This is a genomic window from Dactylosporangium sucinum, from assembly GCF_014647515.1.
In the GTDB taxonomy this organism is placed as follows: Bacteria; Actinomycetota; Actinomycetes; order Mycobacteriales; family Micromonosporaceae; genus Dactylosporangium; species Dactylosporangium sucinum.
The window spans coordinates 72545-128272 of sequence record NZ_BMPI01000006.1 but is presented as its reverse complement, the minus strand read 5'-3'; the positions used below and the strand labels follow the sequence as shown (position 1 = coordinate 128272).

54 protein-coding genes, 1 pseudogene and 1 riboswitch (1 of these 56 running past the window's edge) are annotated in these 55728 nt (G+C 71.8%); of the genes and pseudogenes, 31 read left to right on the top strand and 24 right to left on the bottom strand.

Annotation, left to right across the window (positions count from 1 at the left end):
* Positions 1–546, bottom strand: the 5' end (the start) of a protein-coding gene (locus IEZ31_RS07770) for a citrate synthase 2 (RefSeq protein WP_190249072.1). The gene continues 561 nt to the left of window position 1, outside the view; 546 of the gene's 1107 nt are visible here — the first part of the coding sequence; its start codon is at positions 544–546; its stop codon lies off the left edge, out of view.
* 159 nt (positions 547–705) lie between these two features.
* Between IEZ31_RS07770 and pdxH the strand changes: the two genes are divergently transcribed.
* From pdxH to IEZ31_RS07705, 13 genes are all read left to right on the top strand, one after another.
* Positions 706–1353 carry a pyridoxamine 5'-phosphate oxidase gene (gene pdxH / locus IEZ31_RS07765; protein ID WP_373294525.1) on the top strand — a complete coding sequence of 216 codons (648 nt, stop codon included), beginning with the start codon at positions 706–708 and terminating at the stop codon, positions 1351–1353.
* Positions 1354–1465: 112 nt separating this feature from the next.
* Complete coding sequence (locus tag IEZ31_RS07760; RefSeq protein WP_229834434.1) at positions 1466–2719, top strand: MFS transporter; 1254 nt, start codon at positions 1466–1468, stop codon at positions 2717–2719.
* 16 nt (positions 2720–2735) lie between these two features.
* Positions 2736–3668 carry an aldose 1-epimerase family protein gene (locus IEZ31_RS07755; protein WP_190249069.1) on the top strand — a complete coding sequence of 311 codons (933 nt, stop codon included), beginning with the start codon at positions 2736–2738 and terminating at the stop codon, positions 3666–3668.
* Positions 3669–3759: 91 nt separating this feature from the next.
* Positions 3760–4377 carry a nitroreductase family protein gene (locus tag IEZ31_RS07750; protein ID WP_190249068.1) on the top strand — a complete coding sequence of 206 codons (618 nt, stop codon included), beginning with the start codon at positions 3760–3762 and terminating at the stop codon, positions 4375–4377.
* A 67-nt stretch (positions 4378–4444) separates the two neighbouring features.
* Complete coding sequence (locus tag IEZ31_RS07745) at positions 4445–4735, top strand: type II toxin-antitoxin system VapB family antitoxin (protein WP_190249067.1); 291 nt, start codon at positions 4445–4447, stop codon at positions 4733–4735.
* A 107-nt stretch (positions 4736–4842) separates the two neighbouring features.
* Positions 4843–6009, top strand: a complete 1167-nt coding sequence (locus tag IEZ31_RS07740) for an acyl-CoA dehydrogenase family protein (protein ID WP_190249066.1) — start codon at positions 4843–4845, stop codon at positions 6007–6009.
* 82 nt (positions 6010–6091) lie between these two features.
* Positions 6092–6886, top strand: coding sequence for a DUF4230 domain-containing protein (locus IEZ31_RS07735; protein ID WP_229834433.1), 795 nt, complete (start codon positions 6092–6094; stop codon positions 6884–6886).
* A 160-nt stretch (positions 6887–7046) separates the two neighbouring features.
* Positions 7047–8375, top strand: a complete 1329-nt coding sequence (locus IEZ31_RS07730; protein ID WP_190249065.1) for an ABC transporter ATP-binding protein — start codon at positions 7047–7049, stop codon at positions 8373–8375.
* 55 nt (positions 8376–8430) lie between these two features.
* Entirely contained in the window at positions 8431–9567 is a 1137-nt protein-coding gene (locus tag IEZ31_RS07725) for a hypothetical protein (protein WP_190249064.1), read from the top strand.
* A 27-nt stretch (positions 9568–9594) separates the two neighbouring features.
* Positions 9595–10059 carry a DUF4442 domain-containing protein gene (locus IEZ31_RS07720; RefSeq protein WP_190249063.1) on the top strand — a complete coding sequence of 155 codons (465 nt, stop codon included), beginning with the start codon at positions 9595–9597 and terminating at the stop codon, positions 10057–10059.
* A gap of 116 nt (positions 10060–10175) precedes the next feature.
* Entirely contained in the window at positions 10176–11651 is a 1476-nt protein-coding gene (locus IEZ31_RS07715) for a glycoside hydrolase family 3 protein (protein WP_190249062.1), read from the top strand.
* Positions 11652–11720: 69 nt separating this feature from the next.
* A complete protein-coding gene (locus tag IEZ31_RS07710; RefSeq protein WP_190249061.1) occupies positions 11721–12446 on the top strand; it encodes an LppX_LprAFG lipoprotein in 726 nt (241 codons plus the stop codon).
* Positions 12430–13959: an MFS transporter gene (locus tag IEZ31_RS07705; RefSeq protein WP_190249060.1), complete on the top strand. Its 1530-nt coding sequence runs from the start codon at positions 12430–12432 to the stop codon at positions 13957–13959. Before IEZ31_RS07710 ends, IEZ31_RS07705 begins: the two co-directional genes overlap by 17 nt.
* Here the strand turns inward: IEZ31_RS07705 and IEZ31_RS07700 are convergent.
* Together IEZ31_RS07700 and IEZ31_RS07695 are read right to left on the bottom strand one after the other, a co-directional pair.
* Positions 13916–14263 carry a DUF6401 family natural product biosynthesis protein gene (locus IEZ31_RS07700; RefSeq protein WP_190249059.1) on the bottom strand — a complete coding sequence of 116 codons (348 nt, stop codon included), beginning with the start codon at positions 14261–14263 and terminating at the stop codon, positions 13916–13918. The two genes, IEZ31_RS07705 and IEZ31_RS07700, sit on opposite strands and share 44 nt — an antisense overlap.
* Positions 14264–14339: 76 nt before the next feature.
* Complete coding sequence (locus tag IEZ31_RS07695) at positions 14340–14540, bottom strand: PspC domain-containing protein (RefSeq protein WP_190249058.1); 201 nt, start codon at positions 14538–14540, stop codon at positions 14340–14342.
* Positions 14541–14734: 194 nt separating this feature from the next.
* Here IEZ31_RS07695 and IEZ31_RS07690 point away from each other — a divergent pair, with 194 nt between their 5' ends.
* Entirely contained in the window at positions 14735–15328 is a 594-nt protein-coding gene (locus IEZ31_RS07690) for a CAP domain-containing protein (RefSeq protein ID WP_190249057.1), read from the top strand.
* 92 nt (positions 15329–15420) lie between these two features.
* Positions 15421–16608: an esterase-like activity of phytase family protein gene (locus tag IEZ31_RS07685; protein WP_190249056.1), complete on the top strand. Its 1188-nt coding sequence runs from the start codon at positions 15421–15423 to the stop codon at positions 16606–16608.
* Positions 16609–16739: 131 nt separating this feature from the next.
* Here the strand turns inward: IEZ31_RS07685 and IEZ31_RS07680 are convergent, their stop codons facing one another.
* Positions 16740–17063, bottom strand: coding sequence for a DUF6401 family natural product biosynthesis protein (locus IEZ31_RS07680; RefSeq protein ID WP_229834432.1), 324 nt, complete (start codon positions 17061–17063; stop codon positions 16740–16742).
* A 105-nt stretch (positions 17064–17168) separates the two neighbouring features.
* On the opposite strand from IEZ31_RS07680, the gene IEZ31_RS07675 reads away from it, so the two are divergent.
* Together IEZ31_RS07675 and IEZ31_RS07670 are read left to right on the top strand one after the other, a co-directional pair.
* Entirely contained in the window at positions 17169–17651 is a 483-nt protein-coding gene (locus IEZ31_RS07675) for a DUF6328 family protein (RefSeq protein WP_190249055.1), read from the top strand.
* Between the two features lie 17 nt (positions 17652–17668).
* Positions 17669–20263, top strand: a complete 2595-nt coding sequence (locus IEZ31_RS07670; RefSeq protein ID WP_373294535.1) for a glycoside hydrolase family 9 protein — start codon at positions 17669–17671, stop codon at positions 20261–20263.
* Positions 20264–20407: 144 nt separating this feature from the next.
* On the opposite strand, the gene IEZ31_RS07665 is transcribed toward IEZ31_RS07670, so the two are convergent.
* The 7 genes from IEZ31_RS07665 to IEZ31_RS07635 form a co-directional block, all read right to left on the bottom strand.
* Positions 20408–21178, bottom strand: a complete 771-nt coding sequence (locus IEZ31_RS07665; protein ID WP_190249053.1) for an SRPBCC family protein — start codon at positions 21176–21178, stop codon at positions 20408–20410.
* On the bottom strand, positions 21162–22310 hold the full coding sequence (locus IEZ31_RS07660; RefSeq protein WP_229834430.1) for a vWA domain-containing protein: 1149 nt from the start codon (positions 22308–22310) through the stop codon (positions 21162–21164). Before IEZ31_RS07660 ends, IEZ31_RS07665 begins: the two co-directional genes overlap by 17 nt.
* A complete protein-coding gene (locus IEZ31_RS07655; RefSeq protein ID WP_190249052.1) occupies positions 22300–23163 on the bottom strand; it encodes an AAA family ATPase in 864 nt (287 codons plus the stop codon). The genes IEZ31_RS07660 and IEZ31_RS07655 overlap by 11 nt, the downstream gene beginning before the upstream one ends.
* Complete coding sequence (locus IEZ31_RS07650; protein WP_190249051.1) at positions 23163–24137, bottom strand: XdhC family protein; 975 nt, start codon at positions 24135–24137, stop codon at positions 23163–23165. Before IEZ31_RS07650 ends, IEZ31_RS07655 begins: the two co-directional genes overlap by 1 nt.
* Before the next feature lie 102 nt (positions 24138–24239).
* Positions 24240–26618: an aerobic carbon-monoxide dehydrogenase large subunit gene (locus IEZ31_RS07645; protein ID WP_190249050.1), complete on the bottom strand. Its 2379-nt coding sequence runs from the start codon at positions 26616–26618 to the stop codon at positions 24240–24242.
* Positions 26619–26703: 85 nt separating this feature from the next.
* Positions 26704–27183 (bottom strand): (2Fe-2S)-binding protein, encoded by a 480-nt coding sequence (locus IEZ31_RS07640; protein ID WP_190249049.1) that lies wholly within the window; start codon positions 27181–27183, stop codon positions 26704–26706.
* 5 nt (positions 27184–27188) lie between these two features.
* Positions 27189–28064, bottom strand: a complete 876-nt coding sequence (locus IEZ31_RS07635) for an FAD binding domain-containing protein (protein WP_190249048.1) — start codon at positions 28062–28064, stop codon at positions 27189–27191.
* A gap of 179 nt (positions 28065–28243) precedes the next feature.
* Here IEZ31_RS07635 and IEZ31_RS07630 point away from each other — a divergent pair, with 179 nt between their 5' ends.
* Both IEZ31_RS07630 and IEZ31_RS07625 read left to right on the top strand, forming a co-directional pair.
* Positions 28244–29095, top strand: a complete 852-nt coding sequence (locus tag IEZ31_RS07630; protein WP_190249047.1) for a spermidine synthase — start codon at positions 28244–28246, stop codon at positions 29093–29095.
* A 61-nt stretch (positions 29096–29156) separates the two neighbouring features.
* Complete coding sequence (locus tag IEZ31_RS07625; RefSeq protein ID WP_190249046.1) at positions 29157–30233, top strand: branched-chain amino acid aminotransferase; 1077 nt, start codon at positions 29157–29159, stop codon at positions 30231–30233.
* A gap of 475 nt (positions 30234–30708) precedes the next feature.
* On the opposite strand, the gene IEZ31_RS07620 is transcribed toward IEZ31_RS07625, so the two are convergent.
* Together IEZ31_RS07620 and IEZ31_RS07615 are read right to left on the bottom strand one after the other, a co-directional pair.
* Entirely contained in the window at positions 30709–31686 is a 978-nt protein-coding gene (locus tag IEZ31_RS07620) for a coiled-coil domain-containing protein (RefSeq protein WP_308429358.1), read from the bottom strand.
* Between the two features lie 46 nt (positions 31687–31732).
* Positions 31733–31866: riboswitch (cyclic di-AMP (ydaO/yuaA leader) on the bottom strand.
* Between the two features lie 85 nt (positions 31867–31951).
* On the bottom strand, positions 31952–32536 hold the full coding sequence (locus tag IEZ31_RS07615) for a DedA family protein (protein ID WP_190249044.1): 585 nt from the start codon (positions 32534–32536) through the stop codon (positions 31952–31954).
* Between the two features lie 200 nt (positions 32537–32736).
* Here IEZ31_RS07615 and IEZ31_RS07610 point away from each other — a divergent pair, with 200 nt between their 5' ends.
* The 7 genes and pseudogenes from IEZ31_RS07610 to IEZ31_RS07585 all read left to right on the top strand — a co-directional run bounded on the left by IEZ31_RS07610 (position 32737) and on the right by IEZ31_RS07585 (position 38592).
* Entirely contained in the window at positions 32737–32958 is a 222-nt protein-coding gene (locus IEZ31_RS07610; protein ID WP_190249043.1) for a hypothetical protein, read from the top strand.
* Positions 32955–34217 carry a hypothetical protein gene (locus IEZ31_RS07605; RefSeq protein ID WP_190249042.1) on the top strand — a complete coding sequence of 421 codons (1263 nt, stop codon included), beginning with the start codon at positions 32955–32957 and terminating at the stop codon, positions 34215–34217. The genes IEZ31_RS07610 and IEZ31_RS07605 overlap by 4 nt, the downstream gene beginning before the upstream one ends.
* A 219-nt stretch (positions 34218–34436) precedes the next feature.
* A pseudogene (locus IEZ31_RS59335) lies at positions 34437–34577 on the top strand (ATP-binding protein); the annotation flags it as partial.
* Positions 34578–34993: 416 nt separating this feature from the next.
* Positions 34994–35992 carry a hypothetical protein gene (locus IEZ31_RS07600; protein WP_190249041.1) on the top strand — a complete coding sequence of 333 codons (999 nt, stop codon included), beginning with the start codon at positions 34994–34996 and terminating at the stop codon, positions 35990–35992.
* Positions 35993–36146: 154 nt separating this feature from the next.
* Positions 36147–36734, top strand: coding sequence for a hypothetical protein (locus IEZ31_RS07595; protein WP_190249040.1), 588 nt, complete (start codon positions 36147–36149; stop codon positions 36732–36734).
* A 63-nt stretch (positions 36735–36797) separates the two neighbouring features.
* Complete coding sequence (locus IEZ31_RS07590; protein ID WP_190249039.1) at positions 36798–38186, top strand: MFS transporter; 1389 nt, start codon at positions 36798–36800, stop codon at positions 38184–38186.
* Positions 38179–38592 carry a MarR family winged helix-turn-helix transcriptional regulator gene (locus IEZ31_RS07585; protein ID WP_190249038.1) on the top strand — a complete coding sequence of 138 codons (414 nt, stop codon included), beginning with the start codon at positions 38179–38181 and terminating at the stop codon, positions 38590–38592. The genes IEZ31_RS07590 and IEZ31_RS07585 overlap by 8 nt, the downstream gene beginning before the upstream one ends.
* On the opposite strand, the gene IEZ31_RS07580 is transcribed toward IEZ31_RS07585, so the two are convergent.
* Together IEZ31_RS07580 and IEZ31_RS07575 are read right to left on the bottom strand one after the other, a co-directional pair.
* Positions 38570–38830 carry a hypothetical protein gene (locus IEZ31_RS07580; protein ID WP_190249037.1) on the bottom strand — a complete coding sequence of 87 codons (261 nt, stop codon included), beginning with the start codon at positions 38828–38830 and terminating at the stop codon, positions 38570–38572. The two genes, IEZ31_RS07585 and IEZ31_RS07580, sit on opposite strands and share 23 nt — an antisense overlap.
* 140 nt (positions 38831–38970) lie before the next feature.
* Positions 38971–40881, bottom strand: coding sequence for a sensor histidine kinase (locus tag IEZ31_RS07575; protein WP_190249036.1), 1911 nt, complete (start codon positions 40879–40881; stop codon positions 38971–38973).
* 41 nt (positions 40882–40922) lie between these two features.
* Between IEZ31_RS07575 and IEZ31_RS07570 the strand changes: the two genes are divergently transcribed.
* On the top strand, positions 40923–41609 hold the full coding sequence (locus tag IEZ31_RS07570) for a response regulator (protein ID WP_229834429.1): 687 nt from the start codon (positions 40923–40925) through the stop codon (positions 41607–41609).
* On the opposite strand, the gene IEZ31_RS07565 is transcribed toward IEZ31_RS07570, so the two are convergent.
* From IEZ31_RS07565 to IEZ31_RS07550, 4 genes are all read right to left on the bottom strand, one after another.
* Positions 41575–41931 (bottom strand): response regulator, encoded by a 357-nt coding sequence (locus IEZ31_RS07565; RefSeq protein WP_190249034.1) that lies wholly within the window; start codon positions 41929–41931, stop codon positions 41575–41577. The two genes, IEZ31_RS07570 and IEZ31_RS07565, sit on opposite strands and share 35 nt — an antisense overlap.
* A gap of 92 nt (positions 41932–42023) precedes the next feature.
* On the bottom strand, positions 42024–43481 hold the full coding sequence (locus IEZ31_RS07560; protein ID WP_190249033.1) for a DUF1996 domain-containing protein: 1458 nt from the start codon (positions 43479–43481) through the stop codon (positions 42024–42026).
* Positions 43482–43593: 112 nt separating this feature from the next.
* On the bottom strand, positions 43594–44427 hold the full coding sequence (locus IEZ31_RS07555; RefSeq protein ID WP_190249032.1) for a class II fructose-bisphosphate aldolase: 834 nt from the start codon (positions 44425–44427) through the stop codon (positions 43594–43596).
* Positions 44408–45541: a 1-phosphofructokinase family hexose kinase gene (locus IEZ31_RS07550; RefSeq protein WP_229834427.1), complete on the bottom strand. Its 1134-nt coding sequence runs from the start codon at positions 45539–45541 to the stop codon at positions 44408–44410. Before IEZ31_RS07550 ends, IEZ31_RS07555 begins: the two co-directional genes overlap by 20 nt.
* Positions 45542–45661: 120 nt before the next feature.
* Here IEZ31_RS07550 and IEZ31_RS07545 point away from each other — a divergent pair, with 120 nt between their 5' ends.
* The gene (locus IEZ31_RS07545) at positions 45662–46858 is read left to right on the top strand and encodes a carbohydrate kinase family protein (RefSeq protein WP_229834418.1); all 1197 of its coding nucleotides are present in this window, start codon (positions 45662–45664) and stop codon (positions 46856–46858) included.
* Here IEZ31_RS07545 and IEZ31_RS07540 read toward each other — a convergent pair.
* From IEZ31_RS07540 to IEZ31_RS07520, 5 genes are all read right to left on the bottom strand, one after another.
* Positions 46839–47663: a carbohydrate ABC transporter permease gene (locus tag IEZ31_RS07540; protein ID WP_190249031.1), complete on the bottom strand. Its 825-nt coding sequence runs from the start codon at positions 47661–47663 to the stop codon at positions 46839–46841. The two genes, IEZ31_RS07545 and IEZ31_RS07540, sit on opposite strands and share 20 nt — an antisense overlap.
* Entirely contained in the window at positions 47663–48598 is a 936-nt protein-coding gene (locus IEZ31_RS07535; protein ID WP_190249030.1) for a carbohydrate ABC transporter permease, read from the bottom strand. Before IEZ31_RS07535 ends, IEZ31_RS07540 begins: the two co-directional genes overlap by 1 nt.
* Complete coding sequence (locus tag IEZ31_RS07530) at positions 48595–49899, bottom strand: ABC transporter substrate-binding protein (RefSeq protein WP_190249029.1); 1305 nt, start codon at positions 49897–49899, stop codon at positions 48595–48597. Before IEZ31_RS07530 ends, IEZ31_RS07535 begins: the two co-directional genes overlap by 4 nt.
* Positions 49900–49960: 61 nt before the next feature.
* Positions 49961–50851: an SIS domain-containing protein gene (locus IEZ31_RS07525; protein WP_190249028.1), complete on the bottom strand. Its 891-nt coding sequence runs from the start codon at positions 50849–50851 to the stop codon at positions 49961–49963.
* Positions 50852–51045: 194 nt separating this feature from the next.
* On the bottom strand, positions 51046–52341 hold the full coding sequence (locus IEZ31_RS07520) for an alpha-glucosidase/alpha-galactosidase (protein ID WP_190249027.1): 1296 nt from the start codon (positions 52339–52341) through the stop codon (positions 51046–51048).
* A gap of 110 nt (positions 52342–52451) precedes the next feature.
* On the opposite strand from IEZ31_RS07520, the gene IEZ31_RS07515 reads away from it, so the two are divergent.
* The 3 genes from IEZ31_RS07515 to IEZ31_RS07505 all read left to right on the top strand — a co-directional run bounded on the left by IEZ31_RS07515 (position 52452) and on the right by IEZ31_RS07505 (position 55700).
* On the top strand, positions 52452–53237 hold the full coding sequence (locus IEZ31_RS07515; protein WP_190249026.1) for a DeoR/GlpR family DNA-binding transcription regulator: 786 nt from the start codon (positions 52452–52454) through the stop codon (positions 53235–53237).
* Positions 53234–54463: a Gfo/Idh/MocA family protein gene (locus tag IEZ31_RS07510; protein WP_190249025.1), complete on the top strand. Its 1230-nt coding sequence runs from the start codon at positions 53234–53236 to the stop codon at positions 54461–54463. The genes IEZ31_RS07515 and IEZ31_RS07510 overlap by 4 nt, the downstream gene beginning before the upstream one ends.
* A gap of 259 nt (positions 54464–54722) precedes the next feature.
* The gene (locus IEZ31_RS07505) at positions 54723–55700 is read left to right on the top strand and encodes a LacI family DNA-binding transcriptional regulator (protein WP_190249024.1); all 978 of its coding nucleotides are present in this window, start codon (positions 54723–54725) and stop codon (positions 55698–55700) included.
* The last annotated feature ends 28 nt before the right edge of the window (positions 55701–55728 follow it).

The following is a 55728-nucleotide window of genomic DNA, read 5'->3' as shown; positions in this document are numbered from 1 at the left end:
CACCCGGGTGGTGAACGTGGACGCGTTCATGCCGTGCTCGGCGGCGGAGATGAAGTAGGCGTCGACCGCCTTCACGTGCCGCGGATCCGGCTCGCCCCGCCAGCGGCGCATGAACCGTTCCACAATGGTCGACGCCTTGTCGATCTCCTTCTGCGGTACCGCGGGAAGCCCCAGCCCCCGGGCGGCCTGCGCGACGAAGGAGAGCGCGGTGACGCTGACCCGCGCCAGGTCCTCGCGGGCCTGCGGGGTCTCGATGTCGAGGAGCTGACCCAGGCCCCAGTAGGGCGCCAGCATGGCCACGGCGGACTGGACGTCGACCCGGATGTCGCCGGAGTGCACCGGAACCGGGAACGGCTCGGCGGGCGGAAGACCGGGGCCGAACTTCCCGTCGACCAGCAGCGCCCAAACGTTTCCGAAGGACACCTGGCCGATGAGATCCTCGATGTCGACGCCGCGATACCGCAGCGCGCCGCCCTCTTTGTCAGGTTCGGCGATCTCGGATTCGAAAGCGATCACGCCCTCGAGTCCCGGCTTGAAATCGGACATCTCGCACTCCTGCTGTTACGGGGTGTCGGACAGTTTGTTACCCGCCGGTGTTCTCCCTGCCATCTTCGCCCCATTCGGCGGGGGTTGCCGACTGAACGGAGGCTCAGATGTGTCATACGTGACACATCTTCACGCATTTCCGGACGGCGGAGGAAGGATGTGGGCGTGAAACCCAGCACACCGCCGCAAGATTTGTCGCGCATGCGGACCGAGTACGCGGGTGAGCTCACGGAAGCGAACCTCGCCGAGGACTGGCTGACCCAGTTCGCCACCTGGTTCGCCGACGCCGTCGAGTCCGACGTTGCGGAGCCCAACGCGATGCTGCTGGCCACCGCGTCCGCCGACGGGCGGCCGTCCGCGCGCACGGTCCTGCTCAAGGGGTACGACCAGCGCGGTTTCACGTTCTTCACGAACTACGACTCGCGGAAGGGCCGCGACCTCGCGGGCAACCCGCGCGCCTCGCTCGTCTTCCCGTGGTACGCCATCCACCGCCAGGTCGTCGTCGAGGGGAGCGTGGTCCGGGTCGCGCGCGAGGAGACGGCCGAGTACTTCGCCGTCCGCCCGCGGGCCGCGCAGCTCGGCGCGTGGGCGAGCCCGCAGTCGAGCGTCATCGCGTCGCGTGACGAGCTGGAGCGTCACTACGCCGAGGCCGCCGAGCGGTTCGGCGACGGCGAGATCGAGCCGCCGCCGAACTGGGGCGGCTACCGGGTGACGCCAGAGACGGTGGAGTTCTGGCAGGGCCGCCCGAGCCGCCTGCACGACCGCCTCCGCTTCACCCCGGAGGGCGTCGAGAGGCTGGCGCCGTGACCGGTCCGGAGCGAAGCGGAGGTCGCGTGACCGGTTCAGGAGCGAAATGGAGGAGGCCGGTCACCGTGGGCTTGGTCCGGTGGGAGCGCGGCCGGAGCGAAGTGGACGACGCGTGACCCTCGCGGATGAGGAGAAGCGCGAGGAGAGCTGGATCCGTCGCCACGCCATCGACGTCCGCCCGCTGCGCCACGTCGCGTACCGCCGGCTCTTCCTCGGCAACGCCATCTCCTTCTTCGGCGTGCAGTTCACCGCCGTCGCCGTCCCGGTCGAGGTCTACGCGATCACGAAGTCGGCGCTGTGGGTCGGCATCGCGAGCTTCGTCGGCCTGATCCCGCTCATCCTGTTCTCGCTGTGGGGCGGCGCGATCGCCGACGCGTTCGACCGGCGCAAGGTGCTGCTCGTCGGCTCGCTGCTCATGTGGCTGACCACGCTCGGGCTGCTCGCCCAGTCGCTGCTGCACCTGGACAACGCCTGGCTGATGCTGGCGCTCATCGCCGCCCAGTCGGCCGCGTTCGGCGTGAACAGCCCGGTCCGGCAGGCGATCATCCCGGCGCTGATCGACAACGAGGAGGTGGCGGCGGCCCAGACGCTGAGCTTCACGGTGTCGAACATCGCCGCCATCGGCGGACCGGTCGGCGCCGGCCTGGCGATCGCCGCCGTCGACTTCTCCGCCGCGTACGCGATCGACGCCGTCCTCTTCACCGTCGCGCTCTGGGCGGCGTTGCGGCTGCCGGCGGTACCGCCGGGTGGCACCAAGGCGACGGGCGGCCTGCGGGACGTGCGCGACGGCCTGCGGTTCCTCGCCGGCCACAAGCTGATCCTGCTGACGTTCGCGATCGACATCGGCGCCATGGTGCTGGCCATGCCGAAGGCGCTGTTCCCGGCCGTGGCCGACCAGCGCTTCGGGGCGAGCTCGCTGGGCTGGCTGTACGCCTCGATCGCCATCGGCGCCGCGCTCGCCGGGCTGACGTCGGGCTGGATCGGGCGGGTCCACCGCCGGGGGATCGCCCTCGTCCTCGCCGTGGTCGGCTGGGGTCTCGCCGTGGCGGCCGCCGGGGCGGTGCCGTGGCTGTGGGCGTGTGTAGCTTTCATGGCGCTCGCGGGTGCCGCGGACATGATCAGCGGGGTGTACCGCCAGACCGTCCTCCTCAGCGCGCCCGACGAGATGCGGGGCCGGCTGCAGGGCGTCTTCTTCGCCGTGGTGGCCGGAGGTCCACGTCTGGGTGACCTTCGGGCTGGTTCGGTGGCCGACGCGACGGGGGTGACGTTCTCCTGGGTCAGCGGTGGCATCGCCGCGGCCGTGGTCGCGGTCGCCCTCGGACTGTGCTTCCCGGTGCTCCTTCGCTACACCGACCGGTCCGACTGACGATATTGTCGCGCCCATGGACACCGCCGCTGCGCAGCGCTCGCTCGCCCCATCCGGTACACAGTGGACGATCGCCTCGGGCGGCCACGAAGCAGTCATCGTCGAGGTGGGGGGTGGCGTTCGCAGCTACACCGTCGACGGCCGTGACGTCGTGGCCGGCTACGCCGAGCACGAGCGGGCGGTCGGCTCCGCCGGGCACGTGCTGGCGCCCTGGCCCAACCGGATCCGCGACGGTCAGTACGCGTTCGCCGGCGAGTCCTACCAGCTCCCGCTGACCGAGCCGGAGCGGCACAACGCGATCCACGGGCTGGTCAACTGGGCCCGGTGGCGGCTCGCCGACGCGACCCCCGACAGCGTGACGCTCGAGCACGACCTCGTGCCGACGCCGGGGTACCCCTGGCCGCTCCAGCTGCGCACGACGTGGTCGGTCGGCGACGGCGGCCTGCGCGCCACCCACCAGGTGACGAACGCGGGTGAGACGGCGGCCCCGTTCGGCCTGGCCACCCACCCGTACGTGGTGATTCCCGGCGTGCCGGTCGACGACCTGCACCTGCGGGTGCCGGCGCGCAGCCGGGTGCTGGTCGACGCGCGCCTCCTGCCGATCGGCGGGGCGCCGGTCGCCGGCACCGAGTACGACTTCACGGAGGGGCGGCGGCTCGGCGGGACCGTGCTGGACACCGCCTTCGGCGACGTGGACGCCGACGCCGACGGGGGCACCCGGGTCGAGGTCACCGCGCCCGACGGGCGGGGCGTGGCCGTCTGGGCCGACGCCTCCTTCACCTGGTGGCAGGTCTACTCCTCGGACACCCTCCCGGCCGACCGCTTCCGCAAGGCGCTGGCGATCGAGCCGATGACCTGCCCGCCCGACGCTTTCCGCTCCGGCCGCGACGTGCTGGTCCTGGAGCCGGGCAGCTCCTGGCAGGGCACGTGGGGGATCCGCACGATCTAGCTTCATCCGGTCGGGGCCGGCCGGCTCTGGACCCGGTCCAACTGAGTTTGGCCGGGACCTGCCGGCTCTGGACCCGGTTTAGTCTCAACCCGTGGAACTTTCGGATGTGATCCGCCGGCGGCGGATGGTGCGCAACTACGACCCCGATCGCCCGGTGCCCGCGGAGCTGGTCGACAAGCTGCTCGGCTATGCCGTGCACGCCCCGTCGGCCGGCTTCTCGCAGGGCTGGGAGTTCCTGGTGCTGTCCTCGGCCGAGGACGTCGCCCGGTTCTGGTCGGTCACCACGCCGGAGGACGCCCTGCCGTCGGGCTGGCTGGAGGGCATGAGCCGGGCTCCGGTGATCGTCGTGCCGCACAGCCACCGCGACGCCTACCTGGACCGCTACGCCGAGCCCGACAAGGGCTGGACCGACAAGGACGAGGCCCGGTGGCCGGTGCCCTACTGGCACATCGACACCGGCATGGCCAGCCTGCTGGTGCTCCTGGGCGCCGTCGACGAGGGGCTGGGCGCGTGCTTCTTCGGCATCCCGCCGGCGCAGATCCCCGGCTACCGGGCGGCGTTCGACGTGCCCGAGGCCTACACGCCGATCGGCGCCATGACCATCGGCTACCGCGCCCAGGACAAGAAGTCGCCGTCCCTGAGGCGTGGCCGGCGGGAGGCCGGGACCGTCACCCATCGTGGCCGGTGGACCCCCAGCGCCGAACTGTGACCACGGAGGGCGCCGGAACTGTCGCACCTAGTCGGTACCCTGGCACGGTCAGGGGGGTGAAACGTTCATGATCTTCAAGGCGGTCCGCGACGGTCGGCCTTATCCGGAGCATGGGCTGACGCTGAAACAGTGGTCCGAGATCCCGCCGCGGCCGGTGCGGCTCGACCAGCTCATCACCACCAAGCGCGAGCTCGCACTGGACAAGCTGCTGGCCGAGGACTCGACGTTCTACGGCGACCTGTTCCCGCACGTGGTGCAGTGGGAGGGCGGCCTCTACCTGGAGGACGGTCTGCACCGGGCGCTGCGGGCGGCGCTACAGCAACGCACGTCGATCCACGCCCGGGTCTTACAGGCCTAGGCCCGGGGCCCGGGCCCCCGAGGGCCTGCCGCAGAGGTGCGGCCGGGCTGCGGCGGCGGCCCACCCATGCGGCAGGCCCTGGGTTGAACGGTGCTTAAGCTGTTCGGGTGACCACGCGACCGCTGGACCTCATCGACGTCGACGCCCTGCACTCCGAGGAGGAGCTCGCCATCCGCGGGGTGGTGCGGCGGGTCGTGGACGACCACGTCCGGCCCGGCGTCGTCGAGTGGTACGAGCAGGGGCGGGTGCCCGTCCGCGACCTGGCGCTGGAGCTCGCCAAGGTGGGGCTGCTCGGCATGCACCTGCACGGCTACGGGTGCGCCGGCGCGAGCGCCGTCGCCTACGGGCTCGCCTGCCTCGAGCTGGAGGCCGGCGACTCGGGCGTGCGCAGCCTCGTGTCGGTGCAGGGCTCGCTGGCGATGTTCGCCATCTGGAAGTACGGGTCGGATGAGCAGAAGGACGAGTGGCTGCCCCGGATGGCGGCCGGCGAGGCGATCGGCTGCTTCGGGCTGACCGAGCCCGACCACGGCTCCGACCCCGCCTCGATGAAGACCCGGGCCCGCCGCGACGGCGACGACTGGATCCTCGACGGCGGGAAGATGTGGATCACCAACGCGCCGGTCGCCGACGTCGGGGTGATCTGGGCCCGCACCGAGGAGGGGATCAGCGGCTTCGCGGTGCCGATGCACACGCCCGGCGTGACGGCCCGCGAGGTGCACCACAAGCTGTCGCTGCGCGCCTCGTGCACCGGCGAGATCGTGCTCGACGGCGTCCGGCTCCCGGCGAGCGCCCAGCTGCCCCTCGCGCGCGGGCTGAAGGCGCCGCTGTCGTGCCTGACCGAGGCGCGGTACGGGATCGTGTGGGGCGCGCTCGGCGCCGCCCGCGACAGCCTGCACACGGCGCTGGACTACGCCGGCTCGCGGGAGCAGTTCGGCCGGCCGATCGCCGGGTTCCAGCTGACCCAGGCCAAGCTCGCCGACGCCGCGGTCGAGCTGCAGAAGGGCTACCTGCTCGCGCTGCACCTCGGGCGCCGGGCCGACCGGGGCGAGCTGAGCCCGGAGCAGGTCAGCGTGGGCAAGCTCAACAACGTGCGGGAGGCCCTGGCGATCGCCCGGCAGTGCCGCACGATCCTCGGCGCCAACGGGATCAGCGCCGAGTATCCGGTCATGCGCCACGCCGCCAACCTTGAGACGGTGCTCACGTACGAGGGCACCTCGGAGATCCATCAGCTGGTCATCGGGCAGAAGCTGACGGGCATCGCCGCCTTTGCCTGAACACGCGCTGAGATCGACTCGCGACGTTTTGCGGTGCGCCTTACCTTGATAGGGAGAAGATCCTCCCCGAGGAGTGGCGAGCATGGCCCGCAGCGACGACGACAAGGTCCTCTCCTCTGAGGAGCCGAAGGACCCCAAGACCTCCGAATACCCCGAAATCACCGGCCCGCAGATCGGCGACACGCTCGACCCCCGGCCCAACCCCGAGCCCGTCGTCGTCCCCGTGAAGCAGGGCGGCGGGGCCATGCGCGGGCTGTTCTGGCTCGTCGCCACCATCGGCCTCGTCGTCGCCCTCGTGCTCGGCGCCAAGACGGTGGGGCTGTTCCCCGACCTGAAGAACCCGTTCGCCCAGGAGCAGACCGACCGCAGCGGCCCGGCGCTGCTCAAGTCGGTGCAGGACCTCAGCCAGTTCGTGGCCGCCGAGGGCAACTTCGAGGTCATCGTCGACGTGCAGAAGGACCGCAAGTACATCCCGGACTTCCTGCTCAACGAGCGGATCCTGTTCGTCGCGGCCGGGTCGGTCGAGGTCTACGTCGACTTCGCCAGCATCGGCCAGGGCGCGGTCAAGGAGTCCGAGGACCGGCGCTCCGCGGAGATCACGCTGCCGGCGCCGCAGCTGCGTCCCGTGCGCATCAACAATGAGCGAAGCTACGTGTACTCCGAGGAGCGTGGCGTCTTCAACCGCATCGGCGACGTCTTCAGTTCGGACCCGAATCGCCTGCAGGAGGTCTACCGGCTCGCCGAGCAGAAGATCGGCGACGCCGCCAAGGATGCTGGCCTGGGTAAACGGGCCGAGGAGAACACGCGCAAGATGCTCCAGCAGTTCCTCGCCGCGCTCGGTTACACATCGGTGACGGTGAACTTCCAGGCATCCTGATCATCGGGATGAACTGGCAGGTTCCCTAACCGTGATTGCGCGGTAACACGCCGAACACTGGTCATTTACCCGATGGACCAACTTGCGTGCGCCCCATCACAGTACTTGACTCGGGGTAACTGGTTGATCCGCGATCTGCTGACCTGGGGCGGAGGTGACGGTGGCTACCGTCGCGCTCAAAGATGTGATGAAGGTGTTCGCCGACGGCACCGTAGCTGTCGACCGTGTGAATCTTGACGTGGGACAGGGCGAGTTCATGGTGCTCCTGGGTCCCAGTGGCTGCGGCAAGTCGACGCTGCTGCGCATGGTGGCCGGCCTGGAGGACCCCACCTCCGGTGCCATCATCATGGACGGTGAGCTGGCCAACGACCTCCCGCCGCGGGAACGGGGCGTCGCGATGGTCTTCCAGGACTTCGCCCTCTACCCGCACATGACCGTCGGCGAGAACATCGGCTTCCCCCTCCGGCTGTCCGGCGTCGAGCCGCAGCCGCGGGCCGAGCAGGTCGCCGAGGTCGCGAGCGCGCTGGGCATCGGCGACGTGCTGGCCCGCAAGCCCGGGCAGCTCTCCGGTGGCCAGCGCCAGCGCGTCGCGATGGGCCGGGCCATCGTGCGCCGGCCGAAGCTCTTCCTCATGGACGAGCCGCTGTCCAACCTGGACAGTGGCCTGCGCGCCGAGCTGCGGGCCGAGATCTCCGGCCTGGTGCGGGAGCTCGGCGTCACCACGATCTACGTGACCCACGACCAGGCCGAGGCGTTGACCATGGCCGACCGGGTCGCGATCCTCCGCAAGGGCGTCCTGCAGGACGTCGGGACCCCGACGCAGGTGTACGGGCGCCCGGCCACCCTCTACGTCGCCGCCTTCCTCGGCAGCCCGCGCATGAACCTGCTGGAGGCCGAGGTCTACGTGCACCTCGACCGGCACATCGCGCTGCACATGGGCGACCAGGTGCTGCACCTGCCGTGGAACGACCTGCGCTCGCGCCAGGTCGCGCACTTCCACGGCGAGCGCATCGTGATCGGCGTGCGGGCCGAGGCCCTGACGCCGGTGCCCGACACCACGTCCGGCGACGTGCTGCGGGGGCGCATCCGGTACCTCGAGCACCACGGCCACGAGTCGCTGGCCTTCCTCGACATCGGCGCCACGGCGGTCATCGTCGACGAGATCGGCAAGCCGCCGACGGACGTGCCGATCAACGGCGGCGGCCTGCGCCGGTTCGTCAGCAAGCTCACCGGCCGCGGCGGCGGCTCGGACGAGGTGGAGCTCGTCGGCGCCGGCGTCAACGGCCGCGGCGGCCAGCGCCGCACGGCCCAGCGGGAGAGCGTGCTGAGCGACCCCGGCCGGCACCACCGCCGCCCGGCCGAGCTGGCGGTGCGACTCGCGCCGTATCCGGCGGTCACGCATGGTCACCCATTGACGGTGGCCGTGCGGATGGAGGCTCTGCACTTTTTCGACGAAAGAGGACAACGCATCGACGTGGGGTGGCGCTGAGTGATGCGCGTCGCATAGCCTGCCGCCAACTTCGACGGAGTAGGGGGAAGCTCCGATGGCAACACATGGCGAAGCCGGCAGCGGACTGCTCATCATCGAGCGGATTCTGCGTGACCGGGACTCCATCTGGCGGCAGATCGGCGAAGAGCGCGATCTCGGCAGACTCACACGACAGATGCTGTACAGCTCCGTGGTGGCACTGGCCTGCTACGGAGCGGTGCTCGGCGCCTCCAACAGCGTGCTGCAGGCGGGGGTGTCGGCGGTCAAGCTGCCGCTGCTGTTCCTGACGACGCTGGCCATCTGCCTGCCCACGCTGTACCTGTTCAATCTCGTGTTCGGTGCGCGGTTGCAGGTACGGCAGGCGCTGGCACTGGTCATGGTGACGATCACCGTCACGTCCGTGCTGACGCTGGCGTTCGCGCCGATCAGTCTGTTCTTCCTGATCACGGCGTACAGCTACTCGTTCTTCAAGATCCTGAACGTGGGCATCCTGACGCTCGCGGCGTTCGTCGGCCTCCGGTTCCTGACCGGCGGCATGCGGACGCTCAACGAGCAGACGGCGGCGCTGGCGGCCGCGCGGCGGCGCGAGCGCGAGGAGCAGGCGCGGGCGGAGCAGGCCGAGCGCGAGCGGGCGGAGGCGCTCGCGCTGGCTGAACTGGCCGCGGCGGACCAGGCGGCCGCGGCGGCCGCCGACGAGGCGGACGACGACGGGCCGGAGGCGGCGGACCTGCCGAAGCCGGTCTCGGCGGTGCCCGGCCTCGCCGCGCCGGTCGCCCCGCCGGCGGCCGGCCCCAACGGGACGGGCGTCAGGCCGACGGCCACCATCGCGCCGGTGTCCGCGGTTCCGGTATCGCCGGTGCCGCAGCAGGCGACGCCGGTCCTGCCGCCGTATCCGATGCCGGCCCAGCCGGTGTTGATGCCGGACGGCCGGCTGGCCTACCCGGTGCCCGGCCCGGCCCCGCGGCCGATGCCGCGCCCGGCGGCCCAGCAGGAGCTCGCACCCGGCGAGCGCCCGGCCAGCATGGCCCTGCTCAACGTCTGGATCCTGCTGTTCGGGTTCGTCGGCACCCAGCTCGCCTGGACGCTCCGGCCGTTCTTCGGCGAGCCGCACGAGAAGTTCGAGATCTTCCGGGCGATCGAGGGCAACTTCTACGTCAACATCGTGAAGGCGATCGGCGAGCTGTTCACGTAGATTGCTACCCGCCGGTAACATGCCGGCATGACCGTTGACGCCACGGCGCTCGCCGCCGGACTGATTTCGGCGGTGCCGTTCGCGCGAACCGTCGGCATCGAGATCACGAACGTGACGCTCGATGCCGGCGGTGTGCGGGCGGTCGCCACCCTGCCGGACGAGGAACGCCTGCACAACCACGTCGCCGGCCCGCACGCCGGCGCGCTGTTCGCCCTCGGCGAGACCGCCTCCGGGGCCGTCGTGATGGCCGCGTTCGGCCAGCACCTGTCGCTCGGCACGCCGCTCGCCGTGCGTGCCGACATCGCATATCACAAGCTCGCCCGGGGCCCGGTCACCGCCACCGCCACGCTCGGCCGCGGCGTGGACGAGGTGCTCGCCGAACTCGCCGCCGGCGAGCGCCCGGAGTTTCCCGTGGCGATCGAGATCACCCGCGCCGACGGCGCCGTGACCACGGTGATGACCGTCGTGTGGACCATCCGGCCGCACGGCTGACCTGCGCAGTCGCGCGAGACGGGCCCGCGGCGGGGGTCCTGACTACTGGAAGGTTTCTTGACTATTACTGAGCTGTGATGTGACCATTCTCGCCAGGTGCGAAGGGTGGTTCACGCATGGATGCAAGTACGGGGGCCGATCTGGCCGGCATGGCGGATGCCGTGCTCCAGCCGGGATTCATGGGCAAGGAGCCACCACCGTGGCTGCGTCGCCGCCTCGCCGAAGGGCTGGGCGGCGTTGCTCTCTTCGCCCGCAACGTCGTCGACCGCGACCAGGTCGCCGAGCTGACGGCGGCGCTGCGGGCGGAGAAGCCCGATGTGATCGTCGCGATCGACGAGGAGGCCGGCGACGTCACCCGGGTCGACGCGCACATCGGCAGCCCCTGGCCGGGCAACCTCGCCCTCGGCGCGATCGACGACCCGGCGCTGACCCGCGAGGTCGCCGGCCACATCGGCCGCGACCTGGCGTCGGTGGGCATCACGTTCGACTACGCGCCCGACGCCGACGTCAATTCGGACCCGAACAACCCGGTGATCGGCTCGCGCGCGTTCGGCGCCGAGCCGGATCGGGTCGCCCGGCACACCGCGGCCTGGATCATCGGCCTGCAGGAGGCCGGCGTGGCCGCCTGCGCCAAGCACTTCCCGGGCCACGGCAACACCAGCGTCGACTCGCACCTGGACGTGCCGATCATCAAGGCCAGCCGCTCCGACCTGGAGGCCACCGAGCTGGTGCCGTTCCGCGCCGCGATCGACGCCGGCGTGCTGGCGGTGATGAGCGCCCATCTGCGCGTGCCGGCGATCGACGCCGACCTGCCGGCCACCCTGAGCCGGCGCGTCATGACCGACCTGCTGCGCGGCGAGCTGGGCTTCGACGGCCTGATCGTCACCGACGGCATCGAGATGCGCGCGATCTCCGACCGCTTCGGCCTGGCCCGGGCGACCGTCCTGGCCCTGGCCGCGGGCGCCGACGCCATCTGCGTCGGCGGCGACCACGCCGACGAGGCGACGGCGACGATGCTGCGCGACGCGATCGTCGCCGCCGTGCGCTCGGGCGACCTGCCCGAGGAGCGCCTGGCCGACGCGGCCGCGCGGGTGGCCCGCCTGGCCGCCTGGTCGGCCGCCGCCCCGAAGGTCGCGCCCGACCCGCGCGCGGCCGAGCTGGGCCTGTCCGCGGCCCGCCGTGCGCTGCGCATCACCGCCCCCGACGCGGCGTTCCCGGTCGCCCCGAACCCGTACGTGATCGAGTTCCAGCCCCAGCTCAACTTCGCCATCGCGCCGGAGACCCCGTGGGGCCTGATCGCGCCGCTGGCCGAGCTGCTGCCGGAGACCGCCGGCGTCCGCCTGTCGTCGGAGGAGCCCCTGCCGTCGGCGCTGGAGGCGTCCCTCGGCCGGCCGCTGGTGCTCGTCGTCCGGGATCCGCATCGGTACCCCTGGATGGCCGACGCCCTGCGCGCCTCCCTGGCGGTGCGCCCCGACGCGGTGGTGGTCGAGATGGGCGTCCCGGCCGACCCGCGCGGCGACATCCACATCGCCACGTTCGGCGCCACGGCCGCGTCCGGCCGCGCGGTGGCCGAGCTGCTGGCCGGCCGCTGAACCCGCGCTGACCCCCGCCGCTCAGCGTCGGCTCAGGCGGGGTTTCCGCCGGGCGTCTAGCATGCCGGTATGTCCCGCTCCCAGACCCGCCCCGGTGCCGCCCTGCTCGCCGCCCTCGCGGTGCTGGTCGTCGCCCTCGCCGGATGCTCCAGCAAGAAGGACGACAAGGAAGGCCAGGCCGACCCCAACCTGCCGGCCGCCGCCGGGCTGCTGCAAGAGGCCTCGACGGCCATGGCGGGCATCAAGTCGGCCAAGTTCCTCATCACCGCCGACGGCACGATCGCCGGCGTCGCGCTCAAGCGGGCCGAAGGCGTGCTGACCAAGGAGGGCAGCGCGCAGGGCACGGCGCAGGTGGAGCAGATGGGCACCACCGCCGAGCTCGCCTTCACGATCGTCGGGCAGACGGTGTGGCTCAAGGGGCCGACCGGGCCCTACCAGCAGCTGCCGCTCGCGCTCGCCGCGACCGTGTACGACCCGTCGGCCATCCTCAACCCCGACAAGGGCATCGCCAAGGTCGTCGCCACCGCGACCGACGGCAAGACCGAGGCCACCGAGTCGGTCGAGGGGCAGGAGACCCTCCGCGTGTCGGCCAAGTTCCCGGCCGAGTTCCTCTCCAACATCGTGCCCGGCGTGACCGGCAGCGTCCCCGGCAAGCTGTGGATCGCCAAGGACGGCAAGCGGGTCCTCAAGGCCACGTTCGAGCTGCCGTCGGTCGGCGACGCGAAGGGCGGCACGGTCACCGTGACGTTCAAGGAGTTCGACGCGACCGTGAACATCAGTGCTCCACAGCAGTGACACGGCCGCGGCCGCAACCGAGCCGGCCCCGTTCGTCAAGCGGCGCCTCGCCATCGGGGTCGGCGGCGCGACGGTGCTGCTCGCGGCGCTGGACGCGTACGTCGTCGTGGGTGTGCTCACCGACATCCTCGACTCCCTGCACATCCCGGCCAACCGGCTCGAGCGCGTCACGCCGGTCGTCACCGGGTTCCTGCTCGGGTACATCGCCGGCATGCCGCTGCTCGGCTCGCTCTCCGACCGGTTCGGGCGGCGGCCGGTGCTGGTCGGCTGCCTGGCCGGGTTCGCGGCCGGGTCGGTGCTCACGGCGGCGTCGGGCGACTCGGTCTGGCTGCTCACGACCGGCCGGACGATCCAGGGGCTCGCGGGCGGCGCCCTGCTGCCGGTGACCCTCGCGCTCGCCGGTGACCTGTGGGCCGAGCGGCGCCGGGCCACCGTGCTCGGCGCGGTCGGCGCGGCGCAGGAGCTCGGCAGCGTGCTCGGGCCGCTCTACGGTGTCGGCGTCGCGGCCCTGCTCGGCGGCTGGCGGGGCATCTTCTGGCTGAACCTGCCGCTGGTCGCCGTCGCGATCGTGCTCGTGTGGGTGGCGCTGCCGAGGCAGGCACCCGCGGTACACCGGGGGAAAACGGATCTCGTCGGAGGAACGCTCCTCGCGCTGGCCCTCGGCGCGGCCGTGGTCGGGCTCTACAACCCGGATCCGGAGACGTCGGTGCTGCCGCCGTGGGGGCTCTGGGCGCTGCTCGGCGCGCTGGTCGTGGCCGCGCTGTTCGTGCTGTGGGAGCTGCGCGCCGAACACCGGCTGATCGACCTGAGCGGCGTGGCGAAACGGCCGTTCCTCGGCGCGCTCGCCGCGAGCTTCTGCGCGGGCGCCGCGCTCATGGTGACGCTCGTCGACGTCGAGCTGGTCGCCCAGACGCTGCTGGGCAAGCAGGGGATCGACGCGACGCTGGTGCTGACCCGCTTCCTGGTCGCGCTGCCGGTCGGCGCGGTGCTCGGCGGCTGGCTGGCCGGGCGGATCGGCGAGCGGTGGGTGACGGTCGCCGGCCTGCTGGTCGCCTCGGCCGGCTATTTCCTCATCGCGGGCGCCCTCGAATCGCCATCGCTCCAGCTGTACCTGGTGATCGCCGGCTTCGGCCTGGGCCTCGTCATCGCCCCGCTCTCCGGCGTCGTGCTGCGCGCCACCCCGCCCGCGGAGCACGGCGTGGCGTCGTCGTCGGTCGTCGTCGCCCGCATGATGGGCATGCTCGTCGGGGTCGCCGCGCTGACCTCGTGGGGCCTGCACCGCTTCCACGAGCTGACCGCGAACTTGCAGTTCCCGCTGGTGTTCGGGCAGCCCGCCGACGAGCAGCGCCGCCTGATGGACGCCTACAAGGCGGCCCTGCAGGATGCGCTGCGCACGGAGTACCGCGAGATCTTCCTCATCACCGCGGTCCTGTGCCTGCTCGGCGCGGCGGCCGCCCTCCTGCTGACGTTCAGAGGTGACCGCAGTCCCGAGCCAGCGAGCAGATCGCGATGAGGCGCAGCGTCGGCCACTCCGCCCTCGACCAGTCGAGCTCGCCGGTCGGCGGCAGCTGCCACTCGGCCTCGATCAGCGCGTCGCGCACGCCGGTCGCGTAGCCGGCCAGGGCGACCACGCCCGGCCCGCGCTCCGGGTCGCCGAGCGCGTCGCGAATCGCGGCCGCGTGCTGGTCGACGGCGGCCCGCAGCCCGGCCGACTCGGCGGCGGCCCGCAGGCCGGCCTCGCCCAACCAGGTCATGAGGCCGTTGAGGGTGGCCCGCGCGGCGCAGTGGCGGGTGGCTTCGGCGAGGTCCTTGAACATGCCAGGGACTTCGACCGGGCCACCCGCCGGGTTACCCCGGTGACCGGGCCGCACCCCGGATCACCGGGGAAGCAACTCAGCGGTAGCTGTGCGCCTTCGACTCGTCCGGCATGAGCACCCACAGCACGATGTAGATCACGAACTGCGGGCCCGGGAGCAGGCACGAGATCACGAAGATCAGCCGCATCATGCCGGGGGAAATGCCGAAGCGGCGGGCGAGACCCGAACAGACGCCGGCGATCCAACGGTTGTCACGGGGCCTGACGAGACTGGACATCACGAGCTCCTTCATCGACGTGTACCTCAACGGTAGAAATGCCCGGCCACCCCGCCCTCCAACCTTTGACGGAACTTTGCCGGGCCGTCCACTAGGGATTCGTCCGCACGGGGTGGGTGCCGCACGGGGGTATCGGATCGGTTGCCGAGCGTTGCGGCCCGGTTCGGCCGCTCACGAGCGCGGTGATCCCGGCGATGTCAGGTGCGTCCACGACCCCGACGGAAGGCTTCCTCACCGTGACCCGGTTCGCCCGCCGCGCCACCATCGCCGCCGCCCTGCTCGTCGCCCCGCTCGGCCTCACGCTCTCCACCGCGGCCGCCGCCTCGGCCGCCCCGACCACCAAGTCGCACGTCGCGACGGTCAAGCCGAAGCCGAAGAAGAAGACGACGACAACGGCCGACCCCGCCACCCTCGAGACGCAGGTCGTCACCCTCACCAACAACTACCGCACGGCACACGGTTGTGGCGCGCTGCGCATCGACACCAGGCTGGTCGCCGCCGCGCGGGCACACAGCACCGACATGGTGAGCAAGAACTTCTTCTCGCACACCGGCTCCGACGGCAGCTCGTTCGTGCAGCGCGAGGTCCGCGCCGGCTACACCAAGGGCGCCTCGGCCGAGAACATCGCCTGGGGCTACCGTACCCCGCAGGACGTCGTCAACGCCTGGATCAACAGCCCCGGCCACCGGGCCAACATCCTGAACTGCTCCAGCGTGGCGGTCGGCGTCGGCGTGGCCTACAAGGCCGACGGCACCCCGTACTGGACGCAGGACTTCGGCCGCGTCTGATCCCTTTCTTCGCGAATCTGGCGAGCGTCGTCCCGGCGCTCGCCAGATGACATTCAGGCCAGGTTCACGCCGTGCCCATAGCGTCGCCGACCATGGAAAATCTTCGACGGATCGGCGTCGGCGTCGGCCTCGGCGTCCTGACGCTCGCCATCGCCGCGCCGAGCGCCTCGGCGCACGGCACCTTCGGCCAGGCCACGCTGACCGGCTGGGCCGCGCTGCCGGCCCGCACCTTCGTGTCCGCGAGCGACCCGTCCGGGTCGCTGCTTGGCGGCACCCCGTCGAACGGGGTGACCCCGCCGTTCGACGACCAGCCGATCCAGGGCTTCAGCGGCATCGTCCGCAACGGCGACGGCACGTTCGAGGTGCTGTCGGACAACGGCTACGGCAACAAGGCCAACAGCGCCGACTTCGTGCTGCGCATCCACCGTGTCGCTCCCGACTACGGCAAGAAGACCGTCGACGTGGTCGGCGGCATCAACCTGACCGACCCGAACAGCTTCGTGCCGTTCCCGCTGACCCGCGCCGACCGCGTGCTGACCGGCTCGGACTTCGACGTCGAGTCGATCCAGCGGGCCACGGACGGCTCGTACTGGATCGGTGACGAGTTCGGCCCGTACCTGCTGCACTTCGACCGGGCCGGCCGGCTGCTCCAGGCGCCGATCCCGCTGCCGGACGTGCGCGCGCCGGAGAACCCGCTCGGCAACCCGAACCTCAACAGCAGCAAGGGCTTCGAGGGCCTGGCCCAGTCGCCCGACGGTCGCAAGCTCTACGCCCTGCTGGAGGGCGTCGTCGCCGGTGACCCGGCCGGCGCGCTGCGGTTCAACGAGTTCGACACGGTGCGGCAGCAGTACACCGGCAAGCGCTACGTCTACCAGCTCGAGGACCCGGGCTACGCCATCGGCGACGCGATCGCCGTCGACGAGGACCGGTTCCTGGTCATCGAGCGCGACAACGGCCAGGGCGCCACGGCCGTCTTCAAGCGGATCTACCTCGCCGACAAGCGCGACCGCAACCGCGACGGCAAGATGGACAAGACGCTGGTCGCCGACCTGATGAACCTGGCCGACCCGCGCCACCTGGGCGGCGCCTCGAACGTCTTCACCTTCCCGTTCCAGACCATCGAGGACGTCGTGATCCTCGACGACCGCACGCTGGGCGTGGTGAACGACAACAACTTCCCGTTCTCCAACGGCCGCACCCCGGGCCAGCCGGACAACAACGAGTTCATCACCATCCGGCTGACGGACTCCCTGCACGCCGACAAGCGCTTCCTGCACTGACACCGGCCGCGCCCCTGACCGCGAGGCCGGGGGCGCGGCCAACCGGGTCCGCCCCCGACCGCGAGGCCGGGGGCGCGCCAACCCGGTGCGCCCCCGACCGCGAGGGCGGGGGGCGCGGCAACCGGAGTGGGTCAGCAGTGGGTCAGCGTGCAGACGGCCAGCAGGCGGAGCATCGGCCACGTCGGGGCCGACCAGTCGTCGAGGGAGTCGCCGGCCTCGCGGGCCGCGTCGCGGATGGCCGCCGCGTAGCCCGCCAGCGCCACCGGGTCGAGCAGCGTCCCGCCCAGAGACTCGCGGATGGCCGCCGCGTGCTGGTCCAGGCTCGCGAGCAGGTCGGGGCGGGCGGCCACCGCCGCGTGGCCCGGGCGGCCGACCGTGGTGGCGAGCTCGGTGAGACCGGCCCGGGCGATCCAGGCTCGGCGGCCGGCGGTCAGTTCATCGAAGGGCGCACTCACGCCCGCGACCATAAGCCCGGCACGCAACGCTCCGCAGCCCCGACATGCCGGGACTCGGCCGATCGTCAGGTTCGATCGGTTGGTCCGCTGGGTATTTGCACCCGCATGGCCGATCGCGACGAGACACCCCACACCCGCCCGGCCGATCGCGACGAGACCCCTGACGAGCGCTTCGACCGCAACTGGGCCGAGCTGCTCCAGGAGCTGCGGGTCGCGCAGACCGGCGTGCAGTTCCTGTTCGCGTTCCTGCTGATCCTGCCGTTCAACCAGCGGTTCGTCACGATCACCGACGCCCAGCGTGCAACGTACATCGCCACGCTGCTGTGCACCGTCGCCGCCACGGTCTGTCTCATCGCCCCCGTGAGCCACCACCGCATCCTCTTCCGGCGCGGGCGGAAGAAGGAGCTCGTCGGCGTCTCCAGCAACCTGGCCGGGGTTGGCCTGGTGTTTCTCTGGCTGTCGATCGTCGGCGCGGTGTTCCTGATCTTCGAGGTCGTGGTGGGAATGTCGTGGGCGATCGCCGCCGCGATCGCACTCGCCGTCGCCTTTGTCGCGATCTGGTACCTCGTGCCGATCTTGAAGCGGTAGTTGACACGCAGTGTGTGCTGCGACACAGTGGGAGCGCTCCCAATTCCCTTCCGCCACAAGGGGTGTCTGTGCAGCGTTCTCTGTTATTCGCTAGCGCGGCGGTGATACTGGTCGTTCCGTTGACCGCCTCCGCCGCATACGCCGATCCGGCAGAACAGATCGTCAACGGAACCTTCGACAGCGGCACCGATCCGTGGTGGTGGACCGGCAACGCGCCGGCGAGCGTCGTGAACGGGCGCCTGTGCGCCACGATCCCGGCCGGCACCACCAACCCGTGGGACGCCATCATCGGGCAGAACGGCATCAACCTGCAGGCAGGCGAGTCCTACCGGCTCGCATTCGAGGCCAGTGCCACGGTTCCGGTGACGGTGCGGGCTAACGTCCAGCTCGCCGACCCGCCCTACACGCAGGAGCTGTCGGCCCTGCCGGCGCTGACGGCGCAGCCGCAGGAGTTCAGCTACACGTTCACGGCCGCCGCCGACACCACCGCCGGCCAGGTCGCCTTCCAGGTCGGGGGCAGCGCCACCGCCTGGACCCTGTGCCTCGACAACGTCTCGCTCCAGGGAGGTGCCCCGCCACCCGTGTATGTCCCCGACACCGGCCCCCGCGTGCGGGTCAACCAGGTCGGCTACCTCACCAACGGCCCCAAGCAGGCCACCGTCGTGACCGAGGCGACGACCGCGCTGCCCTGGCAGCTGCGCAACGCGGCCGGCACGGTGGTCGCCAGCGGCGCGACGACCCCCCGGGGCGTCGACCCGACCTCCGGCCAGAACGTCCACACGGTGGACTTCTCCGGCTACCGCACCGCCGGAACCGGCCTGACCCTCTCCGCCGACGGCGAGACCAGCGTGCCCTTCGACGTGGGCGTCAACGCCGCCTACGAGAAGCTCCGCGTGGACGCGCTGTCGTTCTACTACACCCAGCGCAGCGGCATCGAGATCCTCGACAGCATCGCGCCCGGCTACGCCCGCAAGGCCGGCCACGTGGGCGTCGCGCCCAACCAGGGCGACACCGACGTGCCCTGCCAGCCGGGGGTCTGCGACTACCGGCTCGACGTGCGCGGCGGCTGGTACGACGCCGGCGACCACGGCAAGTACGTCGTCAACGGCGGCATCTCGGTCTACCAGCTCATGAGCACGTTCGAGCGGACCAAGCTGGCCGCGAGCCGCGCCGACAAGCTCGCCGACGGCTCGCTGCGCATCCCCGAGCACGGCAACAAGGTGCCCGACGTGCTCGACGAGGCGCGCTGGGAGCTGGAGTTCATGCTGCGCATGCAGGTCCCGGCGAGCAAGCCGCTGGCCGGCATGGTCCACCACAAGGTCCACGACCAGGCCTGGACCGGCCTGCCGCTCGACCCGGCGGCCGACCCGCAGCCGCGCGAGCTGCACCCGCCGTCGACGGCGGCGACGCTCAACCTGGCGGCGACCGCCGCGCAGGGCGCCCGGCTGTTCCAGCCCTACGACAAGGCGTTCGCGGCGAAGCTGCTGGCCGCGGCCCGCACCGCGTACGCGGCGGCGGTGGCCAACCCGGCGATCTACGCCCCGGCGTCCGACGGCATCGGCGGCGGCGCGTACGACGACACCGACGTGACCGACGAGTTCTACTGGGCGGCGGCCGAGCTCTACCTCAGTACCGGTGAGAAGGCCTACCGGGACGCGGTCGTCGCGTCGCCGTGGCACACCGCCGACCTGTTCCGGCCGGAGGCGTTCGACTGGAAGTTCACCGCGACGGCCGGCCGGCTCGACCTGGCCACCGTCCCCAGTGGACTGCCCGACCGCGACCGGGTGCGCAAGTCGGTCGTCGACGGCGCCCAGAAGTACCTGGCCACGCTGCAGGCCAGCCCCTACGGCATCACCTACGCGCCAATCGGCGGCAAGTTCGACTGGGGCTCCAACAACCTGGTGCTGAACAACCTCGTGGTGGTCGCGACCGCGTACGACATCAGCGGCGCGGCGCAGTTCCGCGACGGCGTGGCCGGCGGCATGGACTACCTGCTGGGCCGCAACGCGCTCAACCAGTCGTACATCACCGGCTACGGCGAGCGGGCATCGAAGAACCAGCACTCGCGGATGTACGCGCACCAGCTCAACCCGGCGCTGCCGAACCCGCCCTCCGGCTCGCTCGCCGGCGGCCCGAACTCGTCGATCCAGGACCCGGTGGCGGCGAAGCTGCTCGCGGGCTGCGCGCCGCAGTTCTGCTACGTCGACGACATCGAGTCGTGGTCGACCAACGAGATCACCATCAACTGGAACTCGACCCTGTCCTGGGTGGCCTCGTTCCTGGCCGACCAGGGCGAGGGCGGCCCGGCCCCGGCGCCGGTCTGCTCGGTGTCGTACAGCAAGGTGTTCGACTTCGGCGGCGCGTTCATTGCGCAGGCGACGATCCGCAACACGAGCGGTCGCACGCTGAACGACTGGAAGCTACGCTTCGCGTACACCGGCACGCAGAAGGTGGACCTGGCCGTCAACGGCACGGCCCGCCAGACGGCGGCGTCCGTGGAGGTCACGCCGTGGCAGTCCCGGCTGCGCCCGGGCGAGTCGACGACAATCCTCCTGGTCGGCCGCGTCGACTGGGGCCCGAACCCGGCTCCGGCCCACTTCTCCTGCGGCTGACCCCCGCGCCTGCGGCTGACCCCCGCGCCTGCGGCTGACCCCCGCGCCTGCGGCTGACCCCCGCGATCTTGCAGTTGTGGTGCCTCCCAAACCCGGGCATTCTGGGAGTGTTGCGGCACCACAACTGCAAGATCAACGCAGGGGTTAGGCGAGCCAGATCGCCAGGGCGACCACGACGGCGATCAGGACCACCACCGGGACGGCGATCTTGATCAGGGTGCCGGTGCCGGCGACCTTCGTCAGGTCGACGGCCTCGGCCTCGGGGCCCTCGATCTTGCGGACCGCCGGAGCCTCGGTCGCCGCCGCGGCGGCCTGCTCGGCGGCGGCCGTGGTCGCGCCGGCCGCGTCAGGGGCGGTGGGTGCGGGAAGCACCTCGGCGACCGTCTCGGCGTCGATGGTGGCCGATTCGGCTGGCGGTGCCACGGCGTCCGTGGCGGTCGATGCCGGAGTGGCGACCGACGTCGATGCCGGAGCGTCGGCCATCGACTTCTCCAGGTTCTCCACGAACTGGGTCAGCAGCCGCGTGCTGATGTCGCCGATCGTGCTGCGCCCCATCTGCGCCAGCGGCCCGGCGATGCTCAGGTCCGTCTCCACCTGGACCCGCGTGGCCGCACCCTCGTCGACGAGCATCGCCGTGACGAGCGCCGACGCGCGGCCCTTGCCGCTCGCGTCGCGGCCCTTGGCCTCGATCACGGCCCGGTGGGCCGCCGCGTCCTGCTCCTTGAAGACGGCGGTGCCGGAGAACGCGGCCGTCATCGGGCCGACCTTGACCTTGACCTTGCCGTGGTACTCGTCGCCGCGGACCTCGGTCAGCTGGGCGCCCGGCATGCAGGGCGCGATCCGTTCGATGTCGGTCAGGACCGCCCAGGTCTCGTCGATCGGGCGGGGCACGACGAACTCATTGGTGAGCAGCATGAGGGGTACTCCCTTGTAGAGCGTCGAGGAGGGGTTGGACCGCGGCCAGCGAGTGCCCGCTGACCACGGCGTCGCAGTACGGCCACGCGGCGGCCATCCCGCCGACCAGCGGTTGGTAGCGCGGGCTCTGGGTCCGGGGGTTGACCCAGACGATGCGGTGCGCCAGCCGGGCGAGCCGGGCCATCTCCCGCCCGACCTGGGCGGGGTCGCCGGTCTCCCAGCCGTCGGAGACGATCAGCACGACGGCGCCGCGGGCCAGGCCGCGCCGCCCGTAGTCGTCGGTGAAACGCTTGAGCGCGGCCCCGATGCGGGTGCCGCCGGACCAGTCCGGCGCGGCCCGACCGGCGCGTTCCAAGGCGACCGCCGGCCGGGTGCGGGCCAGCACCCGGGTCAGCCGGGTGAGCCGCGTGGCGAACGTGAACACCTCGGCGCGGGAGGTGCCGGCGGCGCAGTACAGGAGCTGCAACATCGCCCGCGCGTAGGGCTCCATGGAGCCCGAGATGTCGCACAGGACGACCAGCCGCCGGGGCTTCGTCCGCGGCTCGCGGCGCAGCAGCCGCAGCGGATGGCCGCCCGTCGTTCGGGCCCGGCGCAGCGTGGCCCGCAGGTCGACGGCCCGGCCGCTCGGCGTTCGCCGCGAGCGCCGGGAGCGCCGCGGCGGGGTGGCGACCGCCAGCCGGCGCATGAGGTCGGCGAGCCGCGCCAGCTCATCGGCGCTCAGCGTGGCGAAGTCGCGCGAAGCGAGCCGCTCGGCCGCGCTGCCCACGGTGGACACCGGGGCCTCCACCTCGCGTTCCGGTGTGGAGGGCCGGTCGGACACGCTCGGGGTTCCGCCGCCGGACTGCGTGGTCGACTCGCCGGTCATCCCCGGCGCGTTGGGGTCGCCGCGCCCTTCGGCCGGGTCGACGTACCCGCGGAAGATCGCGTCGAAGACCCGGTCGAGGACCTCGAACTGCTCCGGCCGGCAGGTGAGCGTCGCGCGGGCGATCCGATGCAGCTCGTCCGTCGACCGGGGACCCAGCAGCGTGACCGCGCGCGCGAACCGCTCGCCCCGGTCGGGGCCGACCGGCAGGCCGGCGTCGTGCAGCGCCTCGCCGAAGCCCGCGACCAGGGCGGCCAGGTCACCCCGCAACGAGATCCGCCAACCCCGTCCGGCGGGCCACCTCCTCGTCCTCCCGGTACTTCAGGGCGGCGCCGAGCGTCAGGTCGGCCGACTTGTCGTCGAGCGGCAGGCCGAGCAGGCGCAGCGCGTTGGCCCAGCTGATCGCCTCGGCGACGCCGGGCGGCTTGGCCAGGTCGAGCCCGCGCAGGCGGGCCACGGTGCCGGCGACCTGGGCGGCGAGGAGCTGGTCGGCGCCGGGCACCCGCTGCCGGATGATGGCGGCGACGCGCGAGGCCTCCGGATAGCCGATCCAGTGGTACAGGCAGCGCCGCAGGAGAGCGTCGTGGAGGTCGCGGGTGCGGTTGGAGGTCAGCACCACGACCGGCGGGACGACGGCGGTGCGGGTGCCCAGCTCGGGGATGGTCACCGAGCCCTCGGCCAGCAGCTCGAACAGGAACGCCTCGAACTCGTCGTCGGCCCGGTCGACCTCGTCGATCAGCAGCACCGCCGGACGGGGGCCGGGGTGCTCGATCGCCGCGAGCAGCGGGCGGCGCAGCAGGTAGTCGGGCGTGAACAGATCCGCCTCGCGGGGAACCTCGCCGCGCGCCTCGGCGAGCCGGATGCCGAGCAGCTGGCGGGGGTAGTTCCACTCGTACAGCGCCTCGGCCGCGCTCAGCCCCTCGTAGCACTGCAGGCGGATGAGCGGCGTGTCGAGGGCTCCCGCGAGCGCGGCCGCCGCGGCGGTCTTGCCGACGCCGGGCTCTCCCTCCAGCAGGATCGGCTGCTTCAGGTGTACCGCCAGGAACAGCGCGGTCGCGAGCCCCGGATCGGCGAGATACCCCTGTGCGGCCAGGCTGTCGACGAGTTCGTCGATCGACTCCATCACAGATACCGGGCCGGGTTGTCCGCGAACGCGCGCCGGCAGCCGGAGCCGCAGAAGTAGTACTTCGTGCCGGCGTGCTCGTACTGCAGCGCGTCGGGCACGACGGCCACGTCCATGTCGCAGACGGGGTCCTTGGCGATCGTCACGCCCGCCGGCCGCGGCGGCTGCACGGGCTCGGTCAGCGGCAGCAGGCGGCGCGGCGCCGGCGGTACCGTCGCCTCGTCCGCGGCCGGAGGAGGGGCGGTCTGGCGGGGGCGGCTCGCGATGACCTCGGCGAGCACCGACAGCGCGATCTCGGGCGCGGTGCGGGCGCCGATGTCGAGGCCGGCCGGGGCGTGGATGCGGGCGATGTCGGCGTCGGTCAGCGGCAGCGTCTCGCCGAGCTCCGCCAGCACGGCGGCGGCGCGCTTGCGGCTGGCGACGAGCGCGATGTACGGGATGCCGGCCCTGACGGCGGCGGCGAGGATCTCGACCTCGTCCCGGCCGTGCGAGGCAACGACGACGGCGGACGCGTCGAGCGGGATCGGGGCCTCGGCGTCGGGCGCGCGGAAGCCCTCCCAGCCGACCGCCCGGGCGACGTCGGCCATGGCCCGCGCGACGGGCGCCTCGCCGTACACGAACACGAGCGGCGCCGGAATCATCGTCTCCAGGAAGATCTCGAGCGTGCCGCCGGACAGGCAGGGGTTGGCCACGGTCAGCAGGCCCTCGGCGCCCGGCCGCTCGTCGGCGGGCGCGTCGTCGGGGGTGATGCGCAGCAGGGTCGACTCGCCCGTCTCCAGGAGCCGCAGCCCCTGGAGACGGACGGTCGACTCGGCGCAGGTCCCGCCCACGAACCCCTCGATCGTGCCGTCGGGCAGCACCAGGGCGCGGTCACCGGCCTTGGCGCTCGTCGGGCGCTCAGCGCGGACAACGGTCGCGAGAACGAACGGCGTGCGGTCTTCCCGTAGCTGGTCGGCGCGGCTGAGAAGGTTCATGAGCAGGAATCCTTAGCTGCGTGTTACGTTCGGTAATCGTCTCGTCGTGCGATTTGGTCGGGCGGGGTACGTTGATACAACAGACGGATCGACGTCAACGACCTACTCGGTGATCGCGAGGTCGGTGCGGATCGGGCGACCCTGGGCGGCCCGCCAGACGTTCGACGGCGTGAGCGGCATGTCGGCGTGCCGGACTCCGAGCGGCTTGAGCGCGTCGAGCACGGCGTTGACCACCGCGGCCGGCGAGCCGACCGTCGCGGACTCGCCGACGCCCTTGGCGCCGATCGGGTGGTGCGGCGACGGCGTGACCGTCTCCCCGAGCTCCCACGACGGGCACTCCAGCGACGTCGGCAGCAGGTAGTCCATGAGGGAGGCACCCAGGTGGTTGCCGTCCTCGTCGAACGCCATGAGCTGCATGAGCGCCATGCCGATGCCGTCGGCGAGGCCGCCGTGCACCTGGCCCTCGACGATCATCGGGTTGATCCGCACGCCGCAGTCGTCGACCGCGATGAACCGGCGCACCTTCACCTGGCCGGTGGCCGGGTCGACGTCGACGACGCAGATGTACGCGCCGAACGGGTAGGTCAGGTTCGGCGGGTTGTAGACCGTCGTCGCGTCGAGGTGGCCCTCCACGCCCTCCGGCAGCTCCAGGCTGGAGTGCGCGGCCATCGCGATCTCCTGGATCGTCTTGGCCTGGTCGGGGTCGCCCTTGACGAAGAACTTCCCCTTCTCCCACTCCAGGTCGTCGGGGGAGACCTCCAGCATCGCCGAGGCGACGATCCGGGCCCGGTCGCGGACCTTGCGGGCCACGATCGCGGTCGCGGCGCCGGAGACCGGCGTCGAGCGCGAGCCGTAGGTGCCGAGGCCGAACGGGGTCTGGTCGGTGTCGCCGTGGACCACGTCGATGTCGTCGGGCGAGATGCCCAGCTCCTCGGCGACGATCTGGGCGAACGTCGTCTCGTGGCCCTGGCCCTGGGTCTGCACCGACAGGCGCAGCACCGCCTTGCCGGTCGGGTGCACGCGCAGCTCGGCGCCGTCGGCCATGCCCAGGCCGAGGATGTCCATGTGCTTGCGCGGGCCGGCGCCGACGCCCTCGGTGAAGAAGCTGATGCCGATGCCCATGTACTCGCCGCGGCTGAGCTTCTCGGCCTGCTCCGCGCGGAGCTTGTCGTACTCGACCATGTCCATGGCGAGCTTGAGCGCGCGCGGGTAGTCGCCGGAGTCGTACTCCCAGCCCGTGGGCGTGGTGTACGGGAACTGCTCCGGCTTGAGCAGGTTCTTCAGCCGCAGCTCGGCCGGGTCCATCTTCAGCTCGTAGGCGAGCACGTCGATCATGCGCTCGACGAGGTACGCCGCCTCGGTGATCCGGAACGAGCAGGCGTACGCCACGCCGCCCGGCGCCTTGTTGGTGTAGACGCCGGTGACGTCGCAGGACGCCGCCTCCAGGTCGTATGACCCGGTGAAGATGTGGAAGAAGCCGGCCGGGAACTTCGTCGGCTGCGCGGTGCCGTTGAAGGCGCCGTGGTCGGCGAGCACCTTGACCCGCAGGGCGCGGATCTTGCCGTCCTTCGTCGCCGCGATCTCGCCGCGCATGTGGTAGTCGCGGGCGAACGCGGTGGCGGTGAGGTGCTCGTTGCGGTCCTCCATCCACTTCACCGGCTTGCCGGTGACGATCGAGCCCACGATCGCCAGCACGTAGCCGGGGTAGATGCCGACCTTGCCGCCGAAGCCGCCGCCGATGTCCGGCGAGATGACCCGGATCTTGTGCTCCGGCAGGCCGGCGACCAGCGCGTAGACCGTGCGGTGCGCGTGCGGCGCCTGCGTGGTCGAGTAGATGGTCAGCTTGCCGGTGACCTTGTCGAAGTCGGCCACGGCGCCGCAGGTCTCCAGCGGCGACGGGTGCACCCGCGGGTACAGCACGTCCTCGGCCACGACCACCTCGGACTCGGCGAAGACCCGCTCGGTCTTCTCCGCGTCGCCGGCGCTCCAGTCGAAGATGTGGTTGTCGGTCTTGCCCTCCTTGTCGTCCCGGATGACCGGGGCGCCCGGGGCGAGGGCCTGCTTGGCGTCCGCCACCACCGGCAGCGGCTCGTACTCGACCTCGATGAGCTCGAGCGCGTCCCGCGCGATGTAGTGGTTCTCGGCGACGACGAAGGCGACTTCCTGGTTCTGGAAGCGGACCTTGTCGGTGGCCAGGACGGCCTGGGTGTCGTACGACAGGGTCGGCATCCACGCCAGGTTCAGCGTCTCCAGCACCTTGCCGGTGATGACGGCCTTGACGCCGGGCAGGGCCTCCGCGGCGCTCGTGTCGATCGAGACGATCTTCGCGTGTGCGTAGGGGCTGCGCAGGAACGAGCCGTGCAGCATGCCGGGCAGCTGGATGTCGTCGACGTAGTTGCCTCTGCCCCGCACGAACCGCGCGTCCTCCTTGCGGTGCATGCGCCCGAAGCCCATGGGCGTCGGGTTCTCGGTCACGGTCATGCCCCCTCCTCGCTTCGCTCGTCGGTTGCATGCCGTTCAAGCTGAGCCGGCTGGTGACCGGCCCCTCCGCTTCGCTCCGGACCGGTCACGCGTCCGCTCCTTCCTTGGCCGGGTGCTCGGCCGCCCACCGCACGGAGCGCACGATGTTCTCGTAGCCGGTGCAGCGGCACAGCTGACCCGAGATGGCCTCGCGGATCTCGGACTCCGACGGGTCGGGGTTCTTGTCGAGCAGGGCGCGGGCGGTGATCATCATGCCCGGCGTGCAGAAGCCGCACTGGAGGCCGTGGCACTGCACGAAGCCCTGCTGCACGGGGTCGAGGCCGGCGGGGCCCTCCAGGCCCTCGACGGTGCCGACCTGCTTGCCGTCGGCCATCACCGCCAGCACCGTGCACGACTTGACCGGCACGCCGTCCAGGGTCACGGTGCACACGCCGCAGTTGGACGTGTCGCATCCCCAGTGCGTGCCGGTGAGGCCGAGCTCGTTGCGCAGGAAGTGGACGAGCAGGAGCCGGGGCTCGACGTCGCGGGTGTGGCTTTCCCCGTTCACCGTCACGGTGATCTGCATGAGTTTCAGGCCTCCTGACCCCGCGCACGGGCGGCCGCGGCGCGCAGCGCGCGCGTGGTCAGCTCGCCGGCGAGGTGCCGCTTGTAGTCGACCGGCCCGCGCTGGTCCGCGACCGGGTTGCAGGAATCGGCGGCGATCCGGCCCGCCTCGGCGAACGACTCCTCGGTCGCCGGCTTGCCGACGAGCGACGCCTCGGCCTCGCTCGCGCGGAAGTGCTCGGCGCCGACCGCCGCCAGGCCGATGCCGGCCTGCTTGATCGTGCCCCCGTCGAGCCAGACGGCGGCACCGGCGGCCGCAACCGCCCAGTCGCCGACCCGGCGCTCGACCTTGAGGTAGGCCGAGCCGCCGCCCGGGCGGATCGGCACCCGGATCTCGGTGAGCAGCTCACCGGGCTCGACCACGGTCTCGTACGGCCCGACGTGAAACTCGGTCAGCGGCACGGTGCGCGACCCCCGCGCACCCTGGATCACCACCGAGGCGTCCACCGCGGCGAACGCGGCGGAGAGGTCTTCGGCCGGGTCGGCCTGGCAGAGCGAGCCGCCGACCGTGCCGCGGTTGCGCACCAGCGGATCGGCGATCACCTTCTCGGCGTCGGCGAAGATCCGGTAGTGCTCCTCGACCAGCGGCGAGGCGAGCAGCTCGGCGTGCCGCGTGAGCGCGCCGATGCGCAGCTCGGCGCCGTCGACGCGGATGTACGAAAGTTCAGCGACGTCGTTGATGTCGATAAGCGCCGTCGGGCGGGCGAGGCGCAGCTTCATCATCGGGATCAGGCTGTGACCGCCGGCGATGACACGCGCGTCCTCCCCCCACTGTGCCAGCAGCTCAAGGGTCTGATCGACGCTCGTGGCCTTCGCGTATTCGAATGCGGCGGGTACTTGCATCGCGCCTCCGCGTGAGGATTGTGGGTCCCGAGGTCCGGACACCGAGTCATGAGTCGACCAAATCGTCGTCCTAAAGCGGGTACCGGACAACTCCGTCTGGGTAGTAATGATCTATACGGAGCGTAGTACTCGTTGTCCCGGGCCGGGATTGTGGCGGCGTAAGTTGCAAGATTGACGGCATGGGTGGGCGGAAGCGGGCGGTCGGCATCGTCGCGTCGATCGCTGGTGGCGTGGCCGAGCTCTGCCCCGATGACGGGCGTCCGGGCCGGTGGACGCTGCTCATCGACGGCTTCCCGCAGTCGGCGGTCGACCTCGCCGAGCCGCGCAGCCTCGACTTCGAATACATGCGGCGCATCGCCTCCGTCATCGACGCGATGGCGCCGCCGGTGCTGCCGATCTCCGCGCTGCACCTGGGTGGCGGGGCGCTGACCCTGCCGCGGTACGTCGCGGCGACCCGCCCGGGCTCGATGCAGCGGGTCGTGGAGCTGGACGCCTCGCTCATCGAGTTCGTGCGCCGCGAGCTGCCGCTGCCGCGGGGCGCCGACATCCGCGTGCGCGCCGCGGACGCGCGCGCCGTGGTGGAGGCGACCGCGCCGGCCCGCTACGACCTGGTGATCGCCGACGTCTACCAGGGTGCCCGGGTCCCGGCCCACCTGACCTCGGTCGAGTTCATGTCGTCGGCCGCGCGGGTGCTGCGCCCGGACGGCCTCTACGTCGCCAACCTCGCCGACGGGCCGGGCCTGGCCTTCGCCCGCTCCCAGGTGGCCTCGCTGCGCTCGGTCTTCGCCTCGGTCGCGCTGCTCGCCGAGCCGGCGGTCCTGCGCGGCCGCCGCTTCGGCAACGTCATCCTGGTCGCGTCGGCGCCGGCCGGGCGCATCCCCGCGGCGGCGCTGGCCCGGGCCGCGGCGGCCGACCCGTTCCCGGCCCGCCTGGTCGACGGTGCCGACCTGGACCGGCTGGTGGCGTCCGCGAAGCCCGTCACCGACGCGACCGCGGTCGCCTCCCCGCCCCCGCCGCCCGATCTCTTCTAGCTACCGTCCAGTCGTCGGGATTCGCCTTAGGGATCGTTCAGGTTCGGCATAGAGTCTCGGGATGCTTGAGTTCGAACTTGTTCCCGCCGCTCGGCGGCCGGCCGAGGAGCGCGCGGCGCTGCTGGCCGACCCCGGGTTCGGCCGCGTCTTCACCGACCACATGGTCACCATCCGCTATGCGGAGTCCAAGGGGTGGTATGACGCCCGCCTGGTGCCGTTCGGGCCGCTCTCGCTGTCCCCGGCCACCGCCGCGCTGCACTACGGGCAGGAGATCTTCGAGGGGCTGAAGGCCTACGCGATGCCCGACGGCGGGGTCGCGCTCTTCCGCCCCGAGGCCAACGCCCGCCGCCTCAACGCGACCGCGGCGCGCATGGCGATGCCCGAGCTGCCCGAGGACCTGTTCCTCCGGGCCGTGTGGACGCTCGTCGAGGCCGACCGGGAGTGGGTGCCCTCGAAGCCCGGCCAGAGCCTGTACCTGCGGCCGTTCATGCTCGCGACCGACCCGTTCCTCGGGGTGCGGCCGTCGTCGGAGTACCTGTTCGCGGTCATCGCCTCGCCCGCCGGCTCGTACTTCGCGGGCGGCGCCAAGCCGGTCACGGTGTGGGTGTCGGAGGACCTGACGCGGGCGGCCCCCGGCGGCACCGGCGCCGCGAAGACGGCCGCCAACTACGCGGCCAGCCTGCTCGCCCAGGCCCAGGCCCAGGAGGCCGGCTGCGACCAGGTGGTGTTCCTCGACGCGGTCGAGCGCCGCTGGATCGAGGAGTCGGGCAGCATGAACGTCTTCTTCGTGTACGACGACGCGATCGTCACCCCGCCGCTCAACGGCTCGATCCTGCCGGGCGTGACCCGCGACTCGGTGCTGCGCCTGGCCGAGCATCTGGGCCACACGGTGGCCGAGCGGCCGTACTCGTTCGAGGAGTGGCGCCGCGACGCCGAGAGCGGCAAGCTGCGCGAGACGTTCGCGAGCGGCACCGGCGTGGTGATCACGTCGATCGGCGCGGCCCGCACCAGGGACGGCTCGTTCACCATCGGTGACGGCACCGAGGGCCCGGTGACGACGGCCATCCGCGACGCCATCGTCGGCATCCAGCGTGGCCTGCGTCCCGACCCCTTCGGCTGGTCCGTCCGCCGCCCCTGACCGCCCGCCGCGGCGCTCCCACCGCGCTCCCGCACGCTCGTTGAGCCCCGGCGACCCGCCGTCACCTCGGCCGGTCGTCGCCCAGCCCGGCGGCGCGACTCGCCATCCACCCGAGCCTCTGCGCCGCCGCTGGTCCCTCATGGCTCCGAGCCGCTGCGCTCATCGCCGCCACCTTCATGATCGATGGAGATTCCTGGCTGCCATGGCGACCAGAAGTCTCCATCGATCATGAAGGTGGCGGCGTTCGCGGCTCGTTGACAGACGTTGGCCGATCCACCGCTCGTAGATTGACCAACGTCTTCGCAGGGGCGGCGCGGGCTCGGCCGGGGCGTGCGGACCTTGCCGCAGCGGGCGTCCGGCGCGGGCGGCAGCCCGCGAGCTCTTGCCACGACGGTGATGGCAGCGTCCGCCACCAGCGGTGTCTGGCGGGAGCGACGGTCGTGCGTTGCGCGGACCCGAGTCTCGAAAAAGGATGTCAATACACGCTGAGATGTACGTGATTGGTGTGGTCGCTGGACGGGTCGCCGTTGCCGCCGCTGTAGGCGTGCCAGCCGGCGGCCGGGGTCCATACCTGGCGGAACCAGATTACGTAGAGCACGCCCAATGCGCTCGCGTTCTTGACGAAGAAGGCGGCCAGGTTGGTGCCGTAGGTTTTGTCGCCGCCGCTCGCTACGCCGCCGAAGCCGTTGGCCTGGGCGGCGAAGTCGCAGGCGCGGCCCTTCGGGTGTTCGTAGGGGCCCGAGGGACGGAAGCAGGAATAGTATCGCGTGAATCCCGCGTTCCTGGCTTCCTTCACCGAGTGGATCATGCGCGGGGTGATGCAGCCCTTGGTCGTGGGGTCGTCGATGATGCATTTCTCCGCGGGCCAGGAGCCGTCGGGGTTGCGCGGGGCCGGATTGGCGAGCGGGGAGTTGGCGTTCACGTAGCCGTCGGCCTTGCCGTTGCCCATTTTCGTGAGGGCGGTCTCGGCGTCCTTCTTCTTCTTGCCCATGATGTCGGTCTGGGCCTGCTGCTTGGCGACCTCCGCGTCGCTCGCCTGCTTGGCCGCGGCGAGGTCCGCCTCCAGCTTCTTGAGGCGGCCGATCTGGCGGTCGTTGTACCGCGCGATGGTGTTCACCAGCACCGCCCGGTCCATGAACTGGTCGGGGGAGTCGGTGGTGATCAGCGCCGCCGCGATCCGGATGCCGCCCGTGCGGTAGGACGCGGCGGCGATGACATTGACCGACTCCTGCACCGGCGCCATCTCGCGTTGCATGGCGGCCATCTGCTCGGCGAGCTCGGCCTGCTTCTTCTTCGACGCCTCCAGAATCGCCTGGGCGTCGAGCCATTCGCGGTTGGCCTGCTCGAGCTTTTCGCCCAGGGTGAGGTTGGTGCTGCCCTCGTCCGGCGGCGCGGTCGGATCGCCCGGTGCGGCCGACGCGGGCATGGCCCACGCACCCACCGTGACGAGCACCGCGGCCAGCAGGATCGCCGCCCGGCGTCGCATATTGATCACGTGCTGTCCCTCCGCGCACCGCCTACCGAGTTAGCTGACGGGTTCGGGACGGAACAGTGGCCCTACCGCGAACGCGGATTCACCCCAGAAATCGGTGGGTCCCCGGCTCGGTCGAAACCGATTCGGCGGCGGATTCACTGGCGCCGAGGGGCGCCGCCAGGCGAATCCGCGCTCAGATTACCGAATCGTCGCCTGATTGCGCAGGACCGAGAATGCCTACCGGTCAACTACGGACCGTAGCCAGCTTGCGGGTGCCCATCAGGGCGATCCAGCCGAACGTCAGTCCCAGGGCGACGGTGACGACCATCGTCAGGTTGCCGGTCGGCAGCCAGTCCGCGACCTGTCCGGCCAGCGTGCCGAGGCCGACATACAGCCCGCCCCACAGCACCGAGCCGATCGCGGCGGTGCGCAGGAAGCGCCCGTAGGGCATCCGCAGGCCGCCGGCGGCGAGCGGGATGAGCGTGTTGACGAACGGCAGGAACGGGGCGGTCACCAGGATGCGGCTGCCGCCCTCGCGGACGACCCGGTCGGCGGTGGCCCAGCGCTCGGCGCCCACCCACGCGCCGAAGCGCCCGCGGCGTAACCGCTCGCCGAGGTATCGCCCGGCGAAGAAGGTGAGCGACCACCCGGCGAGGCACCCGGCGACGACCCAGCCGAGGCTGCTGAACGGATCGACGGAGCCCGACGTGGTGAGGATCGCCACGTCGGCCGGGACGAGGATGCCGAGAAGCGGGATCGCGTCGAGCAGCATGACCAGCCCGAGCGCGACGCCCAGCAGAGGCCCCGGAACTGCGTCGAGAAAGGTCATGCAAGGACGGTATGGCCGCGGGTGCGTGCCGCACATCAGGGCGCGACCCCGAGCGAACCCCGAGACCCGCGAGCGGCCCGGACTACGCCGTGCGGACGACCGGACTCATACGGGAGGACGGCGGCGGCGTGTCTGATTCGGCCATCGACGGTTGCTTTGCTAGCGTCCCCGCTAGCAAACGGCTAGCGGGAGAGATCCATTTGGACGCGACAGAGAAGACGGTGGCGATGCCGCCGCAGCGGCCGCGCTTCGAGCGCGTGCAGCTCAACACCCGGGTGCGGGTGGAGATCGAGCAGATGCTGCAGCGGTTCGTCGTCGATCACAACACCACGGTGCAGAGCTCCGTGGACCTCGCGCTGGCCGAGTTCCTCGCGGCACGGGGATATCCGTTGCCCGCAGCGGATGACGGGAGAAACCGGTGACGACGCCGGGCATTGTCCAACACGACGCCGACCTCCAGAAGACCGTCCGACGCACCTCCTACATGCGCCAACTGTTCTACGTCGTGGTTCTGCTGGTGGCCCTCGCCGGGCAGGTGTCCGGCGCGGTCGAGACGCTCGGCATCCCGCTGATCTGGGCCATCCCGGCCGTCGGCGCGCTCGAGCTGGGCGGCATCGTGGTGCTCGCCAACGCCGACGTGCGGCGCCGGCTGGGCGAGCGGGCGATCGCCTCGCGGTTCCTGTCGGCGGTCATCGCCGCGTTCGCCGTGGCGTTCAACTGGCTGGCCCACGACGACAAGCTCCTCGCGGGGTTCTTCGCCGGCATGTCCGCGCTGGGGTACCTGGTGTGGCTCATGCACACCGAGAACCAGCGCCGCGACCGGCTGCGGGCCAAGGGTGACCTGCCGCCGACCACGCCCGCGTACGAGGTGGTCGGGCACTGGATCCGCCACCCGTGGATGACGCTGCGGGCCAAGAACCTCGCCAAGGCCGACGCCCGCCTGGGCCTCTACACGTCCCTCGCGGCGGCCCGGGCGGAGAAGCGCAAGGAGCAGCGCACGGCGGCGATCGCCAAGGTGCTGCACCGCAAGATCCGCGCCGCCGTGGACCCGACGACGGCCGACATCGCCGTCGCCGTGTACGACCTCGACGAGATCGCGCTGCGCCTCGCCGACGGCGCCGACTACGACGGGCTCACCGCGCTCATCGCCGCCGACCTCGCTCCGGCGCGGCTGGCCGCCAACGGGGTCGTCGAGGGCCGCCCCGTCAAGGAGCGCGAGATCGCGCCGCCGGAGCCGGAGCCGGAGATCATCGACACCGAGGAGCAGCTCGCGCTGCCCGAGGCGACGCCGGTGGCCCCGGTCTCGGCGCCCCCGAGCGCCTCGCCGCTGGGCGAGCTGCGCACCGAGATCGAGGGCATCCTGCCGCCGCCGCGCAAGCCGCGCAGCCGGTCGGCCGTCGCCGAGATCGCCGAGGAGCCGACGCTCAACCCGCCGCCCGTCGTGCGGGACGGATCGCTGCGCAGCCAGGTGCACCAGCTGCTGCACGAGCACATCCCGGCCGGCGACCAGCGCGACGTCGTGGCGCTGACCACGTTCGTCGGCGACCTGCTCGAGCTCGACGACGTCGAGCGGCTCACCGCCTCCAACTACGTCCGCACCTGGAAGCGCGAGGTCGACGCCGGCCGCCGCGCCGCGGTCAACGGGCGCCACCTCGAGGACGTCATACCCGCCAAGCGGTAAGGAACGGGCCGCGGCTGCCGATCAGGCGGCCGTGGCCCGGCTACTCGCGGTGGACGTCATCCGGACGCCGGGATGACGCGGACCGCCGGCCGGGGTCCCGCTCGGGCGGCCTCTGGCGGCTGGTGGCGGCGATCGTCGCCGCGGCGGGCGTCGGCGCGCTCATCGGGCCGACCGGGTACGACGCCGGCGGCCTCGACCCCGCCGGCCGGCTGAGATGCGGGCCCGGGGCTGGCGATCCGCAAACGGATCGTGGAGCGCCACGGCGGCACGATCTCGGCTGCGGGCAACGAGGGCGGCGGCTCCCGCTTCGTTCTGACGCTGCCGGGGGCGGCGGCTCCCGCTTCGCTGTGTCGTTCTTGATCCATGGACGGTTCTGGCTGTCATGGCAGCCAGGACGCGCCATGGATCATGGCCGTGGCTCGGACTCGCCGGTGTGGTGGCGGGTCGTGCTTTGTTCGGGCGCCGGGGTCGGGCGCCGTCTTGCTGAGACGTTGGTCGATCTACCCTCATGCGGACCGCGGTGGAGCGAGGGTAGATCGACCGACGTCTTCGGAGTGGTTCCCGCAGGGTGGGCCTGTTCTGCCGGGTCGCCGGGCTGACCGCTCGGCAGGTTGTCCGGCGGTGAGGCGCGGTGCGAGCGCGTGCGTCCGGCGGCGCCCGTGGTGGCGTGTAGTCGGCGTCACGGTGGAAAAGCGAACGTTCATTCTTGACGGCACCCGACGGCACCCGCATGCTCAAAAGTGAACGAACGAACGTTCTTTTTAGGGAGACTTCCGATGGCCCAGCAGCACACCGCAACCCGGTCGCCGTGGCCCCGTGTCGGCGCGATCGTGCTCCTGCTCACCGCCCTGCTCAGCCTCATCATGATCGCGTTCGCGTGGCCGGCCACCCGGTCCACCGTGCACGACATCCCGCTCGCCGTGGCCGGGCCGCCGCAGGTCACCGGCCAGGTCAAGCAGCAGCTCGAGAGCAAGCGGCCCGGAGCGTTCGACCTGGTGACCGTCGACAGCACGCAGGAGGCGGAGCGGCTGATCCGGGAGCGGAAGGTGTACGGCGCGATCGACCTCACCAGCGGGCGCCCGCAGCTCATCGTCGCCTCCGCCGCCAGCCCCGCCGTCGCGCAGGCGCTGCAGCAGGTCGCCCAGGGCCTGGAGCAGTCCCCGAACGCCGTCACCGTGCGCGATCTCGTGCCCCTGCCGGCCGACGACCCGCGCGGGGCCGGGCTCGCGGCCGGGGCGTTGCCGCTCGTGCTCGGCGGGATCGTCGCGGCCGGGCTGCTCTGCAACCTCGTCGTGGGCGTCGCCCGCCGGGTGGCCGGCGCGCTGGCCTTCGCGATCGTGGGCGGATTGGCGCTCGTGGGGATCCTGCAGTACTGGCTGGGCTCCCTCGGCGGCGACTACTGGACCAACAGCGCGGTGGTGGCCCTGTCCATCGCCGCGACCGCGCTCACGCTCCTCGGCCTGGAGTCGCTGCTCGGGACGCCGGGGCTCGGCATCGGCGCCGGCGTGATGATGCTGCTCGGCAACCCGCTCTCCGGCCTGGCCAGCGCGCCCGAGATGCTGCCGTCGGGCTGGGGGACGCTGGGGCAGTACCTCCCGCCGGGCGCCGCCGGCACCCTCCTGCGCAGCAGCGCCTTCTTCGACGGCCACGCGGCCACGCGGCCCGTGCTCGTGCTCGCCGCCTGGGCCGTCCTCGGCCTGCTCCTGGTCGGCGCCGCGGCCCTGCGCGGCCGCAAGCCGGCCCCGGCCGAGACGCTGGAGCCCGTCGCCGCGTGACGCTGAAGAAAGGGGCCCCGAGTCCTTGGCAAGTGCCCGGGAGGTGCTCACAGGCGCTTGCCAAGGAAGGCGGACCCCGGTGCCAGGGAGGGCCGGAATCGTTGCCGGCGAGCGGCTCCCGCAGCGGGCCGCCCCGACAGCGAGGAGCGACGCCATGAGCCGCAGCACCGACCAGTCTCCCGCCCCGGTCTGGGCCGTCCCGGCGGATCTGGCCGCGCAGGAGACGATGCCGGCATCGCCGTACGAGGTCGGACCCGCCTCGACGCCGCCCAGGAAGAGCTCGAAGGTCAAGACGGCGATCGTCGGCATCGTGGCGGCGCTCGTCATCGGCGGCGGCGGGTTCGCGGTCATCCGGGCCGCGGGCGACAGCAGCAGCGCGACCACCCAGCAGGCCGGCCCCGGCGGGCAGGGTGGCCCCGGCGGCCTGGGCGGCGCACCGCAGGACGGCGGCCCCGGCGGGTTCGGCGGCGGGGCGGCCGACGTGAACGGCGCCCTGTACGGGGACTTCGTCTCCTCCGACGGCAACGGCGGCTACACGACCGAGCGCCTCCAGAGCGGCACCGTCACCGCCGTCAGCACGACCTCGATCACCGCCAGGAGCGCCGACGGCCACAGCACCACGTTCGTCGTGCAGGACGGCGCGGTCGTGGCGGACGTCAAGACCGGCGACACCGTGACCATCGTCGGGACCGTCGACGGCGACACCGTCACGGCCACGAGCATCACCGAGACCGGGCAGTGATCTGCGCCGCAATGCCGGCCCACCGGTGGCCCGCGGATCGTTGCTTGTACGAACATAATAGTTGTGGTCGTACAAGCACGCCGCCGGCGGTTGCTCATTCTCGGGATCTGCTGCCTGAGCCTGCTGATCGTCGGGCTGGACAACACGATCGTCAACGTCGCGGTACCGAAGCTGCGAGACGACCTCGACGCGTCCCTCGCCGGCGTGCAGTGGACGATCGACGCCTACACGCTCGTCATCGCGAGCCTCCTGCTGATGGCGGGCTCGACCGCCGACCGGATCGGCCGGCGCCGCACCTTCCTCACCGGGCTCGCCGTCTTCGTCACCGGGTCGCTGCTGTGCGGCCTGGCCCCGTCGCTGGGCTGGCTGATCGCCTTCCGCGTGCTGCAGGCGATCGGCGGCTCGATGCTCAACCCGGTCGCGATGTCCATCATCACCAACGTCTTCACCGACCGGCGGGAGCGGGCTCAGGCCGTGGGCGTGTGGGCCGGCGTCGTCGGGATCAGCATGGCGCTCGGCCCGGTCGTCGGCGGGCTGCTGGTGCAGTCGGTCGGGTGGCGGTACATCTTCTGGATCAACGTGCCCATCGGGCTGGCGGCGATCGTGCTCACCGCCCTCTTCGTGCCCGAGTCGCGGGCGCCCCGGCCGCGCCGGCCCGACCTCCCCGGCCAGGTGATCGTGCTGGTGCTGCTGGCGTCGGCCACGTTCGCGATCATCGAGCGGGCGTGGATCGCCGGGGTGATCGCCGCGGCCGCGCTGGCAGCGCTGCTGATCGTGGAGCCGCGGCGCCGGGAGCCGCTCGTCGACCTGCGGCTGTTCCGGAGCCCGCCGTTCGCCGGAGCGACCCTGACCGCCGTGGCGGTGTTCGGCTCGCTGGCCGGGTTCCTGCTGCTCAACGCGATCTACCTGCAGGAGGTGCGCGGCTACACGCCGCTGCACGCCGGGCTGCTGACGCTGCCGGTCGCCGCGACGACGGTCGTGCTCGGGCCGCTCTCGGGGCGGCTGGTGGGCAGTCGCGGCCCGCGGCCGTCGCTGCTGATCGGCGGGGTGGGTGTCGCGGCCAGTGGTGTCATGCTGGCGGGCATCGGCCCGCACACCGCAACGGTCTGGCTGCTGGCCGCGTACGCGCTGTTCGGCATCGGGTTCGCGATGGTCAACCCGCCGATCACGGTGACCGCGGTGTCCGGGCTGCCGACCGACCAGGCGGGCGTGGCAGCGGCGTTCGCGTCGACGAGCCGGCAGTTCGGCGCGATGCTGGGGGTGGCGGTACTGGGGGCGGTCGTCTCGGCGGGCCTGCACGGCACGCCGATGGTGGAGGGATTCGTGGCCGCGAGCCATGCGGCCTGGTGGATCATCGCCGGCTGCGGTGCGGCGGTGGTCGTCATCGGTACGCTCACCACCGGGCCGCGCGTGAGGCAGCGGCCACTCGAACCGGAGCTGGCCGATGCCTGACAGCGAAGCGGCGGCGCGGGCCTGGCGCGCGATGCGAGCGCTCGTGCTCGACCAGTACGACCGCCGCAAGGAGGTCTGCGACGCGCTCGACATGAGCTTCGTGCGGGTCAAGGCCCTGCGTCGGATCGCCGCCGGCGCGGTGACGCTGCGCGAGCTGGCGACCGACCTGCAGACCGACGCGCCCTACACGACGCTGGTCGTGGACGATCTGGAGCGGCGGGGCCTGGTGCGCAGGGCGCCGCACCCGACCGACCGCCGGGCCAAGCTCGTGATCGTCACGGAGTCGGGGCGGGCGGCGGCGGCTCGTGCGGAGGGCATGCTCAACGAGCCGCCACCGCCGCTGCTGGCGCTCGACGCGGGGGACCTGGCGCAGCTGAACGACATCATCGATCGGCTGCGCCGCTGAGCGACGGCGCCAGGGCGCGGGCGCACAGTTCGCGCGCCCACTGGATGCGGTCAAGGGCGATGTCCGGACGATCGCCGAACACCTCGGCCGCGCGGGCGTAACACTCGTCGGGCCCGAGGCGCTCGAGGGTCTGGTCGACGGTCCGGCGAACCATCGCGTCGTCGAGGTCGGTGGTCTTGGGGGCGTCGGAGACGAACAGTGCCATGCACAGCACCGGGTCAACCGGGCAGGTCGTCATGGTGGATCACCTGTTCAGACGGGGTGTGGATTACCTGTGTCCACACTCGCTCGCCGCGTGACCGGGGACACCGACGCCAGCGGGTCTCTGCGGCTGCGGGTTTCCGGACCCGCCGATACCGGCTGGCCTCCATACCTGGGTCACCCGGCATCACCCTCGTCGGGGGCACCGGCCAGCGGCACGGTGATGCTGAGGGTGGTGCCGCGACCAGGCCGGCTGGCGATGTTCAGGCTGCCACCGATCGCCGCGACCCGGTCGGCCAGCCCGACCAGGCCGGTGCCGGTGTCCGGGTCGGCCCCGCCCACACCGTCGTCCTCGATGGACAGCTCCAGCCGGTTGCGGACGATCGCCGCGCGCACGAAGATCAGGCTCGCCCGGGCGTGGCGGATGGCGTTGGTCAGCGCCTCGGCGACCACGTAGTACACGCCGACCTCGATCTTGGTGTCCAGCCGGTCCGGCAGGGCCAGCTGCACCTCCACCGGGATCGGCGAGCGCCGGCCGAGCGACTTGATCGCCGGTACCAGACCACCCTCGGAAAGGATCGAGGGGTGGATCCCGCGGGCCAGCTCGCGCAGCTCGTCGATCGCCTCGGAGAGGTCGTCGCCGATCGAGTGCACTCGATCCTGCAGGGCGTCGCTCACCTGGGTCTCGGTCGCGCGCAACGCCAGCAGCAGCGCGATGAGCCGCTGCTGGGTGCCGTCGTGCAGGTCGCGCTCGATGCGGCGGCGGCTCTCGTCGGTCGCCGCGACCAGGCGGGCCCGCGACGCGGTGAGGTCGGCCCGGGCCTGCGAGTTGGCGATCGCGCTCGCGACCAGGTCGGTGAACTCCGCCGCGCGCATCGCGTCCTGCTGCTCCAGCGCGCGGTCGGAGGTCGACAGCGCCTTCAGCGCGCCCCAGCAGCGGTCGGCCACGATGATCGGCGCGCCGATCGCCGAACGGATCCGGCTGTCGCCGAACTCGCGCGCGAGGAAGTCGGCGCTCTCGTCGCCCTCCAGGCGGACCGGCCGCCCGGAGCGCAGCACCCGCCCGGCGATGCCGTGGCCCTGCAGCGTGACCCGGCCGAGGGGAATCCGGTGGACGGGGTCGTAGCTCCAGCTGGCCACGACGGTGCCGACGTTCTCCTCCGCCTCGAATCGCACCAGTACCGCGGCATCCGCCTCGAACAGCTTCCCGGCCTCCTCGGTGACCGTCGCGAACAGGTCCTCGGCCGGGCGCCCGCGGGCCGCCACCGTGGCCACCCGGCGCAGCGCCGCCTGCTCGGCCGCCACCGTGCCGAGCGTCTCGCGGCTGCGCTCCAACGCGCTCACCATCGAGTTGAACGTCCGCTGCATCTTGCCGACCTCGACCGGCGCGTCGGTGTCGACCCGCACGGTCATGTCGCCGCCGGCCACCTTGTCGGCGGCGGTGACGAGCCGGTGCAGCGGGCGTACGACCATGACCGCGAGCGAGCGGGTCAGGATGGCCACCGCCAGCAGCGAGGTGGCGAGCCCGGCGATCCCGGCGATCACCGCCCGCTGGCCGGCCCGGTTGGCGTCGGCGTGCATGCCGTCGACGATCGCCCGCTGGGTGACGGTGAACTGTTCGAACTCCTGGCGCAGCGCGGCGACGCTCCGCTGGCCGTTGGTGATCGACTGCGGGTCGATGCTCGCCGGGTTGGCGCCGTCGTCGGTGATGACCGGATCGGCGTACGTGTCGAGGTACGCGCTGACGTCGCTGTTGAGCGTGGCGACCCGCGCGGCCTGCGCCGAGTCGCCCGAGACGGCGGAGGCGAGCTCCTGCTGGCGCAGCGGAATCTGCTGCTGGGCGTGGATCCACGGTGTCAGCAGCGCGCGGTCGTGGGTGAGCGCGTAGCCGCGCCGGCCCGCCTCGACGTCGAGCACCAGTCGTTCGAGCGTGTTCGCGGCCGAGACGGCTCGCTCGGCGCGGGTGACCACGAGGACGGAGTCGCGCAGCTCGTACACGGAGAGGAGGATCGTGGCGAACGCGGTGCTGATCAACAGGGTGAACAACACGCACATCACCCCGAGCCGGACGGTCAACCCCCCGCGCATGAAGGATGTCTACCCAGCATTGCGGGGATATGTTGGATTTGATGGCATTCGAGGGTAGTGCGGCGCTCCAGCTCCGGGTGGTGATCGCCGACGACGACGTCCTGCTGAGGGAAGGGCTGGCCAGCCTGCTGGACCGGCACGGCTTCAGCGTGGTCGGCCTGGCCGATGACGGCAACCACCTGCTCGAGCTGGTCGAGAAGACCTCGCCCGACCTGGCGATCGTCGACATCCGCATGCCGCCGACGCACACCACCGAGGGCCTTGCAGCGGCCCGCGAGATCCGGGTGCGGTTCCCGAGCGTCGCGCTGCTCGTCCTCTCCGCGTTCGTGGAGGTGGAGCACGCCATCGAGCTGCTCGCCAGCGGCGAGCGCATCGGCTACCTGCTCAAGACCCGCGTCACCGACGTCGAGGAGTTCCTGGAGACGCTGCACCGGGTGCACGACGGCGGCACGGTGGTGGACCCGGCCGTGGTGCAGGAGCTCGTCGCCGCGCACCGCCGGCGCGACCCGCTCGACGTGCTGAGCCCCCGCGAGCGCGAGGTGCTGGCGCTCATGGCCGAGGGGCGGTCGAACGCGGGCGTCGCCAAGGAGCTGTGGGTCACCGAGGGTACGGTCGAGAAACACGTCCGGTCGATCCTGACCAAGCTCGACCTGCCGGAGACCGACGACACGCACCGGCGGGTCCTCGCGGTCCTCACGTTTCTGGAAGCCGCCTCAACAACGATGTGATCGTGAGCGCCGACAGCTGGCTCTTCGACACGAAGCCGAGCGCGCCCGTCCGGCCGACGAGCTCCTCGACGTCGTCCGGGGCGAGGCTGGACACCACGATCACCGGGCGCGGAGCGATCTGGGCGGCCAGATCGAGGCCGCTCTCGGCGCCGAGGCCGACGTCCACCAGGACGACGTCCGGATCGTGCTCGTCGATCGCGCGCAGTGCCTGGCGGCTGTCCGCAGCATCGGCCACCACCGCCATGCCCTGCGTGGTCAGGAGGCGACGCGCGCTGGCCCGGAAGCGTTCGGAGTCGTCGACGATGACGCAGCGGACCGCCATGCCTTCACTGTGCCAAACCTCAGGGTGGTCTGACGTTGCAGCTAACGGGAAAGGCCACCCGTGGCGGCGGGTGGCCCTCCCTGCTCAGGGTTCTAGAAGTTGCCGGCCGAGTTGCACTTGTACCCCTGGTCCAGGCAGTCCCGGACCCGCTGGGCGAGCGCCTCGGGCTCCCACGCGTTCCAGAAGTCCGCGTGCATCGAGTAGCCGGTGCCGGAGGCGAGCGAGATGCCCTCCGTGTTCGTGTTCAGCGGGTAGGCGATCACGAACGACACCGACGGGATCGGCACCGGGTGCGTCTTCGGGCAGGCGCCCGTGTGGTCGCCCCAGGCCATGTGCGCCTTGTGGTCCGGGCTGTCCAGGTGCACGCCGTCCCAGCAGTCCGGGAAGGTGACCTGCCGGACGAGCTCGGCGGTCTTCGCGCAGACCGGGTACTCGCCGTTGGCGGTGCGGCCGACCTCGCCGCCGATGCCGGCGCACCAGAAGTGGTTGCCCTGCTTGTCCGGGGTGTCGGTCTGCACCTTGGCGTCACCCGTGATCATGCGCAGCCCGAGCGGGAACGGCTGGGTCTTGCTCGGGTCCTTCAACCGCGAACCGTAGTAGACGGTCACGGCCTTCGGGTCGACGACGCTGCCGTTCTGGTACAGCGTGGGGACCCAGTACGCCGAATGGTCCTCCTTCGGCTTGCAGCTGGTCGCCGCGCCGAAGAGCGACTCGGTCGTCGAGGCCGCGCTGGTCGTCTTGTTGCCGAAGAAGGTGTGGTTGTGCGAGGCGCCGGCCAGGCCCGGGAAGACGATCGGGTCGTCGCTGGCGTGGTGGCTGATCGTGCACTGGGCGTTGAACTCCGGCACCTTCACCGGGTTGTTGGTGATCGGCCTCGGCTTGCGGGCGAAGAAGGCCGCGATGTCGGCGGCCTGCTTGGCCGGGTCCACGGTCGGCCAGCCGGTGCTCGGCGGCGGTGGGGCGCTCGTCGGCGGCTTCGTGGAGGGGGCGGCCGTCGGTGAACCCGGCACGGTCGCGGTCGGCGTGCGCTTGAACTGCAACCAGTTGACGTTGATGAAGTCGCTCGACTGGCCGCTCTTGAGCAGCAGGAACACGGTCTGCTTGCCGGTCAGCTGCGTGGTGCTGACCGCGGTCCTGGTGACCCAGGTCTGCCAGCCGCCGGTGTAGCCGACGTCGTACGTGGCGAGCAGCTCGCCCGCCTGCGAGCCGGCGCGCAGCTCGATCGTGCCGCCCGCCCGGCTGGCCGCGGCGACGCGCACGCTGGCGGTGAGGGGGCCGGACGTGCCGAGATCGATGCCGTCGTACCGCATCCAGTCGCCGTTGGCGAGCCAGCCGACGTTCTTGCCGCCGCCGGTGTCGCCGGTGTTCTCGGTGCGGGCGCCGTTCTGCGCGCTCCAGGCCTCGGCCTGGACGACGCCGGCGGTGTCGCTCTGCTCGGCGCCGGCGGTCGTGCTGATGATGACGGTGGTGGCGACTGCGCCGGCGACGGGCACCGTGAGCAGGGCCAGCAAGGCGCGGCGCCGCGACTTCTTCGGGGTCGGATCGTGCATGGTGGGACGGCCCTCCAGGAGGCACTCCGGTTGGTGGCGTCGCCGACCGTACGCACCTGGAGAGCGCTCTCTCAAGCGTTCCCGGGAGATCTAAGTGGAACGTAAAGGTGGTCTAAAGGAGGGTCACGACGCGCAGTGCCCGCGTCACCGTGGCGGCCATCTCGTCGCGGGCCGGCCGGAGGTACCTGCGGGGATCGACCGACGTCTGCACGGCCAGCTCCCGCCGGATCGCGCCGGTGAACGCGATGTTGAGCGCGGTGCCGATATTGATCTTCACGATCCCGGCGGCGACCGCCTTGCGCAGGTCGTCGTCGCCGACCCCGGACGACCCGTGCAGCACCAGCGGCACCGGGGTCGCCTCGCGCAGCTGCTCGATCAGCGCGTGGTCGAGCCGCGCGTCGCGGGTCGTCATCGCGTGCGAGGAGCCGACGGCGACGGCGAGCGCGTCGACGCCGGTCGCGGCGACGTACGCCGCCGCCTCGCCGGGATCGGTCCGCACCCCGGGCGCGTGCGCACCGTCCTTGCCGCCGACCTCGCCCAGCTCGCTCTCGATCCACAGCCCCTGCGCGTGCCCCCTTTGCGCCGCCGCAGCGGTAGCGGCGACGTTGCCTTCGTAGTCTCGTTTGGAGGCGTCGTACATCGCCGAGCCGAACCCGTTGGCCGCCGCCTGGTCGAACAGCTCGTCGCTCTCGACGTGGTCGAGGTGCAGGCCCACCGGCACCGACGACAGCTCGGCGACGCAGCGCGCGGCGGCCGCGATCGGGGCCAGGCGCCCGTCGTGGAACCGCACGGCGTTCTCGCTGATCTGCAGGATCACCGCGACGCCGGCGGCCTCCGCGCCGGTCACGATGGCCTCGGCGTGCTCGACGGTGATGACGTTGAACGCGCCGACGCCGACGCCCCGGCGCTGCGCGTCGGCCACGATCTCACCGGTGGGGCTGAACATCTGGCTGCACTCCTTGCATGGTTCTGCGGAAGGTTTGGTACTGCATGAGGTCGATCTCGCCGGCCACCGGCGCGACGACGGCGGCCGCGGCGAGGGCGGCGGCGTCGGCGAGGACGTCGGCCCAGGCTGCGCCGGTGTGGCGGCCTCGGGCGGGGCGGTCTTCGGCTCGGCCGTCTTGTGCGCGGTTGTGTTCTGCTCGGCCGTCTTCTGCGCGATTGCCATCTGTGCGGCCGTCTTCTGCGTGGTTGTCTTTTGCGTGGTTGTGTTCTGCGCGACTGTCCTCTGTGCGGTTGTGTTCTGCGCGGTTATGTTCTGCGCGGTTGTCTTCGGGTCGGTCGTAGGTGGTGGGGCCGTCCTTGGCGAGGCCGTTGCGGAGGCCGCGGGCGAGGGCGGCGACGCAGGCGTCCCCGGCGCCGGTGGGGTTGCCGGTGACGACGGCGGGCGGTGGCACGCGCCAGACGCCGTCGGCGGTGTGCGCGTGCAGCCCGCGATGGCCGAGCGAGACGACGACCGCGCGCACTCCGGCCGCGATGACGTCGACGGGGCGCCGGCCGAGGGCGGCCAGTTCGTGTTCGTTGGGCTTCACGACGTCGGGCGCGGCGCCGACGCCGTGGTGCAGGGGCTCGCCGCTGGTGTCGAGCACCGTTGGCACGCCCTGCTCGCGGGCGGCGCGGATCAGCACGGCGTAGGCGTCGGGCGGGAGGCCCTTGGGGAGCGATCCGCTCAGTACCACCGCATCCGCCGCGGGCAGCAGTGCCGCGAAGTGGTCGAGGAACGCGGCCCACTCCGGGCCGGTGACGGTGGGGCCGGGCTCCCACAGGCCGGTCGCGTCGGCGGCGTCGACGATCGTCACCGTGCGGCGGCTGTCGCCGGCGATCGGTACGAACGCGGCGGGGAAGTCGACGAGCCCCTGGATGTGCGCGCCGGTCGGGCCGCCGAGCAGGCCGGTGGCGAGCACCGGCTCGCCGAGGGCGTGCAGCACGCCGGCCACGTTGAGCCCCTTGCCGCCGGGTCGCTCGGCGACCGTCCGCACCCGGTTGGTGGCGTGCGGGACGAGCGCGTCGACCGTGTACGTCAGGTCGAGCGCGGGATTCAGCGTCACGGTCAGGATCACGGCCGAGTGCTCGTTTCTGCGCGTCTGGCGCTCTTACGAACGCAAAGCGACTGCTGATACTGTCCGAACGAGCACTGGATCGGTGTCGATGCGGCACAGGTGATGCGCTGGAGGCGAGACGTGCGGTTCGACGTGCTGGTGGTCGGGGACGCCAATCCGGACCTGGTCCTGCGGGGCGACGTGCGGCCGCGGTTCGGGCAGGAGGAGCAGCTGCTCTCCGCCGCCGACCTCGTGCTCGGCGGCTCGGCCGCGATCACGGCAGCGGGGTGCGCGCGGCTCGGGCTGCGCACGGCGCTGCTCACCGTCACCGGCCCCGACATCTTCGGCGCGTTCGTGCGCGAACGGCTGGCCGAGCGGGGCGTCGAGGTGCTCCAGCCCGCGCCGACCGAGACGCCCACCGGCCTCAGCGTGATCCTGTCCGCGCCGGACGACCGGTCGATCCTGACGCTGCCGGGCACCATTCCCGCGCTGCGGCCGGCCGACGTGACCGACGAGCTGCTCGCCTCGGCCCGGCACGTGCACGCGGCGTCGGTGTTCCTGCAGCCGGCGCTGCTCGCGGGGCTGGCCGGCGTGTTCGAGCGGGCCCACGCGCTCGGGTTGACGACGTCGCTGGACACGAACTGGGACCCGGACGGCCGCTGGGACCGGGTGGTGCCGGTGCTCGCCCACACGGACGTCTTCCTGCCGAACACGGCCGAGCTGCTCGCGGTGGCGTCCGGCGACCGGTTGTCCACGACCGGACCGCTCACGGTGGCGTCCGGCGACCGGTTGTCCACGACGGAACCGCTCGCGGTGGGCGGCGACTCGGTCGAGCAGGCGGCCGCGCGGCTGGTGGCCGGCGGCACGACGGTGGTGCTGAAGGACGGCGCCCGCGGTGGCCGCGCCTGGTGGCCGGGCGGCGAGTGCGCGGCGCCCGGGCTCGCCGTCGACGTGGTGGACACGACCGGCGCGGGGGACAGCTTCAACGCGGGCTTCCTGGCCGCCCGCCTCCGCGGCCCCGCCGGAGTGGGCCCCGCCGGAGTGGGCCCCGCCGGAGTGGGCGCGGCCGAGGCAGCCGCAGCCGAGGCAGCCGCAGCCGAGGCAGCCGCAGCCGAGGTGGCTGCGGTGGGTGCTGCCGGTGGGAGCGGTGCCGGTCCGAGCTGGAGTGGTGGGAATGGGAGCGGCGTTGCCGGCGGAAGCGGCGCGGGGAGCTGGGGCGGGACCGACCTGGCGACCGCCGTGGCGTGGGCCGTGGCGGCGGGGTCGTTGAGCACCAGGGCGGCCGGGGGTACGGCCGCGCAGGCCACCGTCGAGGAGGTCATCCTTTCAGTCCGCTGAACGTCATCGTCGCGATGAAGCGCTTCTGGGCGACCAGGAAGGCCACGATCAGCGGTACCGTCGCGACCACATTGCCCGCCATCAACTGCGACCACTCGGTGCGGCGCATGCCCTGGAAGGTCGCCAGGCCCACCTGCAGCGTGAAGCGGCGGTCGTCGCTGATCGCCACCAGCGGCCACAGCAGGTCGTTCCAGCTGGAGAGCAGCGTGAACACCGCCAGCGTGGCCAGCGCCGGGCGGGCCAGGGGGAGCACGATGCTCACGAACGTGCGCCAGACGCTCGCGCCGTCGATGCGGGCCGCCTCCTCCAGTTCGCCCGGCAGGGTCAGGAAGAACTGGCGCATCAGGAAGATGCCGAAGGCCGACGCGAGCCACGGCACGAACGCCGCCGCAAGAGTGTCGACGATGCCGAGGCGGGCGAACATGAGGTACGTGGGAATCATCAGGAGCTGGATCGGGATCATCACCGTCGCGAGCACGGCCACGAAGGCGACGCCCCGGCCGGCGAAGCGCAGGCGGGCGAAGCCGTAGCCGGCGGCCGAGCACAGGATCAGGTGGGACGCGACCGAGATCGCCGAGACCAGGACGGTGTTGCCGAACCACTGCAGGATGTGCGACTCGGTGAACAGCGCCTTGTAGCCGTCGAGGTGCACGCCGCTGGGGATGAACTTCGGCGGGAACCGGTTGATCTCCCGCTCGCTCATGAACGAGGTCAGCACCATCTGCACGAGCGGCAGGACGAAGATGAGCGCCAGCGGCATGAGCAGCAGGTGCCACGGGCTGAACGGCAGGAACCGGCGGCGCATCAGAACGCCTCCTCTCCGCTGCGGCGGGAGCGCCAGATGACGAGCGCGGTGAGCAGCAGGGTCACGGCGAACAGCAGGTAGGCCACCGCCGCGCCGTAGCCCAGCCGCCGCGTCTGGAAGGCCAGCTCGTAGACGTAGTAGACGATCGTCTGTGTGCTGTTCATCGGCCCGCCGCGCGTCGTCGTGTAGATCAGGTCGAACAGCTGCAGGGCCGTGATGGTCTGCCAGACCGAGGCGAACAGGGTGACCGGCCGCAGCTGCGGGAGCGTCACGCTGCGGAAGATCCGCCAGCGGCTCGCGCCGTCCACGGTGGCCGCCTCGATGAGCTCACGCGGCACGTCCTGCAGCGCCGCGAGGTACACCACCGACGTGAACCCCACCTCGCCCCACAAGGCGATGACACAGACCACGATCATGGCCTGGGCCGGGTCCTCCAGGAACTGCTGGGGCGGCAGGCCGACCCGGCGCAGCACCTCGTTCACGCCGCCGAACTGCGGGTTGAACACGTAGCCGGCGAGGATGCCGGTGGACGCCGCGGACGCCACGTAGGGCACGAATATGCACGTACGGTAGAAGCCGATGAGCCGGATCTTCTGGTTCAGCGCGGTCGCGATGACCATGCCGGCGGCGATCGACGACGGCACGAACAGCGCGGTGAGCAGCAGCGTGTGCTGCGCCGCCGCGGCGAGGTCGGGATCCTGCGCGAGTCGCTCGTAGTTGCGCCAGCCGATGTTCTCCGGCTCGGCGATGCCGTTCCACTTGGTGCGCGAGATGAAGAACGCCCACACCGCGGGGAACAGCGACAGCCCGACCACGACGAGCGTCGCCGGCCCGGCGAAGGCCCACCCGGTGAGGGTCCCGCGGACCCCCGGTCCCCGCCGGCGCGGAGTCGCCTCCTTGCCCTTGCCGGCGGAGACCGCGAACGTCAGGGTCACGAGTCCTCCAGCACACCGGCGGACTTCTTGGCCGCCTCGTCCAGCGCCTCCTTCGGCTTGGCCGCGCCCTGCAGCACCTTGGCGATGGCGTCGCCGACGTTGCGGGACATCTCCTCGTAGCCGGCCACGGTCGGGCGGGCCTGCCGAGCGTTGGCCAGGTTGTCGAAGAACTTCTGGCCGCCCGGGTACTCCTTGACGTACTCGGCGAACTCGGGCGTGCCCTGCTCGGTGCTGCGCAGCGGGAGGTTGCCGATCGCGAGGTTCCACTTCGCGTCGATCTCCTTGCTGGTCAGCCACTTGATGAAGTCGCGCGAGGCGCCGGCCCGGTTGGCGTCCTTGTGGTCGAACAGCACCCAGAGGTCGGGGCCGGAGACGGTCTGGTGGTCGCCGTTGAAGCCGGGCAGCTGGGCCACGCCGTACTCGACGCCGGCCTCCTGCAGCTCCAGCAGCGCCCACGGGCCGGACATGACCATGCCGACGTGGCCGTCGTTGAACAGCGGCAGGTACTTCTCGTCGGTCTGGTCGAGGTACATCGACTTGTCGTCGACCGCCATCGACCGCAGCAGTTCGAGCGCCTCGACGCCGGCGTCGGAGTTGAAGGCCGGCTTCTTGCCGTCGAGGATCTTGCCGCCCTTCTGCCACAGCAGCGGCCACAGATGCCAGGTGGTGTCCTCGCCGCCGGACACCGAGTACGCGGTGCCGTAGACGTTCTGCGCCGGGTTGGTGAGCTTCTTGGCCGCCGCCCGGAAGTCGTCCCACGACCACTGGTCGGTCGGGTACGCCACGCCGGCCGCGTCGAAGAGCGCCTTGTTGTAGATGAGGGCCAGGTTGTCGACCAGCGCCGGGACGCCGATCACCTTGCCGTCGTAGGTGGCCGTGAGCCGGGCCGCCTCCGGGATCTCGTTCCAGGCGAACGACGGGTCCGACACGTAGGTCGCCAGGTTCTGGGTCTTGCCGCTGGTGGCGAGCTCGCCCGCCCAGCTGCCGTAGGCGTAGGAGATGTCGGGGTAGCTGCCGCCGGTGAACCCGGCGGACAGCTTGGTGAGCAGGTCGTCGGTGGTGGAGGCGCCGGTCGAGGTCTTGATCGTGACGTTGGGGTGGGCCTTCATGTACTCGCCGGCGAGCCCCTCGGCGACCTTCTCGGCGTCCTCGGTCTGACCCGTCCACCAGGTGATCGTCACCGCGGCCGCCGGGTCGTAGCCCGCGGCCGCGTCCTTTCCGTCGTCTGTACTGTCGCCGCCGCTACAGGCACCGAGCAACAGGGTCAGGCCGGCAACACCGGCGAGGAACCGTCGATTCATCGCTACACCTCTTGTCAGCTGGGGGTCTGGACGCAGGCGAGGACTGGGAAGCGGGGTGTTGTCAGGCGAGGACCACGGAGCGGGTCAGGAGGCGGGGCGTGTCGGGGTCGAGCCCGCGGTGCGCGGCCAGGGCGGTGGCGAAGCGCTGGGCGAGCACGAGCTGGGCGAGCGGGTCGAGGGTGTCCCGGTACGGCTGGGCGCCCGCCGCCCGGACGGCGTCATCGAGCGACTCGGGCGTGGCCCCGAACGACCAGACGAGGCTGCGCTCGCCGGCGACGGCGACGGGCCCGTGCCGGTAGTCCATCGCGGGGTACGACTCCGACCAGGCCTGCGCGGCCTCGCGCACCTTCAGCGCCGCCTCGTGCGCGAGGCCGACCGTCCAGCCGGTGCCCAGGAACACCAGGTGCTCGATCGCGGCCGGGTCGGCCGGCAGCGGCGCGTCGAGCGCGGCCCGGCCGTCGGCGACCAGCCGGGCCAGGTCCGCGCCGAGCTCGGACGCGAGCGCCGCGCGAAACATCGCCAGCAGCGTCGTCGGGAAGCGGGTCTGCACGACGCTGCGCTCGTCGGCGAAGTCGAGCAGCACGCGGGTGTCGACCAGGTCGTCCACCGGCTCGCCGGTCACCGCCGTCACCGCCACCCGGTGCGTGCCGGCCGGCAGCTGCCGCAGCGCCTCGAGCACCTCGGTCGACGTGCCGGAGCGGGTGATCGCGATGACCCGGTCGTAGCGGCGGCGCGGGACGTACTCCGATGCGCAGACGGCGTCGGTCTCGCCGAGCCCGGCGGCCTCCCGCAGCTCGGCCAGGCTCTGCGCCATGAACCAGGAGGTGCCGCAGCCCAGCACGAGCGTCCGCGTCCCGGGCGCGCCGAGGGCGGCGCGGGCCTCGCCGGCCATGGCGACGCCCCGCTGCCACACGTCGGGCTGGCTGGCGATTTCGCGCACAGTGTCGTTCATGAACGGAAGTTATGCTCGTTTGTGTTCGCCGAACAAGACCTCTTGTCCAAGTGAGCATTCTGTGTTGCGCGTTTACGAGCGCAGCGCGCCCCACCCCGGCGCTGTGATGACCGCAGCGCGCCCGTCCCGGCGTGTTATCGCCGCAGCGCGCCCGCCCGGCGCGTCATGGCCGGTAGCGGGCGCGCCACGACGTTTTACGGCCGCAGCGACTCCGGCAGCAGCGCGCCGTGCGCGGCGGTCAGGTCGTCGCAGAGGGCCCAGATCTGCTCGACGGTCAGCGTCGCGGCGGTGTTCGGGTCGACCATGGCCGCCTGCCGGACCAGCCGCGGGTCGCCGTCGAGCGCCGCCCGCACGGTGAGCTCGCCGACGCTCACGAACCCGCGGTTCACCGCCGCGCACTGCGGCGGCAGGTCGCCGACCGCCTCCGGCCGGACGCCGAGCCGGTCGACCACGCACGGCACCTCGACCGCGAAGCCGGCCGGCAGGTTGCTGATCAGGCCGCGGTTGGCCACGTTGGCGTGGATGCGCCGCAGCGTGCCGGTCTCCATGCTGTGGATGACCTGCGGCGCGTACTCGGTGGCGTCCCGGTGCAGGTCCAGCGGCTCCCCGGCGAGCACCGCGGCCCGGGTGGCGGAGTAGTCGGCCAGGTTGCCCTCGCTGATCCGCACGTACTCGCCCACGGGGATGCGCAGCCGCTCGATCTCGCTGTTGTGGTGCAGGTACCACGGCACGTACTCCGACGAGTGCTCGCTGGTCTCGGTCGGGAAGTAGCCGAGCCGGTGGTACATGTCCATCCGCACCCGGCGGCGCAGCTGCGGGTCGGCGTCGATGGCCGCGTCCAGCCGCGGGTAGAGGCTCTCGCCGCGGTGCTCCCAGCGCAGCAGCCAGGCCTGGTGGTTGACCCCGGCGGCGCGGTAGTCGACCTCGTCGAGCGGCACGCCGACCAGCTCGCACAGGTCGTGGACGGTCCAGAACACCGAGTGGCACAGGCCGACCGCGTTGAGGTCGGGCGCGATCGCCGCCAGGTACGCGATGTTCATCGCCATCGGGTTCGTGTAGTTCAGCAGCCAGGCGTCCGGGCAGACCGCGCGCATGTCGGCCGCGATGCCGGCGAGCACGGGGAACGTGCGCAGCGCGCGGAAGATGCCGCCGACGCCGATCGTGTCGCCGATCGTCTGCCGCAGCCCGTACCGCGCCGGGATCTCGAAGTCGCGGACCGTCGCCGCGTGCATGCCGACCTGGATGGCGTTGATGACGTAGCCGGCGCCGTCGAGCGCGGCCCGCCGGTCGAGGCTCGCGGTGATCTTCGGGGTCGCGCCGAGCTGCTCGGCCGTCCGCCGGGCGATCGCCTCGGCGGTCTCCAGCCGTTCCGGGTCGATGTCGTGCAGGGCGAGCGTCACGCCCCGCAGCTCGTCGAAGGAGAGCAGGTCGGCGAGCAGTTCGCGGGTAAACACCACGCTGCCCGCGCCGAGGAACGTGATCACGGTCATGCTCGGATTGTCGGGACGAGGGGAGCGAGCACGCAAGCTTTCTGGGATTTTCGCGCTGAAACGAACTATCCTGACTGCTCGTTTGAACAACCCGGGGGATCGAGGAGCCCATGCCGCGCAGTTCCCTGCACCGTGCCGATCGCGTGTCGGCCATCCTGGAGCGCCTTTCGAGCGAAGGATCGGTCGACGCCGCGGTGCTCGCCGAGGAGTTCGGAGTCTCGCCGGCGACCATCCGCCGCGACCTGCAGATGCTGGAGGACCAGAAGCTGCTCGCCCGCACCCACGGCGGTGCCATGGCGGTCGACGTAGCTTACGAGCTTCCGGTGCGGTACCGCACGGGCCAGCACCGCGCCGAGAAGGCCCTCATCGCCCAGCGCGCCGCCGCGTTCCTGCCCCACGGTCCGCTGACCCTCGGGCTGAGCGGCGGCACCACCACCCACATGCTGGCCCGGCTGCTGGCCGAGCGCGTCGACCTCACCGTGGTGACCAACGCCCTGAACATCGCCGCGGAGCTCGCGCTTCGCCCACGGCTGAAGCTGATCATGACCGGAGGCGTGTCGCGCACCCAGTCGTACGAGCTGGTCGGCCCGATCGCCGAGCAGGCCCTCGCCGGGCTCAACATGGAGATCGCCGTCGTCGGCGTCGACGGCATCAGCGCGCAGGGCGGCCTCACCACGCACGACGAGATCGAGGCGCACACCGACGCGGCGATGATCCGCCGGGCCGAGAAAATCATGGTGGTCGCCGACGGCTCGAAGATCGGCCGCAAGTGCCTGGCCCGCATCTGCGGGCTCGACGACGCCAGGATATTGGTGATCACCGACGACAGTGCCGACCCGGCGGAGGTCCACGCCATCGAGCGCGCCGGCACCACGGTCGTGGTGGTGCGCCAGTGAAGCCGCGGCTGATCGTCGTCGGCGCGGGCCAGCGCGGCCTCGGCTACGCGCGGCACGCGGTGCGCTCGGGTGCGGCCGACGTGGTCGCGGTCGCCGAGCCCGACCCGGCGCGCCGGGCGGCGTTCGCGCACGAGTTCGGCATCCCGGACGAACTTGCGTTCGACGACTTCACCCGGCTGCGCGATCGTGACCGGGTCGCCGACGCCGCCATCGTCGCCACCCAGGACCACCTGCACGTCGAGCCGGCCGTGCTGCTCGCCGAGCGGGGCTACCACCTGCTGCTGGAGAAGCCGATCGCGCCGACCGACGCCGACGCGAGCCGGATCGTGGCGGCGGTGGAGTCCGCGGGGGTGCTGGCGGCGGTGTGCCACGTGCTGCGGTACAGCCCCTACACCGACGCCGTGAAGGCGGTCGTCGACGGCGGCCGTCTGGGGCGGCTGGTGAGCATCCAGCACCTCGAGCCGGTCGGCTGGTGGCACCAGGCGCACTCGTTCGTGCGCGGCAACTGGCGGTCGACGGCCGAGTCGTCGCCGATGCTGCTCGCCAAGGCGTGCCACGACATCGACTGGCTGCTGTACGTGAGCGGGCAGCCGGTGCGCCGCGTCAGCTCGTTCGGCGGCCTCGCCCACTTCCGCGCCGACCAGCGCCCGGCCGGGGCCGCGGAGCGCTGCCTCGACTGCGCGATCGAGCCCGACTGTCCATATTCGGCGCCCAAGTTGTACCTCGGACGCGAACGAACATCGTGGCCGGTCACAGTGGTGAGCAGCGACCCGGGCGACGACGCGATCCGCGCCGCGCTGCGCACCGGCCCCTACGGCCGCTGCGTCTACGCCTGCGACAACGACGTCGTCGACCACCAGGTCGTGTCGCTGGAGCTGGCCGACGGCGCGACGGTCGCGTTCACGATGACGGCGTTCGCCCCGGCCGAGCACCGCAAGACCAGGCTGTTCGGCACCCACGGCTACCTGGAGGGTGACGGCAACCGCCTGCGGCTCGTCGACTTCCGCACCGGCGCCGAGGAGACGATCGACGTCACCGGCTCGGCCGACGAGGGTCACGCAGACGGCGACGACGCCCTGGTGGAAGCGTTCGCGGCGGCCGTGGCCACCGGCGACGCCGGCCGGTTGCGGTCGGACCCGGCCACCAGCCTGGCCGGCCACCGCGTCGTCTGGGCGGCCGAGCACGCCCGCCTGACGGGCACCGTCGTCACCCTGCCCCGCTCCTGACCGCGTCGATCTTGCCGCTCCCAACCAAGTCGATCTTGCCGTGGCCTCGGCCAGGCGGGCAGGGGTGCCCGACAAACCCGGACATCGACGGCGTGTCCGCGCCGGTCCGACACCGCGCTCCGCGCAGGCCAGGGCAGGGCAGGGCAGGGCAGGTACGACTGCACCGCAGCGGCAAGATCGACGCCAGGGGTGGGTTGTGACCGGCGCATAGCGGTGCTAGGTTCCCGCTTGTCGAATCAGTTCGAAAGGCGGTGACGGCGTGGCGGTGACGATCGCCGACGTGGCCAAGCACGCGGGCGTCTCGCGCAGCACGGTGTCGTACGTGCTGAGCGGCAACCGGTCGATCTCCGCCGAGACCATCGCGAAGGTCGAGCGGAGCATCGAGGAACTGCAGTTCCGCCCGCACGCCGGGGCCCGGTCGATCCGCACCCGCCGCACCGGCGTCATCGCGATGGTGCTGCCGCTCGTGCACGGCCCGCACAACCAGGTGCAGATGCCGTACGTCTGGGCGGCGCTGACGGCGGCCCAGGACGCGGGGCTCAAGCTGCTCATGCTCACCGACGACGACGGCACCACGGCGATCCGCGACGCGGTCGGCACGGCGCTCGTCGACGGCGTGATGCTCATGGAGGTGCAGCAGAAGGACCCGCGCGCCAAGCTCCTGCGGTCGCTCAAGTGCCCCGCGGTCCTGGTCGGCACGCCCGACAACCCGCACGGGCTACCGTACGTCGACTTCGACTTCGCCGCGTGCGGGCGGATCTGCGCCGAGCACCTGCTGGAGCAGGGCCACACGCACGTCGGCTTCCTCGGCCAGCCGGCCGACACCTACGAGCGCGGCGTCGCGTACGCCGCCCACGCCCGCGACGGCGCCCTCAACGCCCTGGCCGAACAGGGTGCGCAGGCGACCTGGTCCCCGTGCGAGCCCTCGGCCGGTGGCGTGGTCGGCGCGCTCACCGACCTGCTGGAGCGCGACCCGGCGATCACGGGCCTCATCGTGTACAACGAGTGGGCCCTCCCGCTCGTCGTCGACGGCCTCACCAGCATGGGCCGCGGCGACCTGGCCGTCATCGCGATCTGCCCCGACGACGCGGTGGACCGCCTGTCCCGCCCCGTCACGTCGGTGGCCCTGCCGGTGGAGGAGCTGGCCCGGATCTCGGTCCAGCGGCTGGCCGGCCTGATCAACGGCGCGCCCCAGCCCTCGGTGACCATGCTCGCCCCGGTGCTCAAGGTCCGCTGAGGGCGCCGTGCTCGACTGCCGCACACCT

Bases quoted from the DNA above. Each gene is read 5' to 3' on its own strand.
- IEZ31_RS07755 (WP_190249069.1), top strand. From the start codon at position 2,736: ATGGACACCGCCGCTGCGCAGCGCTCGCTCGCCCCATCCGGTACACAG.
- IEZ31_RS07745 (WP_190249067.1), top strand. From the start codon at position 4,445: ATGATCTTCAAGGCGGTCCGCGACGGTCGGCCTTATCCGGAGCATGGG.
- IEZ31_RS07735 (WP_229834433.1), top strand. From the start codon at position 6,092: ATGGCCCGCAGCGACGACGACAAGGTCCTCTCCTCTGAGGAGCCGAAG.
- IEZ31_RS07725 (WP_190249064.1), top strand. From the start codon at position 8,431: ATGGCAACACATGGCGAAGCCGGCAGCGGACTGCTCATCATCGAGCGG.
- IEZ31_RS07720 (WP_190249063.1), top strand. From the start codon at position 9,595: ATGACCGTTGACGCCACGGCGCTCGCCGCCGGACTGATTTCGGCGGTG.
- IEZ31_RS07715 (WP_190249062.1), top strand. From the start codon at position 10,176: ATGGATGCAAGTACGGGGGCCGATCTGGCCGGCATGGCGGATGCCGTG.
- IEZ31_RS07710 (WP_190249061.1), top strand. From the start codon at position 11,721: ATGTCCCGCTCCCAGACCCGCCCCGGTGCCGCCCTGCTCGCCGCCCTC.
- IEZ31_RS07700 (WP_190249059.1), bottom strand. From the start codon at position 14,263: ATGTTCAAGGACCTCGCCGAAGCCACCCGCCACTGCGCCGCGCGGGCC.
- IEZ31_RS07695 (WP_190249058.1), bottom strand. From the start codon at position 14,540: ATGTCCAGTCTCGTCAGGCCCCGTGACAACCGTTGGATCGCCGGCGTC.
- IEZ31_RS07690 (WP_190249057.1), top strand. From the start codon at position 14,735: ATGTCAGGTGCGTCCACGACCCCGACGGAAGGCTTCCTCACCGTGACC.
- IEZ31_RS07685 (WP_190249056.1), top strand. From the start codon at position 15,421: ATGGAAAATCTTCGACGGATCGGCGTCGGCGTCGGCCTCGGCGTCCTG.
- IEZ31_RS07675 (WP_190249055.1), top strand. From the start codon at position 17,169: ATGGCCGATCGCGACGAGACACCCCACACCCGCCCGGCCGATCGCGAC.
- IEZ31_RS07665 (WP_190249053.1), bottom strand. From the start codon at position 21,178: ATGCTGCTCACCAATGAGTTCGTCGTGCCCCGCCCGATCGACGAGACC.
- IEZ31_RS07655 (WP_190249052.1), bottom strand. From the start codon at position 23,163: ATGGAGTCGATCGACGAACTCGTCGACAGCCTGGCCGCACAGGGGTAT.
- IEZ31_RS07650 (WP_190249051.1), bottom strand. From the start codon at position 24,137: ATGAACCTTCTCAGCCGCGCCGACCAGCTACGGGAAGACCGCACGCCG.
- IEZ31_RS07645 (WP_190249050.1), bottom strand. From the start codon at position 26,618: ATGACCGTGACCGAGAACCCGACGCCCATGGGCTTCGGGCGCATGCAC.
- IEZ31_RS07640 (WP_190249049.1), bottom strand. From the start codon at position 27,183: ATGCAGATCACCGTGACGGTGAACGGGGAAAGCCACACCCGCGACGTC.
- IEZ31_RS07635 (WP_190249048.1), bottom strand. From the start codon at position 28,064: ATGCAAGTACCCGCCGCATTCGAATACGCGAAGGCCACGAGCGTCGAT.
- IEZ31_RS07630 (WP_190249047.1), top strand. From the start codon at position 28,244: ATGGGTGGGCGGAAGCGGGCGGTCGGCATCGTCGCGTCGATCGCTGGT.
- IEZ31_RS07625 (WP_190249046.1), top strand. From the start codon at position 29,157: ATGCTTGAGTTCGAACTTGTTCCCGCCGCTCGGCGGCCGGCCGAGGAG.
- IEZ31_RS07615 (WP_190249044.1), bottom strand. From the start codon at position 32,536: ATGACCTTTCTCGACGCAGTTCCGGGGCCTCTGCTGGGCGTCGCGCTC.
- IEZ31_RS07600 (WP_190249041.1), top strand. From the start codon at position 34,994: ATGGCCCAGCAGCACACCGCAACCCGGTCGCCGTGGCCCCGTGTCGGC.
- IEZ31_RS07595 (WP_190249040.1), top strand. From the start codon at position 36,147: ATGAGCCGCAGCACCGACCAGTCTCCCGCCCCGGTCTGGGCCGTCCCG.
- IEZ31_RS07585 (WP_190249038.1), top strand. From the start codon at position 38,179: ATGCCTGACAGCGAAGCGGCGGCGCGGGCCTGGCGCGCGATGCGAGCG.
- IEZ31_RS07580 (WP_190249037.1), bottom strand. From the start codon at position 38,830: ATGACGACCTGCCCGGTTGACCCGGTGCTGTGCATGGCACTGTTCGTC.
- IEZ31_RS07575 (WP_190249036.1), bottom strand. From the start codon at position 40,881: ATGCGCGGGGGGTTGACCGTCCGGCTCGGGGTGATGTGCGTGTTGTTC.
- IEZ31_RS07570 (WP_229834429.1), top strand. From the start codon at position 40,923: ATGGCATTCGAGGGTAGTGCGGCGCTCCAGCTCCGGGTGGTGATCGCC.
- IEZ31_RS07565 (WP_190249034.1), bottom strand. From the start codon at position 41,931: ATGGCGGTCCGCTGCGTCATCGTCGACGACTCCGAACGCTTCCGGGCC.
- IEZ31_RS07560 (WP_190249033.1), bottom strand. From the start codon at position 43,481: ATGCACGATCCGACCCCGAAGAAGTCGCGGCGCCGCGCCTTGCTGGCC.
- IEZ31_RS07555 (WP_190249032.1), bottom strand. From the start codon at position 44,427: ATGTTCAGCCCCACCGGTGAGATCGTGGCCGACGCGCAGCGCCGGGGC.
- IEZ31_RS07540 (WP_190249031.1), bottom strand. From the start codon at position 47,663: ATGCGCCGCCGGTTCCTGCCGTTCAGCCCGTGGCACCTGCTGCTCATG.
- IEZ31_RS07530 (WP_190249029.1), bottom strand. From the start codon at position 49,899: ATGAATCGACGGTTCCTCGCCGGTGTTGCCGGCCTGACCCTGTTGCTC.
- IEZ31_RS07525 (WP_190249028.1), bottom strand. From the start codon at position 50,851: ATGAACGACACTGTGCGCGAAATCGCCAGCCAGCCCGACGTGTGGCAG.
- IEZ31_RS07520 (WP_190249027.1), bottom strand. From the start codon at position 52,341: ATGACCGTGATCACGTTCCTCGGCGCGGGCAGCGTGGTGTTTACCCGC.
- IEZ31_RS07515 (WP_190249026.1), top strand. From the start codon at position 52,452: ATGCCGCGCAGTTCCCTGCACCGTGCCGATCGCGTGTCGGCCATCCTG.